The organism is Actinokineospora sp., assembly GCF_052390155.1.
Lineage (GTDB): Bacteria > Actinomycetota > Actinomycetes > Mycobacteriales > Pseudonocardiaceae > Actinokineospora.
This window is the reverse complement of the sequence record NZ_JBQTHF010000067.1, coordinates 1-55673: the sequence shown is the minus strand read 5'-3', so window position 1 is coordinate 55673 and position 55673 is coordinate 1. Positions and strand designations below refer to the sequence as shown.

Below are 55673 nucleotides of genomic sequence, written 5' to 3'. Positions count from 1 at the left end.
CTCCGCCAACTATTCACGACCGGCGCATGGCTACCCCCAACACTCACCCCAGCTGAATAGCTACGTCAAGCCCTGTAGTAGACTGGTATCGCAACGGCCCCACCTGTAAGTCGTGTTCCGTGAGAAGAAGACGATCTTACTTGATGGGGCTGTTGTCTTATATGCGGGTGATCAACAATTCTGAATAACGCTCCATGCATCCGGGTGTCCCGCGATAGGCGAGTTTCTCGAATAAATGCTGCTATTTCTATTCGGATAGGAAGGACTGCGATGGCAATTAGCGTACATGTTCGAACGTATACTGGCGAGATGGTCGGAAGGTCGACTCATCGTGGCATACCGGCATTGTGCAATGCTGCCACCGAGGCTGGGAAAGCCATGCTGGGCAACGTGGATCCGTACGACGACACGATGTTCAATGAAGGTCAATTGCGGGTTATTGCGACTGAGCTGGATGAGTTGATCCGTGACTGCCCTGGGGATATAGCGGCGGCGGCCCATGAGATCATGGACCTTATGCAATTTGTTAAGTCCAGCCAGCATGGACAGATGGTGTTTTCCGGCGATTAATCCTTCGGAACCTTGACTCCCATCCCAGTCGAAGAGGCGAGTCGGGGATTTTGCGGGTGGGGGCGAATTCAGGCGGTCATAGCATGTGATCTTGGTGTTCGGTGGGGAAGGATTCCCTGTGTGCGCAGGATGTTGACGTTGGCTGATCGTGAGGAGATCTCGCGTGGTCTGGCGGAGCGGACCCACGGCGTGCAGTTACCACCTCCGAGGCCATGGGTGGCTGCTGTGGGGACCGCCCGGTGTGGCGGGTCTGTGACCTGCCCGTCTCAGCCGGCGGGAACCGCTTACCCTGGAGTGGTCGCCTCGCTGTCGGAAGGACACCATGCTTACGCGTACCGACCTGCGCTCCGCCGTTCCGTCGCCCGCCGAGTTGCGTACCGCGCTGCCTCGGGCCGAGGTCGACGTGGATGCCGTGCTGGACCGGGTGCGGCCGATTGTGGCCGGGGTGCGTGAGCGGGGCGTCGAGGCGGTGTTGGAGTTCACCGAGAAGTTCGACCGCGTCCGGCCCGCGTCCGTGCGGGTGCCCGCCGCCGAGTTGACGCGGGCGCTCGCCGAATTGGATCCGGCGGTTCGGGCGGCGTTGCAGGAGTGCATCGAGCGGGCGCGGGTGGTGCACGCCGAGCAGCGGCGCACCGACGTCACCACGCAGGTGGTGTCGGGCGGCACGGTCACCGAGCGCTGGGTGCCGGTGTCGCGGGTCGGGCTGTACGCGCCGGGTGGGCTCGCGGTGTATCCGTCGAGCGTGGTGATGAACGTGGTGCCCGCGCAGGCTGCGGGCGTCGAATCGCTGGTGGTCTGTTCGCCGCCGCAGGCCGACTTCGGCGGACTGCCACACCCGGCGATCCTTGCCGCCGCCGAACTCCTTGGTGTGGCGGAGGTCTGGGCGGTCGGCGGCGCGCAGGCGGTGGCGCTGCTCGCGTACGGCGGTACCGACACCGACGGCGCCGAACTGGTCCCGGTCGACATGGTCACCGGGCCCGGCAACATCTACCTCACCGCCGCCAAACGCCTGCTGCGCGGCCTCATCGGCATCGACTCCGAGGCGGGGCCGACCGAGATCGCCATCCTGGCCGACGCCACCGCCGACCCGGTCCACGTCGCGGCCGACATGATCAGCCAGGCCGAGCACGACCCGCTGGCGGCGAGCGTGCTGGTCACCGACTCGGTCGAACTGGCCGATGCCGTCGACGCCGAGTTGGTGCGCCGGGTCAAGGCGACCAAGCACAGCGAGCGGGTGGCGACGGCGTTGAGCGGCAAGCAGTCCGGCTGCGTTCTGGTGTCCTCTATGGACGATGGACTGCGGGTGGTTGACGCCTACGCCGCCGAGCACCTGGAGATCCAGACCGCCGACGCGCGGGCCGTGGCGGCGCGGGTGCGCAGCGCGGGCGCGATCTTCGTCGGCGCCTACGCCCCGGTGTCGCTGGGCGACTACTGCGCGGGCTCCAACCACGTGCTGCCCACCGGCGGCTGCGCGCGGCACTCGTCCGGGCTGTCGGTGCAGACGTTCCTGCGCGGCATCCACGTGATCGACTACAGCGCGGACGCCCTGCGCGCGGTCGCCGGGCACGTGGTCGCGTTGTCACAGGCCGAAGACCTGCCCGCGCACGGCGAGGCCGTCACGGCCCGCTTTCGGGACGAGCCGTGACGCCGGGGGAGCGGGCGGCGCTGAGCGAGCTGCCGCTGCGCGCGGACCTGCGCGGTCGCTCGCCCTACGGCGCGCCGCAGATCGACGTGCCGTACCGGTTGAACACCAACGAGAATCCGTATCCGCCGCCGCCCAGGCTGGTCGCGGACATCACCGCGGCGGTCGGCGAGATTGCCGGGAACCTGCACCGCTACCCGGATCGGGACGCCGTCGCGCTGCGCACCGACCTGGCGGACTATCTCGCCGGGTCGACGGGCGTGCCGCTGACGGTGGCGAACCTGTGGGCCGCCAACGGATCCAACGAGGTACTCCAGCAGATCCTGCAGGCGTTCGGCGGGCCGGGGCGGCGCGCGCTCGGGTTCGAGCCGTCGTACTCGATGCACCCGATCATCGCCGCGGGCACCCGCACCGAGTGGGCGCCCACGCCGCGCCGGGCCGACTTCTCCCTCGACGTCGACGCCGCCGTGCGGGTGCTGGCCGCCGCGGCGCCCGACGTGGTTTTCGTGACCAGCCCGAACAATCCGACCGGCCAGTCGATCCCGCTCGGCGACCTGCGCGCGCTGGTCGCCGCCGCGCCGGGCATCGTGGTGGTGGACGAGGCGTACGCGGAGTTCTCCCCGCAGGACAGCGCGGTGCACCTGATCGAGGAGTTCCCGACCCGGGTGATCGTCAGCCGCACGATGAGCAAGGCGTTCGCCTTCGCGGGCGGGCGGCTGGGCTACCTGGCCGCGGCGCCCGCCGTGGTCGAGGCGTTGCTGCTGGTTCGGTTGCCCTACCACCTTTCCGCGCTGACGCAGGCCGCCGCCCGCGCGGCTCTGCGGCACGCCGAGGCGACGCTGGCCTCCGTGCACGCGTTGGCCGCCGAGCGCGACCGCGTGGCGCACGCGCTGGCCGGACTGGGGGCCGCGGTGGTGCCCAGCGACGCCAACTTCGTCCTCTTCGGACAGTTCGCGGACGCCTTGGTCGCCTGGCAGTCCTATTTGGACCGCGGGGTGCTCATTCGGGACGTCGGCATCCCCGGACACCTGCGCGTCACCATCGGCATACCGCTGGAGAACGACGCGTTCCTGGCCGCCAGTAAGGAGATCGTGCAGTGAGTTTGGTCAATCGGGTCGGCCGCGTCGAGCGGGCCACCAAGGAGTCGTCGGTCGTCGTCGAGATCGACCTCGACGGCTCGGGCAAGGTCGAGGTCTCGACCGGTATCCCGTTCTACGACCACATGCTCACCGCGTTCGGTGCCCACGGCTCGTTCGACCTGCTGGTCCGTGCTACCGGCGACACCGACATCGACGCTCACCACACGGTCGAGGACGTCGCCATCGTGCTCGGCCAGGCCCTGCACAAGGCATTCGGCGACAAGTCCGGCATCCGCCGCTTCGGCGACGCCTGGATTCCGATGGACGAGACCCTGGCGCACGCCGCGGTCGATGTGTCCGGCCGGCCGTACTGCGTGCACACGGGCGAACCCGATGTGATGATCGGCTTCACCATCGGTGGCAACTACCCGACCGTCCTCAATAGACACGTGTTCGAGTCGGTCGCGTTCCACGCCCAGATCGCGCTGCACCTGCGCGTCCTGCACGGCCGCGACCCGCATCACATCACCGAGGCGCAGTACAAGGCGTTCGCCCGCGCGCTGCGGGCGGCGTCCGAGCCGGACCCGCGGGTCGGCGGCGTTCCGTCCACCAAGGGCGTGCTCTAGGGTCTCGCGTGTTCGCTTAGGGACTGGAGGAGTGCGCCGTGCCCAGAGACCTCGTCACCATCGGCCTGATCGCCGTCGCGGGCATCCTCATCGGCGGCGTGTACGCGACCTGGAAGTCGGCCAAGGTGATGGCGGCGCTGCTGTTGGTGCTCGCGGTCCTGGCGGGCGGCGGCGCGATCGCCTGGTACACCTCGACCTGACCTGTCACGGATGCCACACGGTGCGCGATGTACCTGGCGTCGGCACATGATCCAGTGACGGGCGCGACCAATGACGACACGACGGTTGGAGGTCTTCTCCCTTGTCGTGGCCGTCATCGCGCTGCTGGGGACAGGTGCCCAGGCGTACTTCTCGCATGTGCAGATCCGGGATCTGCGCAAACAGTTCGAGGAGTCCGGCCCGGTCCTGCAGGTCCGCTCGGAACTCCAGGTCCAGTTCAGCGACAAGCGCCCCGCCCCGAAGAACGGCACCGACGCCGAACTGCCGATCGTCACCGCCCGCGACTTCGACACCTACGACCAGTTGTTCCTGAAGGTCATCGTCACCAACGTCGGCCGAATGGAGACGACGCTGCTCGACGGACGGGTGCGGATCGCCGAGAAGGCGTTCATCACCACCGCGGGCACGTCGGAGGTCGCCACGTTCTGCCAGAGCGCGGACACCCAGGAAGCGGTCAACTGCGGGAACGTCCTGCCCCTGCGACTTCTGCCCGGCGCCAAGTGCGACCTGTACTTTCCCCTCAAACAGTTCCGCGCCTCGTTTGGCCCACCCGTCGTCGGGACCGGGCTGCCGATCATGCTGCGCTCCACCGGCCTCGCCGCACCCGATTTCACCCAGACCTTCACCTCGGGCATCAGCGTGCGGATCTGACGCCCGCCTCGCGCTAGCCGACGCCGCCCTCCGTGGCCGCCTTGAGCCGCGGTGCCCCCGGTCCGAACGCGGCCAACTGGTCGTCGGCGTTGAACAGGTGGCAGGACTTGAGGGACAGGCAGCCGCAGCCGATGCAGGACGTCAGGTTGTCGCGCAGGCGGTGCAGGGCGTCGATGCGGGCGTCGAGTTCGCCGCGCCAGATCCTGGACAGCCTGCTCCAGTCGACCTTGGTCGGGGTGCGCTTGTCCGGCAGGGTCTCCAGGGCGTCGTGGATCTCCTCCAGGCTCAGGCCGACGCGTTGGGCGGTGCGGATGAACGCCAGCCTGCGCAGCACCGCCCGGGCGTAGCGCCGCTGGTTGCCCGCCGTGCGGTGCGAGGCGATCAGCCCGCGCTCCTCGTAGAAGCGCAGCGCGGTGTGCGGGACACCGCTGCGGTCGGCGACTTCGCCGATGGTCAGCATCTCGGGCAGCTTCGACACCCCACCTAGCTTACCCGCGACCTCAAGCTAGGTCGAAGTACCCGACCGGGACGTGCGCCACCAGCCACACGCCGTTGGCGCTGACATGGAACACGTGCCCGTCGACGACCATCGCGGCGGCGTCGACCGTCAGCACCACGGGCTTCCCGCGCCGGGCGCCGACGACGACGGCCGTCTCCCGGGTGGCGGACAGGTGCACGTGGTGGCGGGCCATCGGGCGCAGGCCCTCGGCGCGGATCGCGGGCAGGGCGGCGGCGACGGTGCCGTGGTAGAGCAGCGCGGGCGGCTCGGCGGGCGGCAGCCCCAGCTCGACGGGCACGCTGTGGCCCTGGCTGGCGCGGACGCGGGTGCCGGTGTCGTCGAAGGCGTAGCGACTCTTGCCGTTCTCCGCGACCACGCGCGCCAGCGTGGCGCGGCTCATCCCGAGCGCGGCCAACAGGTCTTCGACGTCGGCCCAGCCCGCCGGGTCGAGGGTGATGCCGACGCTGCCGGGGGCGTGGCGCAGGACGCGGGCCAGCCGCTTGGACTGGCGGATCAGTTCTCGGTTCTCCATGGCACTGTGGATTGGATCACAGTGCCCCATCGGCTGCCACCGGTTTCCTTGACCTCCACCAAACTCCAGGTTGCACGGTTGTCTCATGACACAAGACAGCGCCTACGCCGACCTGGGCCCGCTGTTCCAGCGGATGACCGGCGACGAGAAACACGAGTGGGCGGCCGCGTCCACTCTCGACGTGCTCTGGGTGCTCTACGACCGCGTCCTGCGCGTGTCGCCGGAGCGGCCGGACGATCCCGACCGCGACCGCCTGCTGCTCTCCAAAGGCCACGGCCCCATGGCCTTCTACGCCGTACTGGCCGCGAAGGGCTTCCTCGATCCCTCTACATTGGACACCTGGACCGAGTTCGACTCCATCCTCGGCCACCATCCCGACCGCACCCTGGTGCCCGGCGCGGAGATCGGGTCCGGCTCGCTGGGCCACGGCCTGGCCATCGGCGTCGGCCAGGCGTTCGGGCTGCGCGCGCAGGGCCGCGCCGCTCGCGTCGTGGTGCTCGTCGGCGACGGCGAACTCGACGAGGGCAGCAACCACGAGGCGATTGCCGTCGCGGGTCGGTTCGGCCTGGACAACCTCACAGTCGTGGTCGTCGACAACCGCAGCGCGAACCATGGCTGGCCCGGCGGCATCGCCGCCCGGTTCGCCGTGGAGAACTGGGCGAGCGCCACCGTCGACGGCCGCGAGCACGACGCGCTGCACCGCGCGTTCACCACCGACCACCCCGGCAGGCCGCTCGTCGTGGTCGCCGAGATCGCGAAGGGCTGAGCCATGACCACGCTCGACACCGCCACCATGCGCGAGGTTTTCGCCGCCACCGTCACCGAGGCCCTCGACCAGGACCCGCGGCTGGCCCTGGTGCTCGCCGCGATCTCCGCCGACCTGTTCGCCGGACCGCTGCGCGCGTACCCGGACCGCGCCGTCGACCTCGGCATCCGCGAGCAGGCCATGATCGGCGTCGCGGGCGGCCTGGCGCTGGCCGGGTTCCGCCCGGTGGTGCACACCTACGCGCCGTTCCTGATCGAGCGGCCGTTCGAGCAGATCAAGCTCGACCTCGGCCACCAGGACGTCGGCGCCGTGCTGGTCAGCATCGGCGCCTCCTACGACAACCCGGCGATGGGCCGCACCCACCAGGCCCCCGGCGACGTCGCGCTGATCGACACGCTGCCCGGCTGGACCGTGCACGTGCCGGGTCACCCGGACGAGGCGGCCACGCTGCTCACCGGCGCGCTCGCCGCCGACAACCGGGTCTACGTCCGGCTCTCGGCCCGTGCCAACACCGCGCCGCACCCGGTCACCGGCGGGTTCGTGCCCGTGCGGCACGGCAGCCTCGGCGTGGTGCTGGCCGTCGGCCCGACGCTCGACGCGGTGCTCGCGGGCACCGAAGGTCTGGACGTGTCGGTGCTCTACACCCCGACGGTTCGCCCGTTCGATCGTGCGGGGCTACGCGCGGCGGTCGAGTCGGCGGCGCCGAACGTGCTGGTGGTGGAGCCGTACCTGCGCGGCACGTCGGCGGCGGAGGTGGCCGAGGCGCTCGCCGACCGTCCGCACCGCCAGCGCTCGGTCGGCGTCCGCCGCGATCTGGAGGTGCGCGCCTACGGCACGCCGCAGGAGCACGACGCGGTGCACGGGCTCGATGCCGCCGGGGTGGCGCGGGCGGTGCGCGAGCTGCTGGTGTGGTGACTCAGACGGGGAGGGTGCGCTGCTCGGGGGCGGGGGCCACGGCGGGCGGACCGGCCGCGGCGGAGTCCTCCGGCGGGGTGATCAACGCCGCCGCGATGCCGATCCACACCACCGCCAGCGGCGCGGGCCACACGACCGACTGCGCGAAGGCGATGTAGGTGTTGACGGTGGCGGCGGCCACCAGCACGGCTGCCAAGAGCCAGCGCACGGTCTTGCGCAGTCGGGGAGTCCGCATGATCACGGTCCGTCCTCCGGTTCGCTATCCCTGACCCCTTCGTGTCACCAAGCGACGTACCCGGTCCAGCGACCGCTCTACCGCAAGTCATGTCACGGTTAGATAACGGCAAGGGTGCCCACTAGGCTGGCGCGGTGGCACGAGTCGTCGTATTGGACTATGGGTCGGGGAATCTGCGCTCCGCCGAGCGCGCCCTGCAGCGGGTCGGCGCGGAGGTCGAGGTGACCGGCGACTTCCAGGCCGCCGTCGACTGCGACGCGCTGGTGGTGCCCGGGGTTGGCGCGTTCGCCGCGTGCATGGCGGGTCTGCGCGCGGTGCGCGGCGACCGGATCATCGGCCGCAGGCTCGCGGGCGGGCGGCCCGTGCTGGGCATCTGCGTGGGCATGCAGATCCTGTTCGAGCGGGGCATCGAGCACGGTGTGCGCACCGAGGGCTGTCACGAGTGGCCCGGCACGGTCGACCGGCTGGAGGCCGACGTGGTGCCGCACATGGGGTGGAACACTGTTCGGGCACCGGCGAAGTCGGTGCTGTTCGCCGGGTTCGACGAGAGCACCCGGTTCTATTTCGTGCACTCCTACGCCGCGCGCACCTGGGAGCTGCACCCGGAACCGCCGATGGTCAGCCCGCTGGTCACCTGGGCCACCCACGGCGGCGACTTCGTGGCCGCGGCGGAGAACGGCCCGCTCTGCGCCACCCAGTTCCACCCGGAGAAGTCCGGCGACGCGGGCGCGCAGCTCCTGGAGAACTGGCTCAAGGACGTCACCGGATGACCGCTCCCCGCAAACGCCGCACGACGCGCAAATCCACCCGCAGGCGCAGGCCGTCGACCGCGACGACCATCGGCGGCGTGGTGGGCGCGGCGGTCGCGGGCCTGCTCGCCGGGCTGCTCGACGCCATGCCGTGGTGGCTGTGGGTCGTGCTGCTCGCGGTCGGACTCGGCGTGGGCTACCTCGTGCACCGGCGGTCCGCACCGGCCCAATAGGCTGCCCCGGTGAGCTTCTACCTGCTTCCCGCTGTCGACGTCGCCGACGGCCAGGCCGTCCGCCTCGTCCAGGGTGCCTTGGGCACCGAGACCCACTACGGCTCGCCGTGGGACGCCGCCCTCGCGTGGCAGACCGACGGCGCCGAGTGGATCCACCTGGTCGACCTCGACGCCGCGTTCGGCCGGGGCAGCAACCGGGAGCTGCTGGCCGAGGTGGTCGGCAGGCTCGACGTCAAGGTCGAACTCTCCGGCGGCATCCGCGACGACGAGTCGCTGGCCGCCGCGCTGGGCACCGGGTGCGCCCGGGTCAACCTGGGCACCGCCGCGCTGGAAGACCCCGAGTGGTGCGCCAAGGTCATCGGCGAGCACGGCGAGCGGGTGGCCGTCGGTCTCGACGTCCGCATCACCGGCGGCGTGCACCGCGTCGCGGCCCGCGGCTGGACCACCGACGGCGGCGACCTGTGGGCCGCCCTCGACCGCCTGGACCGCGACGGCTGCCCCCGCTACGTGGTGACCGACGTCAGCAAGGACGGCACCCTGCAGGGCCCGAACCTCGACCTGCTGCGCGAGGTCTGCGCGCGCACCGACGCCCCGGTGATCGCCTCCGGCGGAGTGTCCAGTGTGGACGATCTGCACGCACTCGCGACGCTGTCGGACATCGGCGTCGAAGGCGCCATCATCGGCAAAGCCCTCTACGCGGGCAACTTCACCCTGCCCGACGCGTTGGCCGCGCTTCGGTAGATCATGGGGCATCTGGGCCGCGGTAGGCCATTTAGGCAGTTCTGGTCAGCGCGGCATGCAGGATGACCGTGTTCGCACGGCTGACAGTGATCTCCAATCCGCTGATCTCGTAGGTGTAATTGCCGTTGCGCGCGAAGAATCCCGTCGCGGTCGGGGTGGCCGGGAGCGAGATGTGGCTGTCTCGGGTAGCTGCCTGCCCGCGCAGCCTGCCGTCGTAGTACAGCGCGCCGTCCGCCGTGCGGCACAACGCGATCAGGTGCCGGTCCGTCGTGTACTCGGCGACAAGGGTGGCACCGGCGCCGCCGCCGGGCAACCAGGACGCCACCGAATCGGGACATCCGGCCGCGGTGGGGGTTGCGGTCGATGTCGGATCGGCGGTCCGCGGCGCGGTGTCAGCACTGTCGCGTTCCGCCAACAGGCCGAAGGCGGCGATGGCCGCGATGATCAAGATCACCAGCGATACGCCCCACCCCGCCCTGGGCGCGCTGCGCGATACGGGCTCCCGCGCGGGCGGCACCGGCCGTACGGGTGGCGGGGGTGGTGTCGCGAGCGTGATTCGTGGCGTGTCCATGCGGGGCGCCGAGTGCCGAGTCCGGTCGGCGAGTTCGACTGTCTTGGCGTACTGGGACTCGACGAACACCGGCGGCGGGGACTCCTGATGCGGCACGATCACCTCCGTGACGACGGTTCTGACCTCGCCCGACGTCGTGCTGCCCGCTTGTCGCTTGCACCTTCGGCAGATCCCGCTCGACGGCTCGTTGTTGGTATGGCAGCCGTCGCACACCCACGTGCTGTCGATCATCGATCCTCCGGTCGCGCTCTGCGCCCGTGGATGTCCGAGGAGCTCGGCAGCACGGCATCCGTGCTACTGCGCATGGGACGGAACACGACCCACTCATCGGTGTTCGGGGCCGACTCGACGGGCAATCGGGGCAGCGGCCCGCGCGCGGTGTCCCCGCGATGGCGATCGGACTTCTTGTCGTGCTTCGGTTCCGCACCAAGCCCTACGCGTCGGTGGATCTCGTGCACCAACGGGTCGAGGTGGGGGCGGGCCGCCGCCGCGAACCGCAGTCGGATCTCCAGTTCGGCACTCGACCGCGGCCCGAGTCGGACCGCCAGAGCGAGGGCGATGGCGGCCGAGCCCGGCACGCCCGGTTCGTCATCGAGTCGAGCGCCGACGCACGCCCCGAGCGGCACGTCGAACTTCGCCCCGCGGCGACCGGTGGCACTGCGTTCGATGACGGTGATCCGACCCGCCCGCCAGATCAGCCGCACGGCGTGGCCATCGAGCACCATCGTGGTTCGGGGGTCGTCGAAGCGCTCGTCCCACGCCGCGACCGTGACGAGCCCGGTCGGGGCGCCGTTGTCGTACCAGCGCGACAGGAACGGCGGGTCCGTGACCTCTCGCCAGCCGGTTCGGCCTCGGCCCGCGTACCTTCGCCAGGTTTGCCAGGGGCCCTTCGTCACCGTGGCCATGTCAGAGACTGTTCGCGATGGTGTCGATGATCTCGTCCATCTCCCACTCCTCCAGGCCCTCGCCCGCGTTGGAGGGAAAGAAGAGCGTGTTGTTCCAGTCGTCGGCGATGTCCTCCCACGGGGACACCTCGGGCGCGAACAACAGCAGCCGTTTGGCGGAGTTCTCCATCAGCGCGCCGGAACCCTGTGCGTGGCCCCACTGCCGGAACAACTCGTCCATCGACTGCGGAATCCAGCGCGGGTACGTGGCAGCCCTTACCTGTCTCGGCAATCCCAGCGGATGTGCGGACGCGTCGGTGAACAGCACGATCACGTGCCTGCGCCGGTCCAGCCCAGTTTCCCACTCCGACCCCATTGCCAGGGCCAGCGCCTCCAGCCCCGATTCCGGCTCGTCACCGCCGCCGATGGCGCGCAGGCCGCGAACCACTCGCTCGAACTCGGTGATTTCCGCTGGGACGGTGAAGAACCGGCTCTCCTCCAGGGCGTCGTCGGCGCGGTCCCCGAAGTCGCGGAATGCGATCACCTTCAGCCGCAGTTGGCTGATTTCGCGGCCCTTGCCCGCCATGGCGGCAGTGAGCCTCTCGTGGAAGGACAGCACGCTGCGCTGCACGTTGGCGAGCGTGGGTTTCATGCTCAACGTGGCGTCGATGCACAGGACGATGTCCACCGAGTACTGCAGGCCCGCGTGGCTTCGCAAGGTCATGTCGTGGTCCTTTCGAGACTCTTGGTGATCACGGTGTGCGTCCGGTCACGTTGACGCGCAGCCGGGAACGACGGCGTGCCGCGGCAGGTGAGCGGTTGCTGTGCGGCGGCCGCAGGTACGACTCGTCTTCCAGTCGGATGGCCACGTCGTCGATCCGCGGTCGGGAATCCGGGTCACGGTCGGTCAGCTCAGTCAGCAGTCTCGCGAGTGCCGGGCCAATCCGGGGGTGCCACGCCAGGCAGGTGCCCGCGGTCACGGCTTCGGCTGGCGAGGCGAATGCGGCCTCGTGGGTCGGGAGTTCGCCGGTCACGTAAACGTGCGTCATCAGGCCGAACGCGAACATGTCGGCCGCGGTGGTGAGTGATCGCGCGGGCACCGTGGTGTCGCCGTGTAGATACCGCAGCCACTCGGGCGCCCCGAACAGCACGTTGCCGCCGATGACCGTGCGGGCGGGCGGATCACCCGCCAGGTAGGCATCGTCGAAGTCGATCAGCTTTGCCACCTGGAGGTCGCTGCCCACCGGCTGGTGCACCAGGACGTTTTCGGGCTTGAGATCGCCGTGCACGATCCGCAACCGGTGCAACAACCGCAGGCTGTCCGCCAGCGTCCCCAGCAGAACCCCCTGCCGCGCGGGGCCCAACTCGTGCGGTGCGACCTCCTCGACCGCGTGCACCCGCCGGGTGATCTTGTAGTAGCGAGTGCCGTCGGCGAAGAAGTCGACCGCCAGCACAAGGTTGCCCGCGTCCAGGTCGTCGGGTCGGATGCGATCGCGTACGGACCGGTGCCGCCGCTCGAACTCCTGGCACTCGGCGAATCGCCGCGCCTTCTCCGCGGGCGATCCCATCCCGTCCGGTCGGGGACGCCTGGGGTCGAGGAACTCCTTGACGAAGAACTCCTCGCCGTCCTTCTCGGCGAACGCCCACACGCACTTGCCCGCGTTGGCGTTGCCCGGCTTGGTGACGATGCGGTACCCGTTGATCGATTGACCCAGTTTCACTGCCCCTCCAGTCGCCTACACGGCATCCGGCGCTCGTAGCCGCCGCGGTAGCGTTGCCAGGAGTCCGTGCGAGCCGCGACCAGGTCGTCTCGCTCCGCCGCAGCGGCTGACCGCATCGGCTCGGCGTGTTCGATTCGTACGCGTTCCGCCCGTCCGCGAAACGCCGCGCGCAGCTCGGCGAAGCCCGAGAAGCCGAGCGCCACCAGGCAGAGCGAGGCGTCGTCGCCGGTGTAGCCGGTGACGCGTTCGGTGATGAGCGCGCTCCAGTGCACGCCATCCTGGGCTGACAGCAGCGTGTCCAGCAGGATGTGCTCGAACTCCGCTGGGGTGTGCAGGTAACCGAAGAAGCCGTCGGTGGCGCACACGAGCACGCACGGAAGCGTGGCGGCGCCCGTGTTCCGGTTGATCGTGAAGGGCTTTCCCGTGCACACCAGGTTGGTCATCGTCGGGTCCTGCACGAGCAGTTCGAGCGCGTCGTCGGACTCGGTGTCGTCACGGCTGAGTTGTTGCAGGCCGCGGTCTGGTTCCGCTACGTAGCAGCGGGAATCGCCTGCCCACAACACCTCCCAGGTGACGTCGCGGTCGCCGATGCGGTAGCTCACCGCGGCCAAGGTCGTCGGGTGGGCGCGGCGCATGGTCCCGGTAATCCGCCGAGCGGTCCCGTCGCTCAGCGTCGCCAGCCGCGCGGACAACCCGCCTGCCAGCGTCGTGGTTCGGCCGCCCAACACGAACCACTCCTCGACCAGGCCGCGCACGGCGCGCGACGCGACCCAGGCGTTGGTCCGCAGGAAACCCGACGCCGACCACCCCGCCGTCGCCGCGCCCGCCCCGCCCGCGCCGTCGAACACTCCGAGCAGGCCGCGCCCATGAGGGCGGTGGAACAGCATCAACGGCTCCGCGTCTTCGCCGAGACCCGGCTTCTGCTCCGTCCAGACGCCTAGCGCCTCGAAGCGGGGCTCGGCGTGGTGCCATGTCGCCGCTCGGCCGCGCGGGCCGGGCTGAATGTCCATGTCGGTGTCGTTCTCCCGGTGCTGTTGTGGTCTAGACCATGCCCTAGTCGCTGTCGCGTCGCGCTGTGCCCCGCAACCTGCTGGGCCTGCGCTTCTCCTCTGGGGCAGCCGATCCGTCCGAAGTCGACGGACGCGGACCGCGCACCGGTTCCCCCTGACCGGGTCTACCGTCGACCGGCTCGACCTGTTCGACCACAACGGACTCCGGCGTGCCGCGGCCTGCTGTCAGCCGGGGGCGCAGCGGACCTCGCCTCGTCGGCGCCGACAACACGCCGCCCTTGCCGCCGAGCAACTGCTCGTAGATCTGGTCGCGCTTGCGTTCGGTATCGAACGCCTCGGTTTTCTCCCCGGTGTTGCTCAGGATCTTCAGTGCCTCCAGGAGTTGGTCCTTCTCCAACGCTGCGACGGCGGCCTCGTGTCCGAGCACAGTGGACGGATCGCCGTTGTTGAGTGCCATGATCTGCGCGACCATCTCGTCACGGCCGCCTTGGACCACCGGTCGCATGGCACTGCGCCGGATCTCGTCGAGCCGGACCTCGCCGCGCAATCGATGGATCTCCGAGGTGTCCCCGCTCGCGACCTCGACGGAGAACCCGCCGAGTCGCACCGCCACGGCCGGGCCGACGCGGTCGAGAGCGTCGTTGAGCGCTGCCTCGGCGTTTGCGACGTCGAGGATGTCGAAGCGCTGCGACACCTCGCGCAGCACCTTGGTCATCGACGGCCGCAGCGACTCCGTCATGTTGGTGACGTTGTTGAGCGCGATGGTCACCGGATCCACTACCTGACAGGTGAAGTTGACCTGGGAGGCGAAGGTGAACGACGAGTCGGAGCTGGGCAACCGCGCGTCGAACTGGAGTCCGTATGACGCGGTGTCGATGAGGAGGCAGCGCCGGTAGTTTCCCGTGCGCGCGTCGGGCACCCGTTCGCCGTGCCGGACCAAGACGGCACCGTCAGCCGCGTCGAGGACCAGTGCGGTACCGAAACGGGGTGGCCGGATCGGTGCGGCGACCCGGATTCGACGCAGCTCGGTGATCTCCAGAATCGGGTTGTATGTGCGAGTCATGCGATGGCTTCCTCTGCTTCCACAAGGTCGTCATGGATCTCGGCGGCCGACCGCAGGGGGTCGTCCTCGTCGTTGGCCCAGCTCTCCAGCGCGTGCAGCAGGCGTTCGAGGTCGGCCGCGCCCCGGTCGGCGATGCCCGCGACCATGTCCAGCACCACGGCATGGGCGGCCGGAACCCGGTCCACCACGTGTACCCACTCGCGCAACGCGTCCAGGGCGAGCGGCCGTACCGGTTCACAGGACAATGCGCGGCCCCACAGTTCGGGCAGCGATTCACGATGCAGGTGCGCTGTCCGCAGCAGCGCAGGTCGGTCGGTGGCCGGGTTGTCGGTGGGGGAACCGGATTCCCGCGCGGCGACCACGAACACGAGCAGCGCTTTCACCACCGGCTCATCGGTTCCGCCGCCCGCTGTCCATTCCAGCAACGCGTCGAGCACCTGCCGTTGCCTGCCGCGCTCGATCAACAGGTGCGCGCTGAGCGCCGACGGTTCCAGCAGGTCCCAGTCGCCCTCGCAGACCAGCGTCCGCAGCAGCCGCAGGGCGCGCTGGGGATCGTCGTCGCCGAGCGGTCCGCCTACCGCGAGCGCCGCGGTCGCGGACAAGGTGGCGTGCCCGCTGGTCGACCGGACCAGATCGGCCCACTGTTCCAGCAACGACCAGACCTTGGGCGTGTGGTCGGTGAAGGCGCCGACGATGCTCAGGGCGAGGGCGGCGCTCTGGCGTCGAACCGCGGACTTGGCCGCGGCCCACGGCATCAGGTACCGGTGCAGGCCGTGCTGAAAGTCGCCCGCGGCCAGGATTCCGGCCGCCATCGCGGCCCGCGCGCGGACCTCGATATCCGCGTGGTCGACGAGCTTGCCCAGCCACTCAAGGATCTTGGGACGCGTACCGTCCAGTTCGTACCAGACCTGGGCGAGGACCGCGCCGCGCAAGTCGGCATGCCGGAACCGGACAATGCGCGGGGCTTGCGGTCGATCCTCCGAGCCTGCCAGTTCGATCCACGAGCGTTCGGCCAGCAATGCGCGCAGGTAGCGGGGAGACGAGTTCGCCCCAGCGGAGAGCTGACCGTGCAGAGCGATGGCCGCATCGGAAACGGTCAGGTAGCTAGACTCCTCCAGGACCGCTGTCGCCAAGGTGAAGGCGATCTCCTGGACCGGCGGGTCCCCGCCGAGCCACTCGCTCACCTGACCCTCCGGGTCACGCAGCTTTGCCAGTGCTTCGTCCAGATCACCGTCCGCGCGCAGCGCGTCGATCACCGCGGTGGCCGCGCGAGTGGCGAACCGCGGCTCGTCGCGTTCATCGAGGAGTTCTCCGAGCGAGGTCGCCGCGAGCCGTTGGTCGACGTCGTCGGCGGACAGGTCGGGAATCGCGCCGCGGACACGTCTCCGCACGATGTCCACGGGATCTGGCACGTCGAGGTGCTGGAGGACAAAGTCGTCGCGCCGGGAAGCGGTGGCGAGTGAGCCCCGCAGCGGTCCGGTGATGACGACCAGGTAGCTGCCGCCCTCCCGCAAGACCTCGCCGGTCCGCGCGAGCCATCCGTCGTCCACGCTCTCGGAAGCGCTCTTGGCTGACCCGCGGGTGTCGTCGACGACCACGAAACCCGTCTGTGTGGCGGGCATCCGCCAAGACGCGTTGCCCAACACGTGGCCGGTGAGACTGTAGATCGTCGGTTCCAACCCGTGGACACCCAGCACGCGAGTCAACAGGGCCAGCGCGGTGGTGTACCGGCCCGTGCCACGTCTGGCCGAGACGAAGAGGAGGTTGTTGGTGTCGAGCAACTCCACCGCTTCGGCGAACGCGGACGGCTCGACGAAGCACTCCGTGTGCTCGGCGATATGGGCGGCCGAGATCAGGCTCCTGGCGGGCGCTCGGGGGGCCGACCTCCCCGGCCGTCCCCCGGTGGCGAAGTCGCCCATCACCGCGAAGTCGCCCATGAAGACATTGGCGTGGGTCACGCGGGAGTCCAGTCCGAGGCGGTCGATGCCCCGGTTCAGGATCTGACCGGATCTCACGGTGTCGAGCCGTTCGGCGCTGTCGCCTCTGAGTTGGTTCAATGCTTCCTCGCGGGAGGACGGCGCAGCGGTGCTCGGCTCCACGGCTGACCCGTCTGGCTTCGGGGTGTCCGCGGCGGCTGCCGCGGGTTCGTCGCTGGTTGCCTTGGGGTCAGTCATATCTCGGCTCCGTTGTCCGCTCGGATCAAGCGATGAAGTCTCCACTGACGTTGATCTGGTCTGCCTGGATGGACTTGTGCACGGTCTGGGCGTGGACCGCGTACCTGGCAGGGGTCTGTTCCGTCTTGGCCCGTTGGGCCGCGCGCAGCCCCGGAATCTTCTCGCGCAGCTTGGCCACGAGGTGTGCGATGTCGACGTCGCTGCGCCGGTAGTGCACGCAGATGTCCTGGCACGTGGCGAGTTCGGCGATGTCGGCAGGCAATGCCCCGGCAGGCACCCGTGCGGTGTCAAGGCGTACCGGCACCACCTGGACGCCGTACTCGAAGGCCGTGCGGATCTCCCGCCGAACGAAGTCGTCCGGGTCGTCGAGCTTGCGACGGCCGTTGTCGTCGGCGGCGTCCAGCCACCCCTTGCCCATGATCGCGAGCAGCACGCTCGACTCGCGTACGGCTGCCATCATCGCCTGTTCCCATCGGTCGCCCGGTGGGATCGACTTCGACGCCCGGAACACGGCGGCGGAACCGAAGTGGTCCGACAGCGCCTGGTCGAGCATGGCCGCGCCGTACGGGGCATCGGATGTGCGGTAGTTGAGAAAGATCTTGATCACAGGCCGTACACCTCATCAGAAGATTCGCGACAAAGGGGTGCGGGGTTACGACAGACGAGCGATGACGGGAGATTGTCAAATCCGCAGGGTCGCTGTCCAGCCCTACCGACCGGTATTGCCGAGTTTCCTGTTTCTCTTTTTCGGTGACCTTCGGGTGTCCTTTCTCGAACTCCGGGACAATTTGGGGACAGAATGTGGACATCCTGCGCCAGGGCCACGTGGCTGCTGGTAGACGGTCTCCACAATGTTATTCGTCGCGTTGCCCGGAACCGTTTCGCTTTCCCGGTGGACGCCAGGCCGAACTCCACGTGCGTTCCGGGCAGTCTCGCATAGGGTTGGCGGGCACGCGGCTATTGGCTGAACCGTGATTCGCGAGGAGGTCGGGTCTGCTATGACCGGCGACGAGAATTCCTTCGGACCGCGGTTGCGTGGGCTGCGGCTGGCGCAGGGCCTTTCGCTGAGCGCGTTCGCCCGCAGGCTGCACTACAGCAAGGGCTACCTCAGCCGGATCGAGAACGGCTTGCAGTCACCCGGGGCGGAGTTCGCGCGGCGGTGTGATGCCGAACTCGACGCGGGCGGCCTGCTCGCCATGCTCATGGCACCGCGGCCGAAGAGTCCGGTCTTACTGGACACAAAGGACTTCGAGGGCGGTGTGTGGCTGATGACCATGGCACCCGACGGCGAAGGGTCGTTCGTTTCGATGCGTAGACGCGATGTGCTGATGGCGGGGGTCGGGTCGGTGGTCGGGATGGGCACGGGCGCGCTGCGCGCGCCACAGTCCTCAGCCGCGCGGACCGAGCACGCCATTCCGCACCTGCGGCTGATGTTCGACGAGGTCCGCAGGCTCGGCCAGACCGCCAGCCCGAGCGTCGTCCTGCCCATCGTGGTGGCCCAGGCACACGCGCTGCGCGCGCTCAGGCCGGACGCGCAAGGTCGGGCCCGCGCCGAGTTGACCATGCTTACGGCGCGGACAGCCGAGTATGCGGGGTGGATGGCCCAGGAAGCGGGCGACGATGGCACGGCTTTGTGGTGGATCCGAAACTCCGTGACCGTCGCCGAGGAGGCGGGCAACCACGACATCGCCACCTACGCTCTGGTACGGCAGGCACTCATCACCCTGTACCAAGGCGACGCCTACGCCACGATCGGCCTCGCGCAGCGGGCGCAGGCCGATGCGGGAACGCCCTCGCGCATCCTGGGGCTCGCCGCGCTGCGCGAGGCGCAGGGACACGCGCTCGCGGGCGACCGAGACCACTGCCTGCACTCGCTCGACCGCGCTGCCGAACACCTGCGCACGGCGGCGGCGGATTCGGTGGACGGGCCGGTCATCGGCACGTTCCACGTCAAGGATCCGGTGGGTGTGGTCACCGGGTGGTGCTTGTTCGACCTGGGGCGGCCTGCCGAGGCGGCGGCCGTGTTCGACCGGGAACTGCCGAACATCCCGGCCACCGCGTTGCGGGCCCGTGTCCGCTTCGGACTCCGGCAGATCCTCGCGCACGCCGCCGCGGGCGAACTCGACCATGCGTGCGAGCTGGCCCGTGACATGGTGTCCATTGCCATGACGGTGGATTCGGCGACGGTGGTTTCGGATATCCGCAGGCTCGCCGCCCTGTTGCGTCGGTGGCACAGTCACCCTGCGGTCCGCGCGCTCGATCCAGTGCTCACGGCCGCTCTTCATCGCGGCAGAGTCTGAGCCCTATGGCGTATCAGGCGTGATCGCGATGCCGATGGTGCCGGTGTTGCCGCGGCGGATCTTGCTGGCCAGCATGGTGATCCGGCCGACGAGGCCGTACTTGCGCTGGATCAGCTTGCGCGCGCGCTCCGACCCGGCCGCGTCGAGGAGGCGGGCGGTGCCTGGGACGGTGTCGCCCGTGGGGTTGCCGCGGAAGTCGCATTCGGCCAGTTCGACGCGGCCGTTGTTGCGGATCCGCTTGACCTTCCACGAATCCGACACCGTCCAGAACACCAACTCGTCGGCGTCGCGGGCTACCCAGACCGGGGTGGGCATCGCGGTGCCGTCCCGCTTGAAGGTCGTCACCAGCAGGTACTTGCCGTCGCCGAGGCGGGTCAGTGCGTTCGATCCCATGGGGCCGACTCTACTGCGTCCGCGGGCTGGCCGAAGCGCGGCGGCCAGTCGGCCCGCGACGACCCGCGGTGCGGGATTTCCCAGTTATCCGCGTAGCCTGTTTGGCGGCTGGACCGCCGATTTCCGGTCAGTAGCGTGGGAAACCCGTTCGGGCCTCCCTCCGGCCCGGGCGTCCCCCTGCGCACGTTCGGAGGCCATCCCATGCCGCTGCCACGGCGAAAAGTCCTACTCACCGGATCAGTTCTCGGCGTCCTGCTGATGACGGCGGGCACCGTCCAAGCGGGCGGCACCGCCACCGCGGGCTCGGCCGACAGCCCGCAGTTCATCCGGCTCGCGAGCCGGACGTTCGACCCGCTCGCGCCCGGTGTCGCCGCGGCCGCCACCGGGCGGTCGGGCTACCTGGTGCAGTTCCGCGGTCCCGTCACCGACGCGCAGCGTGCGCGCCTGCGCACGGTCGGCGTGCGGCTCGGCGCCTACGTCCCGGACCACGCCTACGTCGTCCGCACCGCCGACGTCGCGGCCTTGCGCGGGCTGGACTTCGTGCGCTGGGTCGGCGACTACCAGCCCGCCGACAAGTTCGACCCGGAGTCCACGTCGGTCGCTCGGGCGGGTTCGGCGCAGTACCTGGTCACCCTGGTGGAGGAGAACATCCGCGACCAGAACACGGTGGCCCGGCGCGTCGCGCGGGTCGGTGGGCGGCTCGACGGGATCGCCGAGAGCGGGCGCCATGTGCTCGCGACGCTGAGCCCGACGCAGGTTGCCGAGTTGGCCGCGCTGCCCGAGGTGCTGGCCGTCGGCGCGACCTCCGCGCCGCAGACCGACATGGCGATCGCCCGCGATTCCAGTGGTGCCAACTACATCGAGACCGCGGGCGGGTACCGCGGCAAGGGCGTGCGCGGCGAGGTGATGGACGGCGGACTGCGTATGTCACACCAGGAGTTCCGGGCCCGGCCCGCGGTGCCGCACGGGCCGAACGGGTCGAGCACCAGCCACGGAACCTCGACCTATGGTCAGATATTCGCCGCCGGTGTCAGTGCCACCCGCCGCGGGCTGCTGCCCGAGGCGCAGGGCATCTTCGCCACCTACGGCAAGCCCGACCGCTACGGCCACACCCGGCAGTTGGTCGACCCGGCGGGTGCCTACCGCGCGGTGTTCCAGTCGAACAGTTGGGGAAGCACGCTGACCACGTCCTACACCTCGGTCTCGGCGGCGCTCGACGACATCGTGTTCGACCACGACATCCTGATCTGCCAGTCGCAGAGCAACGCGGGCACGCGCAGTTCGCGGCCCGAGGCGTGGGCGAAGAACGTGCTCTCGGTCGGCGGCCAGTACCACTACAACACCGCGTCCCGCACGGACGACCGGTGGGCGGGCGGCGCCAGCATCGGCCCGGCCGCCGACGGCCGGATCAAGCCGGACCTGTCCAACTTCTACGACCGCATCGACACCACATCGTCCACAAGCGACACCTCGTACACCACGTCGTTCGGCGGTACCAGCGGCGCCACCCCGATCACCTGCGGCAACGCCGGACTGCTGTTCCAGATGTGGGCGGACGGCGTATTCGACGGCGCCCCAGGCAAAGCCCGCGACGTGTTCGCCACCCGGCCGCACGCCGCGACCGCGAAGGCGCTGCTGATCAACACCGCGAGCCAGTTCCCGTTCAGCGGCACCGCGCACGACCTCACCCGCACCCACCAGGGCTGGGGCACGGCCAACGTGCGCACGCTCTACGACCAGGCCAAGGCCAACGGCTGGCGGCTGCCGATCCTGGTCAACGAGACCGACCTGCTGCGCACCGGCCAGTCCAAGCGGTACTCGCTGACCGTCAACGGCACCAAGCCGCTGCGCGCGACGCTGGCCTACACCGACCCGATGGGCTCCCCGAGCGCCGCCGTGGCCCGGGTCAACGACCTGACGTTGCGGGTGACCGCGCCCAACGGAACGGTGTACTACGGCAACAACGGCCTCAACATTGGCATCTGGTCCACTTCGGGCGGGTCACCGAACACGGTGGACACGGTGGAGAACGTCTTCCTGGAACGCCCGGCGGCGGGCACCTGGACGATCGACGTCCTCGCCACGGCGGTCAACTCCGACGGCCACGTGGAGACCCCGGAGACCGACGCGGACTACGCCCTGATCGTCCACTGAGGACCGCAGTGGCCCGGGCCCCGGTGGCCCGGGCCACTCACTTCCGGTCGCGCAGATAGCTTTCCATCAGCACCAGGATCTCCGGCCACCCGGCGGCCAGCTCGTCGCGGATCTCGGTGGACGCGAAACCGGACTGCAGCACGGTCATCCGGGTCTTGCCGTCCTCCTCGACGAAGGTGACCTCGACGGTGGTCTCCAGCACGCTGCCGTCGGTCTTCTCGGTGCTCGTGGTCATGAGCAGCCGGTTGGGGCGGTCGACGGCCTGGAAGACGCAGACCTCCCGCATCAGCTTGTCGCGGTTCGGGCCCCAGGCCGACACCCAGGTGCCGCCCACCCGAACGTCGCATTCGGACTCGACGATGTAGCCGGGCACGGTCGGGTCGCTGTACCAGTACGGGTGGGCCTCTGGGTCCACGAACGCGTCGAAGACCTCGTGCGGCGTCGCGTCGATCAGTCGGTCCACGCGCAGGTCGATGCTCATGTTGTCGCTCCCTTTTTCTTGGCCAGAAAGGCTTCGATGCCGTCCATGCGGCGTTCCCAGCGTTCGCGGTGCTCGTCGATCCACTGCACGGCGTCCTCCAGATGTCGTGGTCCGAGCCTGCACGTGCGCGTGCGGCCCACCTTCTCGGTGGTGACGAGTTCGGCCTCTTCGAGCACGTGGATGTGCTTCTTGAGCCCGGTCAACGTCATCCCGAACGGCTCCGCCAGCTCGCTGATCGATGCGGGGCCCTGACTCAACCGCGCCAAGATCTCCCGCCGGGTCGGATCGGACAACGCGGCGAACGTCTGATCGAGTCTCGGAAACTGAACCATATGGTTCACTATAGGGGGGTTGTCGACCCGCCGCAAGGGGGTCGATCCGCACCGTCAGGGCGTGCGCCTGCGCAGCGTGCTCGCGCCCAGCACCAGGGCGAGGAGCGCGCAGCCCGCGACGATCACCAGGTTGCGCGCCAGGGTGCCGTCGAAGTCGGGGGAGTGGGTGACCTGGGTGAGGGCGTCGACCGCGTAGGACAGCGGCATCACGTCGGACAGGGCGTTGAGCAGCCAGCCCATGCTGTCGCGCGGTTGCAGGAGTCCGCACAGCAGGAACTGCGGCAGCACGAACAGCGGCATGAACTGGATAGCCTGGAACTCACTGGTGGCGAACGCGCTCACGAGCAGGCCGAGCGCCATGCCGAGCAGGGCGTCGAGGACCGCGATGAGCAGCAGTGTCCACACTGGACCGGCGACCTCAAGTCCAAGCCACAGCAGGGAAACCCCGGTGGCGATGCCGACCTGGAGCACCGCGAGCACGCCGAAGGCGATGGCGTAGCCAAGGATCAGGTCGAGCTTGCCGATCGGCATGGTCATCAGGCGTTCGAGGGTGGCCGTGGTGCGCTCGCGCAGCGTAGTGACCGAGGCGATCAGGAACATGATCACGAACGGGAACACGCCGAGCAGCGCGGGCGCGATCGCGCTGAACGCCCGCTCGGAGTTGAACACGAAGCGCAGCAACGTCATCAGCAGGGTCGGGACGAGCAGCAGCATGGCGACCGTGCGCGGGTCGTGGCGGAGTTGGGTGAGGATGCGCCGCGCGGTCGCGGCGGTGATCGTGGCGTTCACGCCGCCGCCTCCGTGGTTCGGACCAGGTGCAGGAACGCCTGCTCCAGGTCGGCTCGGCCGGTCGCTGCGCGCAGGCCGTCCGGGGTGTCGTCGGCGAGCAGCACGCCCTCGCGCAGCAGCAGGAGCCTGCCGCAGCGGGCGGCCTCGTCCATCACGTGGCTGGACACGATCAGGGTCGTGCCGCCGTCGGCGAGGCGGTGGAACAGCGCCCACAGGTCGTCGCGCAGGACTGGGTCGAGGCCGACGGTGGGTTCGTCGAGCACGAGCAGTTCGGGGGAGCCGAGCAGGGCGACGGCCAGGCTGGCCCGGCCGCGCTGCCCGCCGGAGAGCTTGCCGACAAGCTGGTCGGCCTGGGGGACCAGGTCGACATCGGCCAGCACCCGCGGCACGTCGGCGGCGGGTGCCTTGAGCACGGCGGCGAAGTAGCGCAGGCACTCGGCGACGGTGAGATCGGCGTAGACGGCCGGGTTCTGCGTCGCGTAGCCGATCCGGTCGCGCAGCGTGGGGTGGCCCGCCGGTCTGCCCAGCACCTCGACCCGGCCGCCCGCGACCACCTGCACCCCGACGAGCGCGCGCATGAGGGTCGTCTTGCCGCACCCGCTGGGGCCGAGCAGGCCGGTGACCGAGCCTCGGGGTACCTCGAATCCGATGTCGCGCAGGACCTCGCGGCCACCACGGACCACCCGTAGTCCGTCGACCGCGACGGCTGAATTAGTCATGTGTTTAATTCTGCGCGCGATGAGTTCCGGCGTCAAGGGGAAGCGGGGTCACGGCGTCAGGTAGTGCTGCAGGACCGGGGCGACCAGGGCGACGACCTCGTCGTCGGTCGCCGACGCCAGGGGTTCGACGCGCACGACGTAGCGGACCATCGCCAGCCCGATCAACTGGGCCGCGAGCCCGGTCGCCCGGAGTTTGGGGACGTCGAGGGCCTCGGCGACCCTGGCCAGGATCGCGGTCTCGACGAACTCGCGCAGCATCGTGGCCGCCCGCTCGTTCGTCGACACCGACCGCACCAGGGCGAGGAACGCCCTGCTCGGCTCCGGCGCGGTCCACAGCGCCAGGAACAGCCGCAGCAGCCGCTCGCCCGCCTGCTCGCGCGGGCCGTCGAGGATGGTCTCGACCAGCACCGCCGGATTGGCGGGCAGGTTCAGCGCGGCGACGAACACCTGTTCCTTGGTGCCGAAGAAGTGGTGGATCAGCGCCGGGTTGACCCCGGCCTCGGCCGCGATGGCGCGGATCGTCGCGCCCGCGAAGCCGTGGGCGCCGAACTGGCCGCGCGCGGCGGCCAGGATGTCGGCCCGCGTCTGCGTCGGCCCCGGTCTGCGCCCGGTCCTCGCCATCGTCGCCCGTCTCCTCGTCGTCGTGCCGTGGCCAGTGTGCCCGGACAGTCCGAAGTGGACTGACGGGCGCGGCCGGTCCTGGTCCGTCGAGACCGGGGCTGTGGCAGCGAAACTACTCCGTTCGGACGATCACGGCGGTGTCGCTGCACCGTGCTAGCATCGGCGGCCAGTGAATTGTCGGCAGCGGGCAGCCGAAGAACAACGGTCGCGCTGTCGAACATCCCCCGCACCACACGCGGGGCACTGGCCTGGGGTGCGCGAAGTCTGGATATTTCCTGAACTGGGGGACGGTTCGATGACGGCTGGAGTGGTCCGTGGCCACCTGCCCTGTGTCGTGGTCCGCGTGGCGGCAGCGGGCCCGCGATCTCGTCCCGCGGATCCTCCGACCGTGCGGGCGGACCAGCGAAAGGTGTCGTGGTCGTGAACGACTGTGACCAGCTCGACGCGGCGAAAGCGCTGCAGGTCGTCGGGCTCGCCCTGCAGGACGTGCTCGACCTCGGCGGCAGCGTGCTGACCGCCGGTCGGGCGTTCCTCGTCGGCTCGCTCGCGGGCGGCCTCGGCAACCGGGGCAGCGACGTGGACATCCACCTGCTGATGCCCGGGATCAGCAAGCCCTCGCCCGCGTTTCTCTTCTTCGCGGGCGAGACGCCGATCGACATCGAGCACTACCCGGCGACGATGCCCGCCGACCTGCTCGCGGGGGCGCGCGCGTTCCCGGTGCGCGAGCTGCCGATCGGCGTGGTGAGCCTGGCTCCCCCACCGGGACGGCGCACCCGCCGCACCGCCGCGCGCTGGCTCAACTCCGTCCCGCTGCACGCCGACCAGCCGCCGGTGTTCGACGCGGCGGAGTCCGCCGCGCTGCTGCCCACGCTCGTGCGGGCCTCGATCGACCAGCTCGTCCAGGTGTGGGCGATGGCGCGGCTGGCCGAGCGCGGCGGCGAGCCCGAAGCCGCCCGCTACCTGTGCGGACGCGCGGGCCGCGAGCTGCTGGAGCTGCGCTGTCGAGCCCGGGGCGACGTGCTGACCAGCGAGAAGTGGCTGCCGAACCGGGCGGCCCGGCTGGGCCTCGACACCGGGTTCGTCCGCGGGCACTACGCGGCGAGCACCGAGGCGGAGCTGGTGGCACTGCTGGCAGGCACCGGCCTCGCCGAGTGGGACCCATGGCAGCTCACTGCCGTGCGGCCCGACCCGGACCGCACGGCCACCAAGCTCGGCCGGGAAGAATTCGTGCTGACCAGGCACGGCAGGCTGATCCGCGACGCCGTCACGGCCGAGGGCTCGCTCGCCGGGATCGCGGGCGAACACTCGGCTGGGCGGCTCATGCGGGGGATCCGCGACGCCGAGCTGGTGCTGGATGTGGCCGCGGAGACGTTGCGGGAGGCCCTCGATGACTGACGCCCGGGTCGGCGGCACCGACCTGACCTGGTTCCTCACCCACGGCGCCGGAATGGCCTGGCAGTACGCCATGGCCGTGCAGACCTCGCTGACCGACATCGAGGCGGCGTACGCGGACGGCAACTACGCGGCCTGTGTGGAGTCCTGCGCGGTCGCGCTGCGCGCCATCGCCTACTGCGGCCAGGTCGGCGCGGGCTATCTCAAGTCGCCGACCCACATCGAGCACCACACGCACCTGGCCGTCGACGACTCGCCCGCGGCCGAGGCGTTGCGTGCCCTGCCCCTGCCGCCGGGCGCGACCAAGGCCGAGGCGGATGCCGCCAAGGCGGTCGTGCGCGAGCACGACGAGCGATTGCGCTCGGCCATGCCCCTGAGCATCCCGGTCATTCGGACCGCGAGCGGCTACTTCCCCACCGTGCGTATCGCGGGGGCGTTGGAGAAGCTGCGGACCGACCACGGCCTCGGGCCGCTGGACTGGGACCAGTGGGGAATCTGAGCGTCAGAGCAACGGAGGACACATGCCTACAGTCACCACCAGCCACACCAGCGACGACAACCCCGACGAGGTGTGGGCGACGCTGCTCGACAGCGAGTCCTACGCCAGCTACATGGCCGAGGTGCGCGAGATCAGCGTCGTCGAGTGGGAGGGCGACCGCCGGGTGAGCAAGTGGTCGGTGCTGCTCAAGGGTTCCGAGCTGGAGTGGGAGGAAGAGGAGTTCATCGACCACGACCGGCGACGCATCGACTTCCGCCAGATCGAGGGCGACCTGGCCTACTTCACCGGGTACTGGCAGGTCACCGCGGACGAGCGGGGCACCACCGCGGAGTTGCACGTGGAGTTCGACATCGGCATCCCGATGATGAGCGAGATGCTCAACCCGGTCGCGGCCCGCGCGCTGGAGGACAACTCGCGCGCCATTCTCGAACAGCTCGGGCGCCGCTCACGCGCCGGTGCGCAGGCGCAGCAGTGAGCCTGCTCGATCCGGCACTGGCCAAGGACACCTTTCGCAGGCTGCGCAAGCACATGTCGCCCGCGCTGGCGCTTGCGGGCAAGTTCGCGGGCCAGGGGGCGGTCGAGGTCGCCGCGCAGGGCTGCGAGGTGCGGCTCTCCGACGGCCGCACCGCGCTGGACTTCGGCTCGTACGCGGTCACCCTGCTCGGTCACCGGCACCCGGACGTCGTCGCGGCGGTTCGCGCCCAACTGGACGCCATGCCGGTGTCCACCCGGTCGCTGAGCAACCCGCTCGCCGCGGCCGCGGCCGAGGAACTGGTGCGGTACCTGGATTCCCCGCTGTCGAGGGTCTACTTCGGAACCAACGGCGCGGACGCGGTGGAGGCCGCGGTCAAGCTCGCCCGGCTCGTCACGGGGCGCGGCACCGTCGTGGCCGTGCGCGGGGCCTACCACGGCAAGACGATGGGTGCGCTCGCGCTCACCTGGCACGACCGGTTCCGCGACGGCCTGCGCGAGCTGCTCGGCGGCGCGGTGCACGCGGACCCCGCCGACGCCGACGCGGTGCGTCGCGCGGCGGCCGACGGCGACCTCGCCGCGGTCATTTTCGAACCGGTGCAAGGGGAGAACGGCGTGGTGGCGCTGGACCCGGCGGTGCTCGCCCAGTGGGCCGAGGACGCCAGGAGCGCGGGCGCCTTCGTGATCTCCGACGAGATCCAGGTCGGCCTACGCCGGGGCGGGCCGCGCTCGCTCGCGCTGGCGGCGGGGCTGCCGGTGGACGCCGTGCTGCTCGGCAAGCCGCTCGGCGGCGGGGTGGTGCCGGTGTCGGCCGCGGTGTGCTCCGAGCGGCTCTACCAGCCGCTGGTCGCCGACCCGTTCCGGCACACCGCGACGTTCGGCGGTCAGCCGCTGTGCATGGCGGCGGTGCCCGCCGCGCTGGCCGCGATCGAGGCACACGCCGACAACGGCGTCCAGGTTTCGTCCTTTATGGACAGTGGGTTGGCGCGGCTGCGGGACCGGTTCCCCGACGTGGTCACCGAAGTCCGCGGCCAGGGGCTGATCTGGGGCGTGGACTTCGCCACCCCGGAGCACGCGGGCGAGGTCGTCTTCGGCCTGGCGCAGCGGGGTTTGCTGGTGTCGCCGTGCCTGAGCAGGCCCGAGACGCTGCGCCTGCTGCCGCCGATGGTCGCCACCGAGGGCGATGTGCGCCAGGCGATGGACGCGCTCGCGGGTGCCGTCGAGCAGACCCGGCAGACCATGGCCGACCGGCGGGTCGAGGTGGCGGGGTGACCGGCAAGGGCGGACTCTTCGACGACGTCTGGCCGGACGTCAGCGCCGACCTGCCCGCGCACGTGCTCGACGAGATCGCGTCGCTGGCCCAACAGTCCGATCGCGACGGTCGGCCTGCCGCCCGGAGCCTGGAGTTGTTGCGGGAGCACAACTGGCCCGGGCTGCCGGTTCCCGAGCAGTTCCACGGCGGCGGCGCGAACCTGGTCAAGTGCTGCGCGTTGCAGCGGGCGCTCGCCGCGAGCGACCCCGGCCTGGCCGTCGCGGTGAACATGCACCTGTTCTCGGTCGGCCTGATGGTCGAGCACTGGCGCCGCCGGACGGACACGTCGTGGCTGCTGATGGAGGCCATCGCCACCCAGAACCGGTTGCTGGCCTCGGCTTTCGCCGAACCGAACCTCGGCGGCTCCACCACCCGCTCGACGCTGATCGCCGAGCCGGTGGACGGCGGCTGGCGGGTGTCCGGGCGCAAGCGGCCCTGCTCACTGGCCGCCGAGGCGGACCTGGTGTGCCTGCAGGTGCAGGCCGGGCCGGAGACGGTCCTGGTGGCGCTGCTGCCCACGACCGCGCCCGGGCTCAGCGTGGTCGAGGACTGGGACACCATGGGCATGCGCGGCTCGGCGTCGAACACGTTGGTGCTACAGGATTGTTTCATCCCGCGTGAACTCGTCTTCTACGAGGCGCCCGCGGGTTCCGAGGACGACGACGTGTTCGCCGCCGGGGTCATCTGGTTCGCGCTCACCGCCACCGCCTGCTACCTCGGGCTCGCCCGCGCCGCGCTCGGCCACGCCGCCGACCTGATGGGCAGGCTGCGCATCGCGCACCTGGACAGCAGCCGCGCGGAACTGCCCAGCTACCAGGCCGCGCTCGGCGACCACGTGGCGGCGCTGCTCACGCTGGAGTCGGCGTGCGCGGACGTGGCCCGCCGGATGGACGCGGGCGCGGCCCCGGAGTACCTCGTGTCGGCCGCGCTCGCGGTCAAGCAGCAGGCGGTGCGGGCCGTGCCGGACGCCGTCGGCGCGTTCGCGGAGGCGTGCGGCGGGGCGTCCTATGCCCGGTCGCTGCCGCTGGAGCGGCTCTGGCGCGACGCGCAGGCGATCCGGTTCCACCCGCCGACCCCGGCCGCGACCAAGCAGTACCTGGCGCGCCGCGCGCTCGGCTTACCGTCCTCATTGGACTTGGACGAGGCGGCCCCCGGGCTGCGCCGGGGTAGCGATGACTGAGGGAGCGGCGATGGACAAGGGAGTGGCGATGCAGCGAGCCGAGTTGGCCGAGGTGGTGCTGAGCCGGGTCGCGCAGGTGGTCGGCGTGCCGACCGAGGAGATCCAGGAAAGCACCGACCTGCGCGACAAGTACGAAGTGGACAGTCTGGAGCTGATGGAGATCGGCACCCGGCTGGAGACCGCGCTCGGCACCCGGATCGACGCGTCCGACCTCATCGACATGCGCAACGTGGGGCACGCGATCGACCTGCTGTACCGGCGCATGCAGGCGGGAACGTGACCGACCGCGTCCGGGTGGCGGTGAGCGGACTGGGCCTGAAGACGCCCGCGGGCAACCAGATCAAGCAGGCGATGGCCACCCTGGTCGAGGCCAGGTCGACCGCCGCCACGGTCGAGGAGTTCGCCGAACTCGGGCTGCCGGTGACCTTCGCCTGCGCGGTCCCCGAGTTCGACGTCGCCGCGTACTGCTCGATTCGCGAGCAGCGCCAACTCGAACGCGCCGCGCTGCTGGCGATCGCGGCGGCGGCGGACGCGATCGCCGACGCGCGCCTGGACGCCGCGGCCGCGGACCCGAAGCGGGTCGGGGTGACGGTGGGGATCGGCGCGGGCGGTCTGACCCCCGCCGAGCGGCTGGTGAACGACTACGGCGACCGGCCGGACAAGGTGCCCGCGTTCACCGTGCCCCGGATCATGGCCAGCGCGGCAGCGGCGCGGATCAGCTTGCGGCTCAAGGCACACGGCTCCGCCCTGACCTACGCCATGGCCTGCGCGAGCGGAGCGACCGCCATCGGCGAGGCGACGCTCAAGATCCGCTCGGGCGAGCTGGACGTGGTCGTCGCGGGCGGGGTCGAGGCGTCGCTCTCACCGGTCGTGGTGTCCTCCTTCGCCCGCATGGGCGCGTTGTCGCGGCGCAACGACGATCCCGGGTCGGCCAGCAGGCCCTTCGACGCCGGGCGCGACGGCTTCGTGATGGGGGAGGGGGCGGCGTTCTTCGTGCTGGAGCGCTGGGAGCACGCCGTGGCCAGGGGCGCGCCGATCATCGGCGAGATCCTGGGCTACGGCAGCAACTCCGACGCCTTCCACATCGTCGCGCCGCGCGCGGACGGTGGGTGCGCGGCCGACTGCATGCGCCTGGCGCTGGCCGACGCCGGGCTCGCGCCGGGCGACATCGGCCACATCAACGCGCACGGAACGTCCACTGTGCACAATGACCTCGCCGAGGCGCGCGCCATCGCCGACTGCTTCGGCGACGACTGCCCACCGGTCACCGCGTCCAAGGGCGTGCTGGGCCACTCGCTGGGCGCGGCGGGGGCGGTGGAGGCGGTGGTGACGCTGATGTCGGCGTCGAACCGGGCGGTGCCGCCGGTGGCGAACTTCGCGGCGGGCAGCCCCGACATGGCCCGGATCGACGTCGTGTCCGGTGCCCCGCGGGAGATCAGCAGGCTGCCCGCGCTGACCAACTCGTTCGCGTTCGGCGGACACAACGTGTCGCTGGTGGTCGCGCCGTGCTGACCGGAGAGGAGCAGTCGTGCGGGTTCTGATCACCGGGTCCACCGGGGTTGTGGGGCAGGAGGTGGTGCGGGCGTTCGGCGCGCTGGGCGCGGACGTCGAGCTGACCAGGGTCGCCCGCCGCCCGGTCCACCCGGACGAAGTCGCGTGGACCATGGGCGCCGAGCCGCCGCCGGACGCGCTGCGCGGACCGTGGGACGTCGTGGTGCACTCGGCCGCGTCGACCCGCTGGAGCCTGAGCCGCGAGGACGCCGTCGAGGCGAACATCCGGCCGACGGAGGCGGTGCTCGACCTGGTGGGCGACCACACCCACCTGGTGCACTTGTCCACCGCGTACGCCGACGGCGCCGACCCCGACGAGCACGCGGTGCCCACGTCGTTCGGCCGGTACCGCAACGGATACGAGTGGTCCAAGGCGGAATGCGAGACCCTGGTGCGGGAGCGGGCGCCGGGGCCGCTGACCGTGGTGCGCCCGCCGCTGATCGTGGGCGACCGGGCGAACGGCGCGATCGGCCGCTTCACCGGCCCCTACACGCTGGTCCAGACCCTGGTGTCCGGCCTGGCCGCCGCGGTCGTCGGCGATCCGGGCGGCTACGCGGAACTGGCGCCCGTGGACCAGGTGGCCGAGGTGGTCGTCGCCGCGTCGATGGGTGCGCCACCGTCGTCGCCGCGCACCGAGGTGATCACGGGCGGCACGCAGTGCCTGCGGCTGGGCGAACTGCTCGACGTCGTCTGCGGCACGCTGAACGACTGGCGTGCCGAGCGCGGGATCACGCCCATCGAGCCGCCGCCGTTCATCACCACCCGGCGGTGGCACCGGTTCTTCCTGCCGCTGGCCGAGCAGCACCTGTCCCAGGTGCAGCTCCAGGTGGTGCGGCTCCTCGGCATGTTCGAGAGCTACACCAGCATGGATCGACCGATGGCGCCCACGCGGCAGGTCGAGGATCCGGCCGCGATGCTCGCCAAGTCGGTCCGCTGGTGGGCCGACCGCAAGCCCCGCCTGGCAGCGCGGATTCCCGAACCGTGGAGCATGGTCGCCGGCTGAGGCGATCACCCGGAACCCTGGGGGGACCTATGAAATTCTCGCTGTTCTTCGAGATGCAGATCGCCTCGCCCACCCCGGCGACCGAGCGGAAGCTGTTCCACGACTGCGTCGAGCAGGCTGTGCTCGCCGACCGCCTGGGTTATCACGCGGTGTGGGCGGTGGAACACCACGGCCTGCGCGAGTACGCGCAGAGTTCCGCGCCGGAGGTCTTCCTCGCCTACGTCGCCGCGCGGACGGAGAACGTGCGCATCGGGCACGGGGTCACGCTCACGCCGTACCGCTACAACCATCCCATGCGGATCGCCGAGCGGGTGGCGACGTTGGACATCCTGTCCAACGGCCGGGTCAACTGGGGATCGGGCAAGTCCGGCAGTCGCACCGAGCAGCGCGCGTTCGAGTCCGACATCCCGACGCTGGGCGCGCAATGGCTTGAGGCGCAACGGATGATCCCGCGGATGTGGCAGGACGAGGTGTTCGAATGGGACGGTGAGTTCTTCACCATCCCGCCGACGCAGGTCGTGCCCAAGCCCGTGCAGCAGCCGCACCCGCCGATGTTCGCCGCATGCAGCACCCCGTCCAGCGCGCGCGAGGCGGGCGCGCTCGGCCTCGGCACGCTGAACTTCGCCGCGGGCACACAGAAGAAGCTGACCAAGCGGGTGCAGGAGTACCGCGCGGCCGTGGCGTCGGCCGACCCCGTCGGCGGTGCGGTGACCAACCACTACGCGTGCACGCCGATGAGCATCGTGCTCGACGACGACCGGCGGGCGTGCGAGTACGGATTCCGCGGCGCGCGGTACTTCTGGCAGTCCCAGTTGAAGTACTACGGCAGCGAGAACCGCCCGATCGGGCCGCTGGACGCCGATTCCGGGCCGCTGCCCGAGGACGAACTGCGTACCGCGATGGACGACCGGCTCGCCCCGGACGTCCCGCTGACCGGCGTCATCGGTGATCCGGCGGCGTGCCGGGAGCAGATCGCGCGGTTCGCCGACGCGGGCGTGGACGAGCTGATCCTGGTCATGCAACTCGGCACGGTGCCGCACGAGATCGTGCTGGAGTCCATCCGCACCTTCGGGGAGCGGGTCCTGCCCTACTGCGGCTGATTCCCGGCCCCGTAGGCTCGACGGCATGCCTGTAGCGGTACGCGTGATCCCGTGCCTCGACGTCGACGCGGGGCGGGTCGTCAAGGGAGTCAACTTCACCGACCTGGTCGACGCGGGCGATCCCGTCGCGCTGGCCGCGGCGTACGACGCCGAGGGTGCGGACGAGCTCACCTTCCTCGACGTCACCGCGTCCTCGTCGGACCGGGAGACCACCTTCGACGTGGTGCGCCGCACCGCCGAGCAGGTGTTCATCCCGCTCACCGTGGGCGGCGGCGTGCGCGAGGTGTCCGATGTCGACAAGCTGCTGCGCGCGGGCGCGGACAAGGTGAGCGTCAACACCGCCGCCATCGCCCGCCCGGAGTTCCTGCGCGAGGCGTCGCACCGCTACGGCGCGCAGTGCATCGTGCTGTCGGTCGACGCGCGGCGCGTGCCCGCCGGGTCCGCGCCGACGCCATCGGGCTTCGAGGTGACCACGCACGGCGGCCGCCGCGGCACCGGCATCGACGCCGTCGAGTGGGCCGCGCGCGGGCAGGAGTTGGGCGTGGGCGAGATCCTGCTCAACTCGATGGACGCCGACGGCACCAAGGCGGGCTTCGACCTGGCGCTGATCGAACTGGTCCGGGCCGTGGTCGACGTGCCGCTCATCGCCAGCGGGGGAGCGGGTTCGCTCGACCATTTCGTCCCGGCGGTGGCCAGCGGCGCCGACGCGGTGCTCGCCGCCAGCGTGTTCCACTTCGGACAGTTGCGCATCGGCGAGGTCAAGGACACCTTGCGCGCGGCCGGAATCGTGGTCCGGTGACCCGGCCGCTGGAGGTGCGGCTCGCGGCGGCCATCGTCGGCGGTGCCGCGGTGGTGTTCCTGGCGCTCGGGTTCGTCCGGTTCGCGGCCGACCCGGGGGTGCTGCGGTTCCCGATCGGGGTGGTGCTGGTCGAGTTGGCCGTGGTCGCCGCCCTGGTCGTGCGGCTGCCGTTCGCGCGCGGCGGGGCGATCACGGTGGCGGTGGTGGCCACCCTGGTGCACACGCTGATCGCGCTCGGAGAACTGCCGTGGTGGGCGCGCACGGCCTCGGGCCTGCTCGCCGCCGCGCACGCGTATGTGGTGGTGCTGCTGATGACCCGGCCCGCGCGGGAGTATCTCGGCGGGGTGCACAGGTGAGCGCGCTCGACCCGGCGATCGCGGCGCGGCTCAAGCGCAACGCCGAGGGGTTGGTGTGCGCGGTGGCGCAGCAGCGCGGCACCGGCGAGGTGCTCATGGTCGCGTGGATGGACGACGAGGCGCTGCACCTGACCCTCACCACCCGGCGCGCGACCTACTTCTCCCGCAGCCGCAACAGGTTGTGGGTCAAGGGGGAGACCTCCGGGCACACCCAGGCGGTGCACGACGTGCGCATCGACTGCGACGGCGACACCATCCTGCTCGTTGTCGACCAGGAGGGCGCCGCCTGCCACACGGGCGACCGCACCTGTTTCGACGCGCACTCACTGCTGCGATAGGTCCTTTGTGGACACGGCCTAGTCCAGCCTGCCGGTGAGGTAGCGCTGGATGTTCGGCGCCACCGCGGTGACCACGGTCTCGATGTCGGTGGACGCCACCGGCTCGAACTTGGCCACGTAGCGGACCATCCCGATGCCGATCATCTGCGCCGCCACCAGGTTGGCCCGCAGTTCGCGCCGGTCGTCGGCGACCGTCGGCACGAGCTGGCCGAACACCCCGCGGATGAAGAAGTCGCGCAGCGCGTGGGCGACCTGCTCGTGGCCCGCGACGCTGCGCACCAGGGCGGCGAACACGCCGCCGTCCTGGGCGTCCCACCTGGTCAGGAAGGTGCGCACGATGCGCTCGCCGAGGTCGGCCGGATCGCCGTCCAGCAGCGTGGCGAGCAGTTCCTTCGGGCTGAACGGCAACCGCAGCACGGCTTCGCCGAAGAGCGCGTCCTTGCCGCCGAACCAGTGGTTGACCATCGCCGCGTCCACCCCGGCGCGCCCGGCGATCGCGCGCACCGTGGCGCCGTCGTAGCCCTGTTCGCTGAACACCTCGCGGGCGGCGGCGAGCAGCGCGGCCCGGGTGTCGGTGCCGCCCGGGCGGCGACCGCGCCGCCGGTCCCCGTCGTCCTGCCGCACGCTTGTCGTCACACCCTCATCATGTCCTACGGCCCATCGATTCAACGATAGTTGAATTACCCCGGCCCGGGGTGGCCGCGATCGCGCACGGCAGAATGTCGGCCATGGTCAGTGTGATCGGCATCCCCCCTCGGCCCGCGGCGAACACCGGCATGGGCGAGGTAAGCCCCACCCGCGCGGAGTTCCACGTCCTCGCCGCGGGCCGCCGGGTCATCCCGGTCGTCCGCCGCGTCCTTGCCGACGCCGAGACCCCGGTCGGGGTCTACCGCAAGCTCGCGGCCGACCGCCCGGGCACCTTCCTGTTCGAGTCCGCCGAGAACGGCCGCTCGTGGTCGCGCTGGTCGTTTGTCGGCGTGCGCAGCGCCGCCGCGCTGACCGCGACCGGCGGCGAGGCGCACTGGACCGGCACGCCGCCGGTCGGCCTGCCCGAGGGCGGCGACCCGCTCGACGCGCTCAACGAGACCGTGCGGGCGCTGCACACCGACCCGCTGCCGGGGCTGCCGCCGCTGACCGGCGGCATGGTCGGCTACATCGGCTACGACGCCGTGCGCAGGCTCGAACGGCTCCCCGAGCTGGCCGAGGACGATCTGAAGCTCCCCGAGCTGGTCATGCTGCTGGCCACCGACCTGGCCGCGCTCGACCACCACGAGGGCACCGTCACCCTCATCGCCAACGCCGTGAACTGGGACGACGCCCCGGCCGGGGTCGACGCCGCCTACGACGACGCGGTGGCCCGGCTCGACGCGATGACCGTCGGCCTGCAAACCCCCGCCCCGCCCACGGCCACCGTGTTCGACCGGCCTGCGCCGGACTACCTGCGCAGGCGCGAGCCCGCCGACTACCAGGACGCCGTGCGCACCGCCAAGGAGGCGATCCGCGCGGGCGAGGCGTTCCAGATCGTGGTGTCGCAGCGGTTCGAGATGCGCACCGAGGCCGACCCGCTCGACGTCTACCGCGTGCTGCGCACGTCCAACCCGAGCCCGTACATGTACCTGCTTCGCCTCGACGGGTTCAGCATCGTCGGCTCCAGCCCGGAAGCCCTGGTCACCGTGCGCGACGGCCGGGCCACCACGCACCCGATCGCGGGCACCCGGTGGCGTGGCGTCGACCCAGAAGAGGACGAGATCCTGGAGAAGGATCTGCTGGCCGACGAGAAGGAGCGCGCCGAGCACGTCATGCTGGTCGACCTCGGCCGCAACGACCTCGGCCGGGTCTGCAAGCCGGGCACCGTCAGCGTCGTCGATTTCTTCCGGGTGGAGCGCTACAGCCACGTCATGCACATCGTGTCCACGGTCACCGGCGAGCTGGCCGAGGGCAAGACGGCGTTCGACGCGGTCGCGGCCTGCTTCCCGGCAGGCACGCTGTCCGGCGCGCCCAAGCCGCGCGCGATGGAGCTGATCGAGGAGTTGGAGCCGACCCGGCGCGGCCTCTACGGCGGCGTGGTCGGCTACCTCGACTTCGCGGGCGACTGCGACACCGCGATCGCCATCCGCACCGCGCTCATTCGCGACGGCGTGGCCTACGTGCAGGCGGGCGCGGGCATCGTGGCCGACTCGAACCCGGCAGCCGAGGACACCGAGTGCGTCAACAAGGCGGGCGCCGTGCTCGCCGCGATCGCCACCGCGGAGACCATGCGCCCGGCCGCGCCGTGACCAGACGTCCATTGTGGATGGTCACGCTGGGCTTGTCGTTGGCCGCCTTGGCATTGTGGGTGGCGTCGCGGCTCGCGTGGGGCACCGAGGTGCGGGCGCGGCCGGGCACCGACGCGACCACCGCCGTCGCCGTGCCGGGCGCCGAGGTCGCGCCCGCGCTGGTGCCGCTGGCGGTGCTGGCCCTCGCCGCGATCGCGGGCGTGGTGGCGCTGGGCGGACTCGCGCGGCGGGCACTGGGGCTGGTGGTGGCGCTCGCGGGCGTCGTCCCGCTGTACCAGGCCATCGGCCCCGGCACCTGGGGACGGGCCCTGGCGGTGACCGGCGGCGCGCTGCTGGTGGCCGTCGGACTCCTGTTGCTGTCGCGCGGCCACCGGATGGCGCGGCTGGGCGCGCGGTACCGGACTCCGGGCGCCGCCAAGGAGTCCGAGCCCGACCTGTGGCGCGCGCTTTCCGACGGCGAGGATCCCACCGCCCGGGAACCGTGAAGCGTGGACCCGGTGCCCTACCGCCTGACGGGCCGGAGCTAGCATCAATTCGGCGGGAAGGGGCAGTGCTTGTGAGGGACTACACGAGCGGGACATCGATAGAGGGTGGCTTGTGAGCATCCTGGACTCGATCGTCGAGGGCGTCCGGGAGGACCTCGCCGTTCGCGAGGCGGCCGTTTCCTTCGACACCATCAAGGAGTTGGCCGCGAAGGCCGCGCCGCCGCGGGACGCGATGTCCGCGCTGCGCGGGTCGGACGTCGGCGTCATCGCCGAGGTCAAGCGGCGCAGCCCGTCCAGGGGCGACCTGGCCGTCATCGCCGACCCGGCCGCGCTGGCCAAGGACTACGCCGACGCGGGCGCCCGGGTCATCAGCGTCCTCACCGAACAGCGCCGTTTCGGCGGCTCGCTCGCCGACCTCGACGCCGTCCGCGCGGTCGTGGACATTCCCTTGCTGCGCAAGGACTTCATCGTCAGCCCGTACCAGGTGCACGAGGCCCGCGCGCACGGCGCCGACCTGGTGCTGCTGATCGTCGCCGCGCTGGAGCAGAACGCGCTGGCCTCGCTGCTCGACCGGGTCGAGTCGCTCGGCATGACCGCGCTGGTCGAGGTGCACACCGCCGAGGAGGCCGATCGCGCGCTGGAGGCGGGCGCCCGGGTCATCGGCGTCAACGCGCGCGACCTGCACACCCTGGAGGTCGACCGGGACGTCTTCGGCAGGCTCGCGCCCGGCCTGCCCTCGGGCGTCGTCAAGATCGCCGAGTCCGGCGTGCGCGGCCCGAGCGACCTGATGACCTACGCGGGCGCGGGCGCCGACGCGGTGCTGGTCGGCGAGGGTCTGGTGGCCAGCGACGACCCGAAGGCCGCCGTGGTCCAGCTCGTCACCGCCGGGTCGCACCCGGCCTGCCCGAGGCCGAGCCGATGACCGAGCGGGACGAGCCCGACCCGCACGCGCGCAGCCCGCACGACCCCGACGAGGGCGGCCACTTCGGCCCGTACGGCGGCCGGTTCATGCCGGAGGCGCTGATCGGGGCGCTCGACGAGCTGTCGGCCGAGTACGACAAGGCCCGGCTCGACCCGGAGTTCACCGCCGAGTTCACCCGACTGCTGCGCGACTACGCGGGCAGGCCGTCGCTGCTCACCGAGGCGCCGCGGTTCGCCGAGCACGCGGGCGGCGCGCGGGTGTTCCTCAAGCGCGAGGATCTCAACCACACCGGCTCACACAAGATCAATAACGTGCTGGGCCAGGCGCTGCTCACCAAGCGGATGGGCAAGCCGCGGGTCATCGCCGAGACCGGCGCCGGCCAGCACGGCGTGGCCACCGCCACCGCGTGCGCGCTCATGGGCCTGGACTGCGTGGTCTACATGGGCGAGGTCGACATCCAGCGCCAGGCGCTCAACGTCGCGCGGATGAAGCTGCTCGGCGCCGAGGTCATCCCGGTGAAGGCAGGCTCGCGCACCCTCAAGGACGCCATCAACGAGGCCCTGCGCGACTGGGTGACCAATGTGGACAACACGCACTACCTGCTCGGCACCGCCGCAGGCGGGCACCCGTTCCCGGTCATGGTGCGCAACTTCCACCGCGTCATCGGCGACGAGGCGCGGGCGCAGATCCTGGACCTGGCCGGTCGGCTGCCCGACGTGGTCACCGCGTGCGTCGGCGGCGGGTCCAACGCGATCGGCATCTTCCACGGCTTCATCGACGACCCCGGTGTGCGGCTGGTCGGCATCGAGCCCGGCGGCAAGGGCATCGAGTCCGGCGAACACGGCGCGACGCTGACCGAGGGCACCCCCGGCATGCTGCACGGCGCCCGGTCCTACCTGCTGCAGGACGAGGACGGCCAGATCGTCGAGGCGTACTCGATCTCGGCGGGCCTGGACTACCCGGGCGTCGGCCCGGAACACGCCTGGCTCAAGGACACCGCGCGCGCCGAGTACCGCTCGGCCACCGACGACGAGGCGATGGCGGCGTTCCAGCTCCTCTCGCGCACCGAGGGCATCATCCCGGCGATCGAGTCCGCGCACGCGCTGGCCGGTGCGCTCGTGCTCGGCCGGGAACTCGGGCCCGAGGGGCTCATCCTGGTCAACCTGTCCGGCCGGGGCGACAAGGACATGGACACCGCGGCGAAGTATTTCGGTTTCTACGAAGGGTCCTGACATGGGCAGGCTCGACCCGGTGTTCGCGCGGACCAGGGCGCAGGGGCGCGGCGCGCTCGTCGGCTACCTGCCCGCGGGCTACCCGACCGTCGACGGCTCCATCGACCTGCTGACCGCCATGGTCGACTCCGGCTGCGACCTGGTCGAGGTCGGTGTGCCGTTCTCCGACCCGGTCATCGACGGCCCGGTCATCCAGGCCGCCGCCGAGACCGCCCTGCGCGGGGGCTTCCGGCTGCGCGACCTGTTCCGCGTAGTCGAGGCCGTGTCGGCGGCGGGCGGGCAGGCGGTCGTGATGACGTACTGGAACCCGGTGCACCGCTACGGCGTCGACGCGTTCGCCCGCGACCTCGCCGCCGCGGGCGGCCTGGGCATGATCACCCCCGACCTCATCCCCGACGAGGCCCAGGACTGGCTGGCCGCCTCGGCGGCGCACGACCTGGACCGGATCTTCCTGGTCGCCCCGTCGTCCTCGGAGCAGCGCATCGCCTCGACGGCGGCCGCGTCCTCCGGGTTCCTCTACGCCACTGCCGTCATGGGCGTCACCGGCGCCCGTGACGCGGTGGGCGGCGCGGCGCCCGGGCTGGTCGAGCGCGCCCGCGCCCACACGTCGCTGCCGATCGGGGTCGGGCTGGGCGTGCGGTCGGGGGCGCAGGCCGCGGAGGTGGCGGGCTTCGCGGACGCCGTCATCGTCGGCTCGGCCTTCGTCACCCGCGCGGAGGTCGGCGTCGACTCGGTGCGCGAGTTGGCGGTCGAACTGGCGGCCGGGGTACGCAAGGCCCCGACCACGATCGGGTGATCTTGGGTCCGGGCCTCGCTGAGCAGCGGTTTCTGTCGGTGTCGCCGATCAGGGTTGCGGCATGTGCGCAACGACTTCATCGTCGGCATGTCACACTGGTGACAACCGGCGATCCTCGGAGGTGACCCGAAGTGGCCATGCCAGTCGAAAACTACGAGTTCCCTCGACACCCGCAGAGTTGGACACTCCAGGAAATCCTCGCCATGCCTGAGGACCAGGGCCAGCGGGTGGAGCTCATCGATGGTGCGGTCGTCTTGAGCCCCGCACCCGGTGCGCCCCACCAGCGGGTGTTGCAGCGTCTCCAGGTGGGTCTTCCGGCCGCGCTTCCGCCCCACCTGGAGTTGTTGCCGGGCGTGAACGTGGTTCTCAACTCCCAGCGACTGCTGATTCCTGATCTGGTCGTCGTCACCGTCCCCGACGCTGACAGGCTCTACTTCCACGCGGCGGACGTCCTCCTGGCGGCGGAGGTCATCTCGCCGTCGTCGCGGTCGTATGACAAGGCGCAGAAGCGGGCCCTCTACGCGGAGGCGCGAATCCCGTTCTACCTGCTGGTCGATCCCGTCCCCCGGCCCGCATCGGCGGTCCTGTTCGCCCTTGACGGCGAGGAGTACACCAAGGTCGCGGCGAGTGTGCAGGGGCGGCTCAGGTTCGCCGAGCCGTTCCCCGCCGACCTCGACCTCGCCTGAGGGCACCTCTTCACGGCGACGACACCGGCCACCGATACCGTGGGCGCCGTGACGAACGCCTCCACGCTGTTAATGGCGAGCATCCCCAGTCCCGACCGCGGTGTCTGGCAGTTGGACCTCGGATTCATCACGCTCCCGCTGCGCGCGTACGCGCTGTGCATCATCGCCGGGATCGTGGTGGCCATCTGGTGGGGTGAGCGGCGGCTCATCGCGCGCGGTGGCGCCGCGGGCACGGTCATCGACGTCGCGGTGTGGGCGGTGCCGTTCGGGCTGGTCGGCGGGCGCCTCTACCACGTGGCCACCGACTACTACCGGTACTTCGGCGAGGGCAAGAACCCGCTCGACGCGCTGCGCATCTGGGACGGCGGGCTCGGCATCTGGGGCGCCATCGCCCTCGGCGCGGTCGGCGCGTGGATCGGGTGCAGGCGCAGGGGGGTGCCGCTGCCGGTGTTCGCCGACGCCGTCGCGCCCGGGATCGTGGTCGCGCAGGCCATCGGCCGCCTCGGCAACTACTTCAACCAGGAACTCTACGGCGGCCCGACCGACCTGCCGTGGGGCCTGGAGATCTACCGCCGGGTCAACGAGTTCGGCGTCGAGGACCCGCTCAACGGCGTCGCGATCGATCACACGCTGATCGAGAACAGCCCCGTGCACCCGACGTTCCTCTACGAGCTGATCTGGAACCTCGTGGTCGCCGCGATCGTGGTGTGGGCCGACCGCCGGTTCCGCCTCGGCCACGGCCGCGCGTTCGCGATCTACGTCGCGGGCTACACGGTGGGCCGCGGCGTGATCGAGATGATGCGCACCGACCCGGCGACGCAGGTGCTCGGCCTGCGGATCAACGTCTGGACCTCGATCGTGCTGTTCGCGGGCGCGGTGGCCTACTTCGTCCTGGCGCGCAGCCGCGGCGAGCGCGAGATTCTGTCCACTGTGGATGAACCGACCGCAGACGAGGACAGCGCAGACGAGGACAGCGCAGGCAAGGACAGCGCAGGCAAGGACAGCACAGACGAGGCAAGCGCCGACAAAGACAGCCTCGACAAGAACAGCGCCGACAAAGACAGCGCCGACAACGACGAGGCCGAGGTAGCCAAGGCAGCCGACCTCGCGGACGCCGAGCCCGCGGGCGGCGCGCGCAAGGACGCCGAATAACGGGATGCGCGCGGGCACCGGCCACGGCAGGCTGCCGTGGTGACCGACCTGAGTGCCCTCGCGCGCCCCGAGTTCCCCCGCTCCACCGGCTACGACCCCGCCTGGCTCATCGCCAACTGCATGGGGCCGCACCCGCTGTGGCTGCTCGAAGACCTGGCCGCCGACCTCGGCCTCGAACCCGGCATGCGCGTGCTCGACCTGGGCTGCGGACGCGGCCTCACCTCCGTGTTCCTGGCGCGGGAGTTCGGCGTGCAGGTGTGGGCGGCCGACCTGTGGATCGAGCCGGGTGACAACTTCGCCCGGTTCACCGCGGCAGGCGTCGCCGACCGGGTGTTCCCGCTGCACGCCGAGGCACACGACCTCAAGTTCGCCGAGGGCTACTTCGACGCCGTGGTCAGTGTCGACGCCTACCAGTACTTCGGCACCGCCGACCTCTACATCGGCTACCTGGCGAAGTTCGTCCGCCCGGGCGGCCGGATCGGCATCGCGGTTCCCGGCGTGCGCGCGGAGTTCACCGAGCCACCCGCGTGGCTGCGGACGTACTGGGAGTGGGACTTCGCGGCGTTCCACACCGCCGACTGGTGGCGGAACCTGTGGGCCCGCACCGGAAAAGTGGATATCCGGTCGGTCAGGGAGCACGCGGACGGGCCCGCGCTGTGGCGGCTGTGGTCGCAGGTCACCGCCGAACACGGCGAGAGCGAGTTCATCCGCGAGATGTCCGCCAACGCGGTGGCGATGCTCGACGCCGACGCGGGCCGGACGTTCGCCTTTCCGCTGCTGGTGGCGGAAGTCCGCTGACCGGGCGCGGGCGTCAGCACCCTCGGCTACCCTTGCCCTGGGTGACCGGCGTGCCCGCGCAGCGGTGCGCCCGAGCGTCGCCTGAAACGGTGTCCTGCTCGTTTCCAGACTGTTAAGCTCATGTCAACGCGGGCCGCTGTCGTCCCGTGCCCAGCAGTGGCCTGGCCACCCGGCGAGGCCGAACTGAGCGCGAGACCGCAGACAGGAGGCCGTAGGTGATCTTCTCCGCGCTGCCGCGACCCCAAGGGCTCTACGACCCGACCACCGAACGCGACGCCTGCGGTGTGGCCATGGTCGCCGACATCCGGGGCAGGCGCTCCCACGGCATCGTCTCCGACGCGCTCACCGCGCTGGCGAACCTGGAACACCGCGGCGCCGCGGGCGCCGAGCCGACCAGCGGCGACGGCGCGGGCATCCTCGTGCAGCTCCCGGACGACCTGCTGCGCGCGGAGGTCGGGTTCGCGCTGCCCGAGCCGGATGACCAGGGCGCGCACGGCTACGCCACCGGCCTGGCGTTCCTCCCCACCGATCCCGACCCGCGCGCGAAGGCCGTCGCGCTGATCGAGCGGATCGCGGGCGAGGAGGGCCTGCGGGTCGCGGGCTGGCGCGACGTGCCGGTCGCCCCGGCGGCCGCGGACATCGGGCCGACCGCGCTGTCGGTCATGCCGCATTTCGCGATGCCGTTCATCACCGGGGAGCCCGACGCCGACGGTCGCGCTCCCCGCGGGATCGAGTTGGACCGGCTGGTGTTCTGCCTGCGCAAGCGGGTCGAGCGGGACAGTGCGATGATCGGCTGCGGCACCTACTTCCCTTCGCTGTCAACGCGTACGATGGTCTACAAAGGAATGCTGACCACTGCGCAGCTTCCCGCGTTCTTCCCCGACCTGTCCGACGAGCGGCTGCGCAGCGCGATCGCGCTGGTGCACAGCCGGTTCTCCACCAACACCTTCCCGTCCTGGCCGCTGGCCCACCCGTTCCGCTACGTCGCGCACAACGGCGAGATCAACACCGTGCGCGGCAACCGGAACCGGATGCGCGCCCGCGAGGCGCTGCTGGAGTCCGACCTGCTGCCCGGCGACCTCACCCGGCTCTACCCGATCGTCGACCCGGACGGCTCGGACTCCGCCTCCTTCGACGAGGTGCTGGAGTTGCTGCACCTTGGCGGGCGGTCGCTGCCGCACGCGGTGCTGATGATGATCCCGGAGGCGTGGGAGAACCACACCGGGATGGACCAGCGGCGCCGCGCGTTCTACCAGTTCCACGCCAGCATGATGGAACCGTGGGACGGCCCGGCGTGTGTCACGTTCACCGACGGCACGGTCGTCGGCGCGGTGCTCGATCGCAACGGCCTGCGCCCCGCGCGCTGGTGGCAGACCGCGGACGGGCGGATCGTGCTGGCCAGCGAGACCGGCGTGCTCGACGTGCCGCCGAGTGAAGTCGTGGCCAAGGGCCGGTTGCAGCCCGGCCGGATGTTCCTTGTGGACACTGCCGCGGGCGTGATCGTGGACGACGACGAGGTCAAGGCCGGGCTGGCCGACGACCTGCCGTACGCGGAGTGGCTGCACGCGGGCCTGCTGGAGATCGCCGACCTCCCCGACCGCGAACACGTGGTGCAGACGCACGAGTCGGTGCTGCGCCGCCAGCTCACCTTCGGCTACACCGAGGAGGAGCTCAAGATCCTGCTCACCCCGATGGCGGTCACCGGGGCCGAGCCGATCGGGTCGATGGGCACCGACACCCCGCCCGCCGCGCTCTCGCAGCGGCCGCGGCTGCTGTACGACTACTTCAAGCAGAACTTCGCCCAGGTGACCAATCCGCCGCTGGACGCGATCCGCGAGGAGATCGTCACCTCGGTGCAGCGCATCATGGGCCCGGAGCAGAACCTGCTGGAGCCCGGACCGGCGTCCTGCCGGCACATCCAGCTCCCGTACCCGGTCATCGACAACGACGAGCTGGCCAAGCTCATCCACGTCAACGACGACGGCGACCTGCCCGGCTACGCCTGCACTGTCCTCTCTGGACTGTACGAAGTGGATGGTGGGGCGGACGCGCTGGCGGCGGCGGTGGCCCAGGTGCGCCGCGAGGCGTCCGAGGCCATCGCGGCGGGCGCGGGCATTCTGGTGCTGTCCGACCGCGACTCCGACCACCGGATGGCGCCGATCCCGTCGCTGCTGCTGGTCTCCGCCGTGCACCACCACCTGGTGCGCACCAAGGAGCGGCTGCGCGTCGCGCTGGTGGTGGAGAGCGGCGACGCCCGCGAGGTGCACCACATCGCGCTGCTGCTCGGTTACGGCGCCGCCGCGGTCAACCCGTACCTGGCCTTCGAGACCATCGAGGACCTGATCGGCCAGGGCGCCATCACCGGCATGGAGCCGCGCACGGCGATCCGGCAGTACGTGCGGGCGCTGGTCAAGGGCGTCCTCAAGATCATGTCCAAGATGGGCATCTCCACCGTGGGCGCCTACACCGCAGCGCAGGTCTTCGAGTCCTTCGGGCTGGCCGTAGACCTGCTCGACGAGTACTTCACCGGCACCAGGTCGAAACTCGGCGGCGTCGGCTTCGAGGTGCTTGCCCGCGAGGCGGCCGCGCGCCACCGCCGCGCGCACCCGGAGAACCCGACCGACCGGGTGCACCGACGCCTCGACGTGGGCGGTGAGTACGCCTACCGGCGCGAGGGCGAACTGCACCTGTTCACCCCGGAGACGGTGTTCCTGCTCCAGCACGCCACCCGCACCGGCCGCGAGGAGGTCTACCGCGAATACACCGCGGAGGTCGAGCGGCTCAACCGCGAGGGCGGCGCGCTGCGCGGCATGTTCGCCCTGCGCACCGGAGACCGCGCGCCCGTGCCGATCGAGGAGGTCGAGCCGGTCGAGGAGATCCTGAAGCGGTTCAACACCGGCGCGATGTCCTACGGCTCGATCTCGGCCGAGGCGCACGAGACGCTGGCGATCGCGATGAACCGTATCGGCGGCCGGTCCAACACCGGCGAGGGCGGCGAAGACCCGGCGCGGCTCTACGACCCGCAACGCCGGTCGGCCATCAAGCAGGTCGCGAGTGGACGGTTCGGTGTCACCAGCGAGTACCTGGTGAACGCCACCGACATCCAGATCAAGATGGCGCAGGGCGCCAAACCCGGTGAGGGCGGCCAACTCCCGCCGAACAAGGTCTACCCGTGGATCGCCCGCACCCGGCATTCCACCGCGGGCGTCGGGCTGATCTCCCCGCCGCCGCACCACGACATCTACTCGATCGAGGATCTCACGCAGCTCATCCACGACCTCAAGAACGCCAACGAGCACGCCCGCGTCCATGTCAAGCTGGTCAGCGAACTGGGCGTGGGCACGGTCGCGGCCGGGGTGTCCAAGGCGCACGCCGACGTGGTGCTGATCTCCGGCCACGACGGCGGCACCGGGGCCTCGCCGCTGAACTCGCTCAAGCACGCGGGCACGCCGTGGGAGATCGGCCTGGCCGAGACCCAGCAGACGTTGCTGCTCAACGGTTTGCGCGACCGGATCACCGTCCAGGTCGACGGCGCGCTCAAGACCGGCCGCGACGTGGTGGTGGCCGCGCTGCTCGGCGCCGAGGAGTACGGCTTCGCCACCGCGCCGCTGATCGTCGCGGGCTGCGTGATGATGCGGGTGTGCCACCTCGACACCTGCCCGGTGGGCGTGGCCACGCAGAACCCGGTGCTGCGCAAGCGCTACACCGGCCAGGCCGACCACATCGTCAACTACTTCCGGTTCGTGGCACAGGAAGTGCGCGAACACCTGGCAGCGCTGGGTTTCCGCACGCTCGACGACGTGATCGGGCACGCCGACCTGCTCGACGTGGACGACGCCGTGACGCACTGGAAGGCCCAGGGACTCGACCTGTCCCCGGTGTTCGCGGTGCCCGAGACCCGCTACGGCACGGCGCGCAGGCGGGTGCGCGCGCAGGACCACGGCCTGGCGCACGCGCTCGACCGCACCCTGGTGCAGCTCGCCGAGGCGGCGCTGGAGGACGCGCACCCGGTGCGGCTGGACCTGCCGGTGCGCAACGTGAACCGCACGGTCGGCACCCTGCTCGGCGCCGAGGTCACCCGCCGCTACGGCGGCGACGGCCTGCCCGCCGACACCGTCCACGTGCGACTGACCGGGTCGGCGGGCCAGTCGCTCGGCGCGTTCCTGCCCGCGGGCATCACCCTCGACCTCATCGGCGACGCCAACGACTATGTCGGCAAAGGCTTGTCCGGCGGGCGGATCATCGTGCGGCCGCACCCGGACGCGCCGTTCGCCGCCGAGCGGCAGGTGATCGCGGGCAACGTCATCGGCTACGGCGCCACGGGCGGCGAGGTGTTCCTGCGCGGCCGGGTCGGCGAACGGTTCGGCGTGCGCAACTCCGGCGCGGTGATCGTCGCCGAGGGGGTGGGCGACCACGCCTTCGAGTACATGACCGGCGGCCGCGCGGTCGTGCTCGGCGCGACGGGCCGCAACCTGGCGGCGGGCATGTCCGGCGGCATCGCCTACGTGCTCGACCTCGATCCGCGGTTGGTCAACCCCGCCATGGTCGACCTGCAGCGCCCCGGCCAGGACGATCTGCGCTGGCTGCGCGAAACCGTTGCCCGCCACCATGAACTGACCGGGTCGGCGGTCGCGGCCTCGCTGCTGGGCGACTGGACGCGGCGCGGCGCGACGTTCACCAAGGTCATGCCGCGCGACTACCAGCGGGTGCTGGAGGCGATGCGGATCGCGCGGGCCGAGGGCCGCGACGTCGACGAGGCGATCATGGCGGCCTCCCGTGGCTGACCCGAACGGATTCCTCGCCCACCTGCGCAAGGACGCGCCGAAACGGCCGGTCGCCGACCGGCTGGCCGACTGGCGCGAGGTGTACCGCGACCAGATTCCCGCCGAGCGGGAGCGGCAGGTGCGCAGGCAGGCCACCCGCTGCATGGACTGCGGCGTCCCGTTCTGCCACTCCGGCAGCGCGGGCTGTCCGCTGGGCAACCTCATTCCCGAGTGGAACGACCTGGTGCGCCGGGGCGACTGGGCGTTGGCGAGCGATCGGTTGCACGCCACCAACAACTTCCCCGAGTTCACCGGACGGCTGTGCCCGGCGCCGTGCGAGGCGGCGTGCGTGCTGGCCATCACGCCCGAGTCCGGCGGCGCGGTCACCATCAAGCGGGTGGAGAACGCGATCGCGGAGGTGTCGTGGGAGCGCGACTACGTCACCGCGCAAGTGTCCACTGTGTCCTCCGGGCGCAAGGTCGCGATCGTCGGGTCGGGCCCGGCGGGGCTCGCCGCCGCCCAGCAGCTCACCCGCGCGGGCCACGAGGTCACCGTCTACGAGCGCGACGACCGGCTCGGCGGCCTGCTGCGCTACGGCATCCCCGAGTTCAAGATGGAGAAGCGCGTCCTGGACCGCAGGCTTGCCCAGCTCCGGGCCGAGGGCACCCGGTTCGTCACCGGCCGCGAGGTCGGCGGGTCCGGGCCGGGCGCGCTGTCGGTCGAGGAGTTGCGCGCGGGGCACGACGCCGTGGTGCTGGCCGTTGGCGCGTTACAGGGGCGCGACGCGCCGGACGTGCCCGGCCGCGAGCTGCGCGGCGTGCACCTGGCCATGGACCACCTGGTGCCCGCCAACAAGCAGTGCGAGGGCGATGGCCCCACCCCGCTCGACGCCCGCGGCAAGCACGTGGTGATCATCGGCGGCGGTGACACCGGCGCCGACTGCTACGGCACCGCCACCCGCCAGGGCGCCGCGAGCGTCACCCAGCTCGACCAGTACCCGCGCCCCCCCGACGACCGCGACGACGAGCGGTCGCCGTGGCCGGTGTGGCCGTGGATCCTGCGCACCTACCCGGCCCACGAGGAGAGCGGCGAGCGCCGGTTCGCCGTCGCCGTGGAGAAGTTCGTGGGCGACGACGAGGGAAACCTGACGTCGGTGCAGCTTCGCGAGGTCAAGGTCCGCAGGGACCCGGACACCGGCACCCGCGAGGTCGTCCCCGTCGGCGACGAGGTGCACGTGCTGCCCGCCGACCTGGTGCTGCTGGCCATCGGCTTCGATGGCGTGCAGCCGCTGCCCTTGCTCGACCACCTCGGCCTGACCCGAACCCCGCGCGGCACCCTGTCCTGCGGCCCGGACTGGCAGACCACCACCCCCGGCGTCTTCGTCTGCGGCGACGCCCATCGCGGCGCCTCGCTGGTGGTGTGGGCGATCGCCGAGGGCCGCTCGGTCGCGCACGCGGTCGACGCCCACCTCACCGGCGCCTCCGACCTGCCCGCCCCCGTGCACCCGACCGCGCTACCGCTGACCGTGCGCTGAGACAGCGGGCGTGCCTTCGGTTGGTGTCGGTGGGACATGCGAGACTGCCGCGGATGAGCGTGCACGACGATCTGAGATCCATGGCCCTGGTGAACTACGGCCATTTCACCTCCATGCGGGTCGACCAGGGGCGGGTGCGCGGGCTGGCCCGCCACCTCGAACGGCTCGACCGGGACGCCCGGGTCGTGTTCGGCCAAGGGATGTCCGAGGACCGGGTGCGCGCGGCTGTCCGGGCCGCGATCGCCGGGCGGACGACGCCGGTCTACGCGCGCGCCAATGTCTTCGCCGCCGCGTTCGACCCGCGCAGCCCGGAGTCCGATGTGCGGCCCGACCTGTTGATCTCGGTCGGCGCCCTGCCCGCGGCGGACCCGGCGCCGCTGCGGGTGCGCACCGCGGGCTACCAGCGCGATCTGCCGCAGGTGAAGCACGCGGGCACGTTCGGCCTGTTCTACCAGCGCCGGATCGCGCGCAAGGCGGGCTACGACGACGTGCTGTTCGTCAACCCGGACGGCATGGTGTGCGAGGGCTCCACCTGGAACGTCTGCTTCCTCGACGGCGACACGGTCGTCTGGCCCAGCGCGCCCGTGTTGCCCGGCATCGCGATGGGCCTGATCCAGAGCGGCCTGACCCGCGCGGGCCTGGACTACGCGGTACGGCCGGTGTCGGTCGCGGAGTTGGCGGGCTTCCGGGCCGCGTTCGCCACCAACGCGCTCAGCCCGGTCCGGCCGATCGCCGCGATCGACGAGATCGACTACAAGCCCGACGCCGAGGCGGTGGCGCTGCTGCTGCGCTGCCACGACCGCACCCCCGAGGAGCGGGTGTGACCGCGTTCGGCGGCTTCGGCGAGTACGCCGTCGACTTCTACGACGGCCTGCTCGTGGACAACTCCAAGACCTATTGGGACACCAACAAGGCCACCTACCAGTCCGATGTGCACGCGCCGATGCAGGCGCTGCTGACCGAGCTGGAGAAGGAGTTCGGCGGCGAATTCGGCTCGGCCAAAGTGTTCCGGCCCTACCGGGACGTGCGGTTCGCCAAGGACAAGACGCCGTACAAGACGCACTGTGGCGGGGTGATCGAGCGGGGCCGCGGCGGCGGCGCGTACTACGTCGAGGTCGGGCCGGAGGGCTTGCGCGCGGGCGGCGGGTGCTTCCACCTGGAGTCCGACCAGCTCGCCCGGTTTCGCGCCGCGGTCGCCGAGGAGATCCACGGCGCGGCGCTGCGCGGCGTCCTCACGACCCTGGAGCGCGCGGGCTGGGAGATCCGCGGCGACCGGCTGCGCACCACCCCGCGCGGCTACGCCAAGGACCACCCGCGCCTCGACCTGCTGCAATACCGCTCGGTCTACGCCGTGCGGGTCTGGGAACCCGACGACGTGCTGCACGAGCGGGAGTGCTTCAGCCGGGTGCGCACGGCCTGGCGGCAACTCCGCGCGTTCAACGACTGGGCGCGCGACCACGTGGGCCCCAGCGAGCGCGCCCGGTGACGGCCAGGCCGACGCCGGACGAACTTCTGAATCGAAACGCCCGCTACTCGCGGGTACATCGTGATCGGTACAGCAATCGGGTCTACGCTGCTCAAGCGTGAGCCGACGCGCGAAGATCGTTTGTACGATGGGTCCCGCCACCGCCACGCCGGAACGGGTGGCCGAGCTGGTGGCGGTGGGCATGGACGTGGCCCGGCTGAACTTCAGCCACGGCAGCCACGGCGACCACAAGCAGGTCTACGACGTCGTGCGGGCCGCGAGCGACGCGGCGGGCCGCGCCGTCGGCATCCTCGCCGACCTGCAGGGTCCCAAGATCCGGCTCGGCACGTTCGCGGGCGGACCGGTCGAGTGGCGCACCGGCGACGTCGTGCGGATCACCGTCGAGGACGTCGCGGGCACCCACGACCGGGTGTCCACCACCTACAAGGGCCTCGCCGACGACGCGAGGGCGGGCGACCGGCTGTTGGTGGACGACGGCAAGGTCGGCCTCGTGGTCACCGCCGTCGAGGGCCAGGACGTGGTCTGCGAGGTCACCGAGGGCGGCCCGGTCAGCAACAACAAGGGCCTGTCGCTGCCCGGCATGGACGTGTCCGTGCCCGCGCTGTCCGAGAAGGACATCGACGACCTGGAGTTCGCCCTGCACCTGGGCGTCGACTTCGTCGCGCTGTCGTTCGTCCGCTCGCCCGCCGACATCGACCTGGTGCACCAGGTGATGGACCGGGTCGGCAAGGGGCGGCTGCCGGTCATCGCCAAGCTGGAGAAGCCCGAGGCGGTCGACAACCTGGAGGCGATCGTGCTCGCCTTCGACGGCGTCATGGTGGCCCGCGGCGACCTGGGGGTGGAGCTGCCGCTGGAGCAGGTGCCGCTGGTGCAGAAGCGCGCCATCCAGATCGCCCGCGAGAACGCCAAGCCGGTCATCGTGGCCACCCAGATGCTCGACTCGATGATCAACAACTCTCGGCCGACCCGGGCCGAGGCGTCCGACGTGGCCAACGCGGTGCTCGACGGCGCCGACGCGCTCATGCTGTCCGGCGAGACCAGCGTGGGCCGCTACCCGATCGAGACGGTCCAGACGATGAGCCGGATCATCGAGGCGGTCGAACTCGACATGCCCATCGTGCCGCCGCTGACCCACGTGCCCCGCACCAAGCGCGGCGTGATCTCCTACGCCGCCCGCGACATCGGCGAGCGGCTCAACGCCAAGGCGCTGGTCGCGTTCACCCAGTCCGGCGACACGGTCAAGCGCCTCGCCCGGCTGCACACCCGGCTGCCGCTGCTCGCGTTCACCCCGGAGCCGAGCGTGCGCAGCCAGCTCGCGCTGACCTGGGGTACCGAGACGTTCCTGGTGCCGAAGGTGGACTCGACCGACCAGATGGTCCGCCAGGTCGACATCTCGATGCTCTCGATCGGGCGATACCAGCCGGGCGACCTGGTGGTGATCGTCGCCGGGTCCCCGCCAGGGACGGTCGGCTCGACTAACCTCATCCGGGTGCACCGGTTGGGCGAGGAGGACCACGCCTGAGCCGCTCGAAAGGACCGGGTAGATGACCGAAGCCGCCGCGCCGCCGCCTGACGACGACTCGGTCAGCGGGCAGGCCGTGCTCGACCGCCTGGTCGCGCTGCTCGACCTGGAGCGGATCGAGGAGAACATCTTCCGCGGGGTGAGCCCGAGCCACTCACCGCTGCGCGTGTTCGGCGGCCAGGTCGCGGGTCAGGCGCTGGTCGCCGCGGGCCGCACGGTGCCGCCGGAGCGCGGGGTGCACTCGCTGCACGCGTACTTCATCCGCGGCGGCGACCCCAGCGTCCCCATCGTCTACGAGGTGGACCGCATCCGCGACGGCCGATCGTTCACCACCCGCCGCGTGGTCGCAATCCAGCACGGCAAGGCGATCTTCGCGCTGTCGGCGTCGTTCCAGCTTGTCGAGTCCGGCGTCGAGCACGCCGAGCCGATGCCCGCGGTGCCGCCGCCGGACGCGCTGCCCAAGCGCCACGAGCTGATGACGCCCGAGATCACCGCCAAGCTCGGCCGCCACGGCACCCGCCCGCGTCCCATCGACATCCGCTACGTGTCGCAGCCGCCGTGGCTCACCCGGGAGACCGGCCCGAGCGCCGCCCGCAGCCAGGTCTGGATGCGCGCCGACGGCACCCTGCCCGACGACCCGCTGCTGCACGTCTGCGTGCTGGCCTACGCCTCCGACATGACCCTGCTCGACGCCGTCCTCGCCAGGCACGGGGTGTACTGGGGCACGGACAACGTCCTGGGTGCGAGCCTCGATCACGCGATGTGGTTCCACCGCCCCTTCCGGGCCGACGAGTGGGTGCTCTACGACTGCGCGTCACCCAGCGCGTCGAACAGCCGCGGGCTGGCCACCGGGCGCTTCTTCGCCCAGGACGGCGCGTTGATCGCCACGGTCGTCCAAGAAGGACTGCTGCGGATCTCCTGACCCCGGACATGGCGGCAGGACCGGAACCGTCGGGGGGTTGGTTCCGGTCCTGCCGTGATGTCGGGCGACACACGTGGGCGGGGGAGCCCGGTCGCCCGACGCGGGCCGCGGGGGAGGGGGAGCCCGCGACCCGAGTCTCTTCTCAGCGGGCCAGGTGCTCGCGGTCGTCGGTGTCCTCGGTGACGAGCAGACACAGGTGCGCGGTCAGGTAGGCCCGGCACGGCGCGGGTGCCCGGGTGAACAGCCGGGTCCGACAGGTCGGGCACCGGCCGCGGTCGTCGGGCGTGTGCTCGTCCAGGAGTGCCTGCAGCGCCGCGACCACCCGGGGCAGTTCGGCCCTGGCGAGCGCCGCCGCGATGTGGTCGCCGCCGTGTTCGGCGCGGTCGCGGACGTCCGCGAGGTACCCGTGCAGCGAGGCTTCCATGTGTCCGAAGATCGACTTGCGCACGGTTTGCCCTCCAGTTCCAGCGAGGGCTCAAGTGGACGGTCGCGCGCGCCGAAGACAAGAATGCGGCGACCGTTCCCTGTGGAGCCCGTCGGTATAGAAGCAGAGTGCGGCCTGCGGGCGGCGTTCTGCAAGTTGCAGTACACGATCGGGTGACAGCGGCGGGTCGTACGGGGAGCGGCTCGCAGACTGGGCGGGAAACTTGGGGCGTGGTCTTGTGCCAAACAAGATCACCATTGACACTTGCCGGGCGCAACCATCCGCCCTACTTCGCTAGGGCGGGCAGGAACGAGGTGAAACCACGTGGCGCGAGGTCACAGCCCGACGGTCCGCCGTCGCAGGCTCGCCAGCGAACTTCGCCGATTCCGTGAATCGGCCAATCTCACGATCGACGAGGTCGGCGAGAAACTCGAATGCTCGGCCTCGAAGATCAGTCGAATCGAGACCGGACACGTCGGTGTCACCCCCCGCGACGTGCGGGACATGCTGGAGCTGTACGGAATCGACGAGGACCGGCGCGACGCGCTCGTCCAACTCGCCAGGGAGGCACGGCAGAAGGGTTGGTGGCACGCCTACAACGAGGTCTTCACCGGGTCGTTCGTCGGCCTGGAGGCCGACGCGTCCTCTTTGCACACACACCAGGCGCTGCTGGTCCCCGGCCTGCTGCAGACCGAGGAGTACATGCGGGCGGTCATCCGGGCCATCCGACCGGACATGGACGACGCGCGGATCGACAAGATGGTCAAGGGGCGGCTGGTCCGCCAGCGGCTGCTCACCGACCCGCGACCGCCGGAGTACTGGGCGGTGATCGACGAGGCCGTCCTGCATCGGGCGACCGGCGGCGCCGAGGTCATGCACGCGCAATTGACCCGACTCGCCGAGGCCGCCGCGCTGCCGCATGTGACGCTCCAGGTGGTGCCGTTCACCGCGGGGGCGCACGCGGGAATGGAAACACCGTTCCTCATCCTGGGTTTCCCCGAACAGGCGGACCCCGACGTGGTCTATGTCGAGAACACGACTTCTGGGGTGTATCTCGAACAGGAGTCCGATGTCCGGCGCTACACGATGATCTTTGATCATTTGCGGGCGGCGGCGCTGAAACCGGACGACACCCTCGATCTGATCCAGCGGGCAGCCGACCGGCTGGCCACCGTTTCGCACAGTACGAAAGGAGCGGGGCGTGACCGTTTCTGACCTGGCACGTGCCGAATGGCGCAAGAGCAGCCGCAGTGGTGCGGGCAACGACTGCGTGGAACTCGTCATCGGCCGGAGCGGCGCAGCGGTGCGTGACTCCAAGAACGTGAGACAAGGTCACCTGGCGTTCGCCGACCTCGAATGGCACGTCTTCGTCGGCGCGGTGAAAGACGACAGCCTGGACGCCGGTTGAGGCGTCCGCCGCGAATCGGTCCCCCACACCCCTTACCCCGCCCACCGGACACCACTCAGCCCACCGAGTAAGGGTTCCGCGGCCCAGGACTGCGTGATCGTCCGATGCCCGGCCCCCGACCTCAGCACCAGTCTCGTCATCACCAGGGAAGTCCAGGTGAACGACGAGGAGTGAGCATGATGGAGTGGACCACAGAGGCGATCCGGGCCGAGGTCAACTACCGCCGACACGGCACCCGCGACCGCACGGCACGGCTGCACCTGCACGAGGTGCGGCGGACGCCGTGGTGGCAGCGGGTGGTGCGGCACCGTCCTGATCCGCGGCAAGGTGACCGCCACGCCGCCTGAGGTGTGCGAGCATGCCAACCATGCCGCGTCTGGGTTCCGGGATTCCGGTGGTGGCGCGCAGCCGTGAACTGCGCAGACTGCGTGCCGCCTTCGATGCCGCCGCGGCGGGTCGGGCCGCGGCGGTGCTGCTCGCCGGGGACGCCGGGATCGGCAAGACCCGGATGACCGAGGAGGTCGGGGCGTGGGCCCCCGCCCAGCGCGGCGGGGGACGCACCCCCCCCGGCCCGGGCGCGGGGGCGCCCCGGGTGGC

At 70.9% G+C, this 55673-nt stretch carries 63 protein-coding genes (1 of these 63 running past the window's edge); 44 read left to right on the top strand and 19 right to left on the bottom strand.

The features are described 5' to 3' along the window. The 7 genes from tnpC to ACT4N7_RS22900 all read left to right on the top strand — a co-directional run. Positions 1-60, top strand: the 3' end of a protein-coding gene (gene tnpC / locus ACT4N7_RS22930; RefSeq protein ID WP_444830893.1) for an IS66 family transposase. 1197 nt of this gene lie to the left of the window's left edge; the window shows 60 of its 1257 coding nt (coding positions 1198-1257); the start codon falls outside the window, past its left edge; it ends in the stop codon at positions 58-60. A gap of 330 nt (positions 61-390) precedes the next feature. Continuing rightward, positions 391-570: a hypothetical protein gene (locus ACT4N7_RS22925; RefSeq protein ID WP_444830885.1), complete on the top strand. Its 180-nt coding sequence runs from the start codon at positions 391-393 to the stop codon at positions 568-570. A 322-nt stretch (positions 571-892) separates the two neighbouring features. Next, the gene (gene hisD, locus ACT4N7_RS22920; protein WP_444830884.1) at positions 893-2215 is read left to right on the top strand and encodes a histidinol dehydrogenase; all 1323 of its coding nucleotides are present in this window, start codon (positions 893-895) and stop codon (positions 2213-2215) included. Further along, positions 2212-3312 carry a histidinol-phosphate transaminase gene (locus ACT4N7_RS22915; RefSeq protein ID WP_444830883.1) on the top strand — a complete coding sequence of 367 codons (1101 nt, stop codon included), beginning with the start codon at positions 2212-2214 and terminating at the stop codon, positions 3310-3312. Before hisD ends, ACT4N7_RS22915 begins: the two co-directional genes overlap by 4 nt. 2 nt (positions 3313-3314) lie before the next feature. Then, a complete protein-coding gene (gene hisB, locus ACT4N7_RS22910) occupies positions 3315-3917 on the top strand; it encodes an imidazoleglycerol-phosphate dehydratase HisB (RefSeq protein WP_444830892.1) in 603 nt (200 codons plus the stop codon). Positions 3918-3955: 38 nt separating this feature from the next. Then, positions 3956-4117 carry a hypothetical protein gene (locus tag ACT4N7_RS22905; protein WP_444830882.1) on the top strand — a complete coding sequence of 54 codons (162 nt, stop codon included), beginning with the start codon at positions 3956-3958 and terminating at the stop codon, positions 4115-4117. Positions 4118-4187: 70 nt separating this feature from the next. Continuing rightward, positions 4188-4787: a hypothetical protein gene (locus ACT4N7_RS22900; protein ID WP_444830881.1), complete on the top strand. Its 600-nt coding sequence runs from the start codon at positions 4188-4190 to the stop codon at positions 4785-4787. 13 nt (positions 4788-4800) lie between these two features. On the opposite strand, the gene soxR is transcribed toward ACT4N7_RS22900, so the two are convergent. Next, complete coding sequence (soxR, locus tag ACT4N7_RS22895; RefSeq protein ID WP_444830891.1) at positions 4801-5247, bottom strand: redox-sensitive transcriptional activator SoxR; 447 nt, start codon at positions 5245-5247, stop codon at positions 4801-4803. Positions 5248-5287: 40 nt separating this feature from the next. Beyond that, positions 5288-5818, bottom strand: a complete 531-nt coding sequence (locus tag ACT4N7_RS22890) for an RNA 2'-phosphotransferase (RefSeq protein ID WP_444830880.1) — start codon at positions 5816-5818, stop codon at positions 5288-5290. Positions 5819-5903: 85 nt separating this feature from the next. Here ACT4N7_RS22890 and ACT4N7_RS22885 point away from each other — a divergent pair, with 85 nt between their 5' ends. Further along, entirely contained in the window at positions 5904-6584 is a 681-nt protein-coding gene (locus ACT4N7_RS22885; RefSeq protein ID WP_444830879.1) for a thiamine pyrophosphate-dependent enzyme, read from the top strand. Between the two features lie 3 nt (positions 6585-6587). Further along, complete coding sequence (locus ACT4N7_RS22880; protein WP_444830878.1) at positions 6588-7499, top strand: transketolase family protein; 912 nt, start codon at positions 6588-6590, stop codon at positions 7497-7499. Between the two features lies 1 nt (position 7500). Here ACT4N7_RS22880 and ACT4N7_RS22875 read toward each other — a convergent pair whose 3' ends face one another. Continuing rightward, entirely contained in the window at positions 7501-7734 is a 234-nt protein-coding gene (locus ACT4N7_RS22875) for a hypothetical protein (protein ID WP_444830877.1), read from the bottom strand. Between the two features lie 134 nt (positions 7735-7868). Here ACT4N7_RS22875 and hisH point away from each other — a divergent pair, with 134 nt between their 5' ends. From hisH to priA, 3 genes are read left to right on the top strand one after another with little or no spacing between them, the layout of a single operon-like run. After that, positions 7869-8504 (top strand): imidazole glycerol phosphate synthase subunit HisH, encoded by a 636-nt coding sequence (gene hisH / locus ACT4N7_RS22870; protein WP_444830876.1) that lies wholly within the window; start codon positions 7869-7871, stop codon positions 8502-8504. Continuing rightward, positions 8501-8716 (top strand): hypothetical protein, encoded by a 216-nt coding sequence (locus tag ACT4N7_RS22865; RefSeq protein ID WP_444830875.1) that lies wholly within the window; start codon positions 8501-8503, stop codon positions 8714-8716. Before hisH ends, ACT4N7_RS22865 begins: the two co-directional genes overlap by 4 nt. A gap of 9 nt (positions 8717-8725) precedes the next feature. Continuing rightward, positions 8726-9457: a bifunctional 1-(5-phosphoribosyl)-5-((5-phosphoribosylamino)methylideneamino)imidazole-4-carboxamide isomerase/phosphoribosylanthranilate isomerase PriA gene (gene priA, locus ACT4N7_RS22860; protein WP_444830874.1), complete on the top strand. Its 732-nt coding sequence runs from the start codon at positions 8726-8728 to the stop codon at positions 9455-9457. Between the two features lie 31 nt (positions 9458-9488). Here the strand turns inward: priA and ACT4N7_RS22855 are convergent, their stop codons facing one another. From ACT4N7_RS22855 to ACT4N7_RS22820, 8 genes are read right to left on the bottom strand one after another with little or no spacing between them, the layout of a single operon-like run. Further along, the gene (locus tag ACT4N7_RS22855; protein WP_444830873.1) at positions 9489-10259 is read right to left on the bottom strand and encodes a hypothetical protein; all 771 of its coding nucleotides are present in this window, start codon (positions 10257-10259) and stop codon (positions 9489-9491) included. Beyond that, positions 10256-10933 carry a hypothetical protein gene (locus tag ACT4N7_RS22850; RefSeq protein ID WP_444830872.1) on the bottom strand — a complete coding sequence of 226 codons (678 nt, stop codon included), beginning with the start codon at positions 10931-10933 and terminating at the stop codon, positions 10256-10258. Before ACT4N7_RS22850 ends, ACT4N7_RS22855 begins: the two co-directional genes overlap by 4 nt. A 1-nt stretch (position 10934) precedes the next feature. Beyond that, complete coding sequence (locus tag ACT4N7_RS22845; protein ID WP_444830871.1) at positions 10935-11636, bottom strand: vWA domain-containing protein; 702 nt, start codon at positions 11634-11636, stop codon at positions 10935-10937. Between the two features lie 28 nt (positions 11637-11664). Next, entirely contained in the window at positions 11665-12633 is a 969-nt protein-coding gene (locus ACT4N7_RS22840; RefSeq protein ID WP_444830870.1) for a protein kinase domain-containing protein, read from the bottom strand. Next, positions 12630-13643 carry a serine/threonine protein phosphatase gene (locus tag ACT4N7_RS22835; protein WP_444830869.1) on the bottom strand — a complete coding sequence of 338 codons (1014 nt, stop codon included), beginning with the start codon at positions 13641-13643 and terminating at the stop codon, positions 12630-12632. The genes ACT4N7_RS22840 and ACT4N7_RS22835 overlap by 4 nt, the downstream gene beginning before the upstream one ends. Before the next feature lie 43 nt (positions 13644-13686). Next, positions 13687-14706, bottom strand: coding sequence for a hypothetical protein (locus ACT4N7_RS22830; protein WP_444830868.1), 1020 nt, complete (start codon positions 14704-14706; stop codon positions 13687-13689). After that, a complete protein-coding gene (locus ACT4N7_RS22825; RefSeq protein ID WP_444830867.1) occupies positions 14703-16880 on the bottom strand; it encodes a hypothetical protein in 2178 nt (725 codons plus the stop codon). The genes ACT4N7_RS22830 and ACT4N7_RS22825 overlap by 4 nt, the downstream gene beginning before the upstream one ends. A 25-nt stretch (positions 16881-16905) precedes the next feature. Next, complete coding sequence (locus ACT4N7_RS22820) at positions 16906-17487, bottom strand: toll/interleukin-1 receptor domain-containing protein (RefSeq protein ID WP_444830866.1); 582 nt, start codon at positions 17485-17487, stop codon at positions 16906-16908. Between the two features lie 391 nt (positions 17488-17878). Here ACT4N7_RS22820 and ACT4N7_RS22815 point away from each other — a divergent pair, with 391 nt between their 5' ends. After that, complete coding sequence (locus tag ACT4N7_RS22815) at positions 17879-19180, top strand: helix-turn-helix domain-containing protein (protein WP_444830865.1); 1302 nt, start codon at positions 17879-17881, stop codon at positions 19178-19180. Positions 19181-19183: 3 nt separating this feature from the next. Here the strand turns inward: ACT4N7_RS22815 and ACT4N7_RS22810 are convergent, their stop codons facing one another. Continuing rightward, positions 19184-19573, bottom strand: coding sequence for a PPOX class F420-dependent oxidoreductase (locus tag ACT4N7_RS22810; RefSeq protein ID WP_444830864.1), 390 nt, complete (start codon positions 19571-19573; stop codon positions 19184-19186). Positions 19574-19774: 201 nt separating this feature from the next. Here ACT4N7_RS22810 and ACT4N7_RS22805 point away from each other — a divergent pair, with 201 nt between their 5' ends. Next, positions 19775-21727: a S8 family serine peptidase gene (locus tag ACT4N7_RS22805; RefSeq protein WP_444830863.1), complete on the top strand. Its 1953-nt coding sequence runs from the start codon at positions 19775-19777 to the stop codon at positions 21725-21727. Between the two features lie 37 nt (positions 21728-21764). Here the strand turns inward: ACT4N7_RS22805 and ACT4N7_RS22800 are convergent, their stop codons facing one another. The 5 genes from ACT4N7_RS22800 to ACT4N7_RS22780 are packed head-to-tail and all read right to left on the bottom strand — an operon-like array spanning position 21765 to position 24669. Next, positions 21765-22208, bottom strand: coding sequence for an SRPBCC family protein (locus ACT4N7_RS22800; RefSeq protein ID WP_444830862.1), 444 nt, complete (start codon positions 22206-22208; stop codon positions 21765-21767). Next, positions 22205-22540 carry an ArsR/SmtB family transcription factor gene (locus ACT4N7_RS22795; RefSeq protein WP_444830861.1) on the bottom strand — a complete coding sequence of 112 codons (336 nt, stop codon included), beginning with the start codon at positions 22538-22540 and terminating at the stop codon, positions 22205-22207. The genes ACT4N7_RS22800 and ACT4N7_RS22795 overlap by 4 nt, the downstream gene beginning before the upstream one ends. 54 nt (positions 22541-22594) lie before the next feature. Further along, entirely contained in the window at positions 22595-23329 is a 735-nt protein-coding gene (locus tag ACT4N7_RS22790) for an ABC transporter permease (protein ID WP_444830860.1), read from the bottom strand. Further along, a complete protein-coding gene (locus tag ACT4N7_RS22785) occupies positions 23326-24048 on the bottom strand; it encodes an ABC transporter ATP-binding protein (RefSeq protein WP_444830859.1) in 723 nt (240 codons plus the stop codon). The genes ACT4N7_RS22790 and ACT4N7_RS22785 overlap by 4 nt, the downstream gene beginning before the upstream one ends. 48 nt (positions 24049-24096) lie before the next feature. After that, positions 24097-24669, bottom strand: a complete 573-nt coding sequence (locus ACT4N7_RS22780) for a TetR/AcrR family transcriptional regulator (RefSeq protein WP_444830858.1) — start codon at positions 24667-24669, stop codon at positions 24097-24099. 420 nt (positions 24670-25089) lie between these two features. Between ACT4N7_RS22780 and ACT4N7_RS22775 the strand changes: the two genes are divergently transcribed. From ACT4N7_RS22775 to hisI, 12 genes are read left to right on the top strand one after another with little or no spacing between them, the layout of a single operon-like run. Continuing rightward, entirely contained in the window at positions 25090-26064 is a 975-nt protein-coding gene (locus ACT4N7_RS22775) for a hypothetical protein (RefSeq protein ID WP_444830857.1), read from the top strand. Next, on the top strand, positions 26057-26560 hold the full coding sequence (locus ACT4N7_RS22770) for a hypothetical protein (RefSeq protein WP_444830856.1): 504 nt from the start codon (positions 26057-26059) through the stop codon (positions 26558-26560). The genes ACT4N7_RS22775 and ACT4N7_RS22770 overlap by 8 nt, the downstream gene beginning before the upstream one ends. A 22-nt stretch (positions 26561-26582) precedes the next feature. Next, positions 26583-27035 (top strand): type II toxin-antitoxin system RatA family toxin, encoded by a 453-nt coding sequence (locus ACT4N7_RS22765; RefSeq protein ID WP_444830855.1) that lies wholly within the window; start codon positions 26583-26585, stop codon positions 27033-27035. Then, positions 27032-28303 carry an aminotransferase class III-fold pyridoxal phosphate-dependent enzyme gene (locus ACT4N7_RS22760; RefSeq protein ID WP_444830854.1) on the top strand — a complete coding sequence of 424 codons (1272 nt, stop codon included), beginning with the start codon at positions 27032-27034 and terminating at the stop codon, positions 28301-28303. The genes ACT4N7_RS22765 and ACT4N7_RS22760 overlap by 4 nt, the downstream gene beginning before the upstream one ends. Then, complete coding sequence (locus tag ACT4N7_RS22755) at positions 28300-29523, top strand: acyl-CoA dehydrogenase family protein (RefSeq protein WP_444830853.1); 1224 nt, start codon at positions 28300-28302, stop codon at positions 29521-29523. Before ACT4N7_RS22760 ends, ACT4N7_RS22755 begins: the two co-directional genes overlap by 4 nt. Positions 29524-29533: 10 nt before the next feature. Then, the gene (locus ACT4N7_RS22750) at positions 29534-29803 is read left to right on the top strand and encodes an acyl carrier protein (RefSeq protein WP_444830852.1); all 270 of its coding nucleotides are present in this window, start codon (positions 29534-29536) and stop codon (positions 29801-29803) included. Next, positions 29800-31035, top strand: a complete 1236-nt coding sequence (locus ACT4N7_RS22745; RefSeq protein ID WP_444830851.1) for a beta-ketoacyl-[acyl-carrier-protein] synthase family protein — start codon at positions 29800-29802, stop codon at positions 31033-31035. Before ACT4N7_RS22750 ends, ACT4N7_RS22745 begins: the two co-directional genes overlap by 4 nt. Before the next feature lie 16 nt (positions 31036-31051). Continuing rightward, positions 31052-32077 (top strand): SDR family oxidoreductase, encoded by a 1026-nt coding sequence (locus ACT4N7_RS22740; protein ID WP_444830850.1) that lies wholly within the window; start codon positions 31052-31054, stop codon positions 32075-32077. Positions 32078-32106: 29 nt separating this feature from the next. Then, complete coding sequence (locus ACT4N7_RS22735; RefSeq protein ID WP_444830849.1) at positions 32107-33177, top strand: LLM class flavin-dependent oxidoreductase; 1071 nt, start codon at positions 32107-32109, stop codon at positions 33175-33177. Between the two features lie 25 nt (positions 33178-33202). Beyond that, the gene (gene hisF, locus ACT4N7_RS22730; RefSeq protein ID WP_444830848.1) at positions 33203-33976 is read left to right on the top strand and encodes an imidazole glycerol phosphate synthase subunit HisF; all 774 of its coding nucleotides are present in this window, start codon (positions 33203-33205) and stop codon (positions 33974-33976) included. Then, on the top strand, positions 33973-34332 hold the full coding sequence (locus tag ACT4N7_RS22725; protein ID WP_444830847.1) for a hypothetical protein: 360 nt from the start codon (positions 33973-33975) through the stop codon (positions 34330-34332). The genes hisF and ACT4N7_RS22725 overlap by 4 nt, the downstream gene beginning before the upstream one ends. Beyond that, positions 34329-34670, top strand: a complete 342-nt coding sequence (gene hisI, locus ACT4N7_RS22720) for a phosphoribosyl-AMP cyclohydrolase (RefSeq protein WP_444830846.1) — start codon at positions 34329-34331, stop codon at positions 34668-34670. Before ACT4N7_RS22725 ends, hisI begins: the two co-directional genes overlap by 4 nt. Positions 34671-34688: 18 nt before the next feature. Here the strand turns inward: hisI and ACT4N7_RS22715 are convergent, their stop codons facing one another. Beyond that, positions 34689-35306 (bottom strand): TetR/AcrR family transcriptional regulator, encoded by a 618-nt coding sequence (locus tag ACT4N7_RS22715; protein ID WP_444830845.1) that lies wholly within the window; start codon positions 35304-35306, stop codon positions 34689-34691. 92 nt (positions 35307-35398) lie between these two features. On the opposite strand from ACT4N7_RS22715, the gene ACT4N7_RS22710 reads away from it, so the two are divergent. The 14 genes from ACT4N7_RS22710 (at position 35399) to tesB (ending at position 53244) form a co-directional block, all read left to right on the top strand. After that, the gene (locus tag ACT4N7_RS22710; protein WP_444830844.1) at positions 35399-36946 is read left to right on the top strand and encodes an anthranilate synthase component I; all 1548 of its coding nucleotides are present in this window, start codon (positions 35399-35401) and stop codon (positions 36944-36946) included. A gap of 17 nt (positions 36947-36963) precedes the next feature. Further along, positions 36964-37431, top strand: a complete 468-nt coding sequence (locus ACT4N7_RS22705; protein WP_444830843.1) for a Trp biosynthesis-associated membrane protein — start codon at positions 36964-36966, stop codon at positions 37429-37431. Between the two features lie 112 nt (positions 37432-37543). Continuing rightward, the gene (gene trpC, locus ACT4N7_RS22700) at positions 37544-38353 is read left to right on the top strand and encodes an indole-3-glycerol phosphate synthase TrpC (protein ID WP_444830842.1); all 810 of its coding nucleotides are present in this window, start codon (positions 37544-37546) and stop codon (positions 38351-38353) included. Continuing rightward, positions 38332-39585 carry a tryptophan synthase subunit beta gene (gene trpB / locus ACT4N7_RS22695; RefSeq protein WP_444830890.1) on the top strand — a complete coding sequence of 418 codons (1254 nt, stop codon included), beginning with the start codon at positions 38332-38334 and terminating at the stop codon, positions 39583-39585. The genes trpC and trpB overlap by 22 nt, the downstream gene beginning before the upstream one ends. A gap of 1 nt (position 39586) precedes the next feature. Beyond that, the gene (gene trpA / locus ACT4N7_RS22690; RefSeq protein ID WP_444830841.1) at positions 39587-40381 is read left to right on the top strand and encodes a tryptophan synthase subunit alpha; all 795 of its coding nucleotides are present in this window, start codon (positions 39587-39589) and stop codon (positions 40379-40381) included. A gap of 137 nt (positions 40382-40518) precedes the next feature. Next, positions 40519-41067: a Uma2 family endonuclease gene (locus tag ACT4N7_RS22685; protein WP_444830889.1), complete on the top strand. Its 549-nt coding sequence runs from the start codon at positions 40519-40521 to the stop codon at positions 41065-41067. Positions 41068-41139: 72 nt separating this feature from the next. Then, entirely contained in the window at positions 41140-42219 is a 1080-nt protein-coding gene (gene lgt / locus ACT4N7_RS22680) for a prolipoprotein diacylglyceryl transferase (protein ID WP_444830888.1), read from the top strand. A gap of 39 nt (positions 42220-42258) precedes the next feature. Continuing rightward, positions 42259-43017 (top strand): SAM-dependent methyltransferase, encoded by a 759-nt coding sequence (locus tag ACT4N7_RS22675; protein ID WP_444830840.1) that lies wholly within the window; start codon positions 42259-42261, stop codon positions 43015-43017. 215 nt (positions 43018-43232) lie between these two features. Next, positions 43233-47801 (top strand): glutamate synthase large subunit, encoded by a 4569-nt coding sequence (gene gltB, locus ACT4N7_RS22670; RefSeq protein WP_444830839.1) that lies wholly within the window; start codon positions 43233-43235, stop codon positions 47799-47801. Continuing rightward, positions 47794-49314: a glutamate synthase subunit beta gene (locus ACT4N7_RS22665; protein ID WP_444830838.1), complete on the top strand. Its 1521-nt coding sequence runs from the start codon at positions 47794-47796 to the stop codon at positions 49312-49314. The genes gltB and ACT4N7_RS22665 overlap by 8 nt, the downstream gene beginning before the upstream one ends. A gap of 53 nt (positions 49315-49367) precedes the next feature. Continuing rightward, the gene (locus tag ACT4N7_RS22660) at positions 49368-50138 is read left to right on the top strand and encodes an aminotransferase class IV (RefSeq protein ID WP_444830837.1); all 771 of its coding nucleotides are present in this window, start codon (positions 49368-49370) and stop codon (positions 50136-50138) included. Beyond that, on the top strand, positions 50135-50800 hold the full coding sequence (locus tag ACT4N7_RS22655; protein WP_444830836.1) for a DUF2461 domain-containing protein: 666 nt from the start codon (positions 50135-50137) through the stop codon (positions 50798-50800). The genes ACT4N7_RS22660 and ACT4N7_RS22655 overlap by 4 nt, the downstream gene beginning before the upstream one ends. Before the next feature lie 97 nt (positions 50801-50897). Continuing rightward, on the top strand, positions 50898-52322 hold the full coding sequence (gene pyk, locus ACT4N7_RS22650; RefSeq protein WP_444830835.1) for a pyruvate kinase: 1425 nt from the start codon (positions 50898-50900) through the stop codon (positions 52320-52322). Between the two features lie 22 nt (positions 52323-52344). Further along, the gene (gene tesB / locus ACT4N7_RS22645; protein ID WP_444830834.1) at positions 52345-53244 is read left to right on the top strand and encodes an acyl-CoA thioesterase II; all 900 of its coding nucleotides are present in this window, start codon (positions 52345-52347) and stop codon (positions 53242-53244) included. A gap of 142 nt (positions 53245-53386) precedes the next feature. Here the strand turns inward: tesB and ACT4N7_RS22640 are convergent, their stop codons facing one another. Beyond that, positions 53387-53692 carry a hypothetical protein gene (locus ACT4N7_RS22640; protein ID WP_444830833.1) on the bottom strand — a complete coding sequence of 102 codons (306 nt, stop codon included), beginning with the start codon at positions 53690-53692 and terminating at the stop codon, positions 53387-53389. Positions 53693-53992: 300 nt separating this feature from the next. On the opposite strand from ACT4N7_RS22640, the gene ACT4N7_RS22635 reads away from it, so the two are divergent. From ACT4N7_RS22635 to ACT4N7_RS22620, 4 genes are all read left to right on the top strand, one after another. Further along, positions 53993-54883, top strand: coding sequence for a helix-turn-helix domain-containing protein (locus ACT4N7_RS22635; RefSeq protein WP_444830832.1), 891 nt, complete (start codon positions 53993-53995; stop codon positions 54881-54883). After that, positions 54870-55076 carry a DUF397 domain-containing protein gene (locus ACT4N7_RS22630; RefSeq protein ID WP_444830831.1) on the top strand — a complete coding sequence of 69 codons (207 nt, stop codon included), beginning with the start codon at positions 54870-54872 and terminating at the stop codon, positions 55074-55076. Before ACT4N7_RS22635 ends, ACT4N7_RS22630 begins: the two co-directional genes overlap by 14 nt. Positions 55077-55255: 179 nt before the next feature. Then, positions 55256-55423, top strand: coding sequence for a hypothetical protein (locus ACT4N7_RS22625; protein WP_444830830.1), 168 nt, complete (start codon positions 55256-55258; stop codon positions 55421-55423). An 11-nt stretch (positions 55424-55434) separates the two neighbouring features. Next, a partial coding sequence (locus ACT4N7_RS22620; RefSeq protein ID WP_444830829.1) for an AAA family ATPase occupies positions 55435-55673 on the top strand: 239 nt, incomplete at its 3' end.

Excerpts from the sequence above, each read along its gene's own strand:
- ACT4N7_RS22750 (WP_444830852.1), top strand. The coding sequence starts at position 29,534 with ATGGACAAGGGAGTGGCGATGCAGCGAGCCGAGTTGGCCGAGGTGGTG.
- ACT4N7_RS22845 (WP_444830871.1), bottom strand. The coding sequence starts at position 11,636 with ATGACCTTGCGAAGCCACGCGGGCCTGCAGTACTCGGTGGACATCGTC.
- ACT4N7_RS22885 (WP_444830879.1), top strand. The coding sequence starts at position 5,904 with ATGACACAAGACAGCGCCTACGCCGACCTGGGCCCGCTGTTCCAGCGG.
- ACT4N7_RS22900 (WP_444830881.1), top strand. The coding sequence starts at position 4,188 with ATGACGACACGACGGTTGGAGGTCTTCTCCCTTGTCGTGGCCGTCATC.
- lgt (WP_444830888.1), top strand. The coding sequence starts at position 41,140 with ATGGCGAGCATCCCCAGTCCCGACCGCGGTGTCTGGCAGTTGGACCTC.
- tesB (WP_444830834.1), top strand. The coding sequence starts at position 52,345 with ATGACCGAAGCCGCCGCGCCGCCGCCTGACGACGACTCGGTCAGCGGG.
- ACT4N7_RS22710 (WP_444830844.1), top strand. The coding sequence starts at position 35,399 with ATGGTCAGTGTGATCGGCATCCCCCCTCGGCCCGCGGCGAACACCGGC.
- ACT4N7_RS22800 (WP_444830862.1), bottom strand. The coding sequence starts at position 22,208 with ATGAGCATCGACCTGCGCGTGGACCGACTGATCGACGCGACGCCGCAC.
- trpA (WP_444830841.1), top strand. The coding sequence starts at position 39,587 with ATGGGCAGGCTCGACCCGGTGTTCGCGCGGACCAGGGCGCAGGGGCGC.
- soxR (WP_444830891.1), bottom strand. The coding sequence starts at position 5,247 with ATGCTGACCATCGGCGAAGTCGCCGACCGCAGCGGTGTCCCGCACACC.
- ACT4N7_RS22835 (WP_444830869.1), bottom strand. The coding sequence starts at position 13,643 with ATGGACATTCAGCCCGGCCCGCGCGGCCGAGCGGCGACATGGCACCAC.
- ACT4N7_RS22855 (WP_444830873.1), bottom strand. The coding sequence starts at position 10,259 with ATGATCGACAGCACGTGGGTGTGCGACGGCTGCCATACCAACAACGAG.
- ACT4N7_RS22625 (WP_444830830.1), top strand. The coding sequence starts at position 55,256 with ATGGAGTGGACCACAGAGGCGATCCGGGCCGAGGTCAACTACCGCCGA.
- ACT4N7_RS22765 (WP_444830855.1), top strand. The coding sequence starts at position 26,583 with ATGCCTACAGTCACCACCAGCCACACCAGCGACGACAACCCCGACGAG.
- ACT4N7_RS22815 (WP_444830865.1), top strand. The coding sequence starts at position 17,879 with ATGACCGGCGACGAGAATTCCTTCGGACCGCGGTTGCGTGGGCTGCGG.
- ACT4N7_RS22735 (WP_444830849.1), top strand. The coding sequence starts at position 32,107 with ATGAAATTCTCGCTGTTCTTCGAGATGCAGATCGCCTCGCCCACCCCG.
- ACT4N7_RS22780 (WP_444830858.1), bottom strand. The coding sequence starts at position 24,669 with ATGGCGAGGACCGGGCGCAGACCGGGGCCGACGCAGACGCGGGCCGAC.
- ACT4N7_RS22830 (WP_444830868.1), bottom strand. The coding sequence starts at position 14,706 with ATGACTCGCACATACAACCCGATTCTGGAGATCACCGAGCTGCGTCGA.
- ACT4N7_RS22890 (WP_444830880.1), bottom strand. The coding sequence starts at position 5,818 with ATGGAGAACCGAGAACTGATCCGCCAGTCCAAGCGGCTGGCCCGCGTC.
- ACT4N7_RS22795 (WP_444830861.1), bottom strand. The coding sequence starts at position 22,540 with ATGGTTCAGTTTCCGAGACTCGATCAGACGTTCGCCGCGTTGTCCGAT.
- ACT4N7_RS22785 (WP_444830859.1), bottom strand. The coding sequence starts at position 24,048 with ATGACTAATTCAGCCGTCGCGGTCGACGGACTACGGGTGGTCCGTGGT.
- ACT4N7_RS22660 (WP_444830837.1), top strand. The coding sequence starts at position 49,368 with ATGAGCGTGCACGACGATCTGAGATCCATGGCCCTGGTGAACTACGGC.
- ACT4N7_RS22770 (WP_444830856.1), top strand. The coding sequence starts at position 26,057 with ATGACTGACGCCCGGGTCGGCGGCACCGACCTGACCTGGTTCCTCACC.
- ACT4N7_RS22805 (WP_444830863.1), top strand. The coding sequence starts at position 19,775 with ATGCCGCTGCCACGGCGAAAAGTCCTACTCACCGGATCAGTTCTCGGC.
- ACT4N7_RS22825 (WP_444830867.1), bottom strand. The coding sequence starts at position 16,880 with ATGACTGACCCCAAGGCAACCAGCGACGAACCCGCGGCAGCCGCCGCG.
- ACT4N7_RS22865 (WP_444830875.1), top strand. The coding sequence starts at position 8,501 with ATGACCGCTCCCCGCAAACGCCGCACGACGCGCAAATCCACCCGCAGG.
- ACT4N7_RS22875 (WP_444830877.1), bottom strand. The coding sequence starts at position 7,734 with ATGCGGACTCCCCGACTGCGCAAGACCGTGCGCTGGCTCTTGGCAGCC.
- hisD (WP_444830884.1), top strand. The coding sequence starts at position 893 with ATGCTTACGCGTACCGACCTGCGCTCCGCCGTTCCGTCGCCCGCCGAG.
- ACT4N7_RS22850 (WP_444830872.1), bottom strand. The coding sequence starts at position 10,933 with ATGGCCACGGTGACGAAGGGCCCCTGGCAAACCTGGCGAAGGTACGCG.
- ACT4N7_RS22810 (WP_444830864.1), bottom strand. The coding sequence starts at position 19,573 with ATGGGATCGAACGCACTGACCCGCCTCGGCGACGGCAAGTACCTGCTG.
- ACT4N7_RS22880 (WP_444830878.1), top strand. The coding sequence starts at position 6,588 with ATGACCACGCTCGACACCGCCACCATGCGCGAGGTTTTCGCCGCCACC.
- ACT4N7_RS22685 (WP_444830889.1), top strand. The coding sequence starts at position 40,519 with ATGCCAGTCGAAAACTACGAGTTCCCTCGACACCCGCAGAGTTGGACA.
- ACT4N7_RS22705 (WP_444830843.1), top strand. The coding sequence starts at position 36,964 with ATGGTCACGCTGGGCTTGTCGTTGGCCGCCTTGGCATTGTGGGTGGCG.
- hisF (WP_444830848.1), top strand. The coding sequence starts at position 33,203 with ATGCCTGTAGCGGTACGCGTGATCCCGTGCCTCGACGTCGACGCGGGG.